We start from the raw sequence: 57671 nt of genomic DNA on the forward strand, positions 1-57671 counted from the left end.
TTCATGTCGTGCGTGCGGCGGCGGTCGTCGCCCGTGTTCTTGCGCAGGTCGAGGAATTCCTCGATGTCCATGTGCCAGGTTTCCAGGTAGGCGCAGACGGCGCCCTTGCGCTTGCCGCCCTGGTTGACTGCCACGGCCGTGTCGTTGACCACTTTCAGGAACGGCACCACGCCTTGCGACTTGCCGTTGGTGCCCTTGATGTGGGCGCCCAGGGCGCGCACCGGCGTCCAGTCGTTACCCAGGCCGCCGGCGAACTTGGCCAGCAGCGCGTTGTCCTTGATGGCGTCGTAGATGCCTTCAAGGTCATCGGAGACGGTGCTCAGGTAGCACGACGACAGCTGCGAGCGCAGGGTGCCCGAATTGAACAGGGTCGGGGTCGAGCTCATGAAGTCGAACGAGGACAGCAGGCTGTAGAACTCGATGGCGCGCGCTTCGCGGTCCGCCTCGTTCAGCGCCAGGCCCATGGCCACGCGCATGTAGAACGCTTGCGGCATTTCGATGCGCACGTCCTGGATGTGCAGGAAGTAGCGGTCGTACAGCGTTTGCAGGCCGATGTAGCCGAATTGCAAGTCGCGGTCGGCGACGATGGCTTTGGCTAGGCGCTCCAGGTCGAAACTGGCGAGTACCGGGTTCAGCAGCTCGGCGGCGATGCCCTTGGCGATATATTGCGGGAAATACGTCAGGTATTCGGCGGCGGCCGCCGCTTGCGGCACTTCCTTGCCGAACACTTCCTTGCGCACCGTGTGCAGCAGGATGCGGGCCGTGACCTGGCTGTAGGCCGGGTCTTTTTCCATCAGCGCGCGCGCCGCCAGGATGGCCGACTTGTGCAGCTCTTCGACGGGCACGCCGTCGTACAGGTTCTTCACCGTTTCAGCCAGGATGGCGTCGGCATCGACGTGCTTTTCCAGGCCGGCGCAGGCGGCGTTGATCAGGTCGCGCACTTCCTGCATGTCCAGCAGGCGGCGCACGCCGTTGTCGGTGACATTTAATTGTGGTGCGGAAACTTGTGCGGACGCGCCTTGCGCTTCCTTCTGCAGGCGGCGCTCTTCCATGTGCTTGGCGCGGTACAGCACGTAGGCACGCGCCACGTCGTGCTCGCCCGAACGCATCAGCGACAGTTCCACCTGGTCTTGCACGTCTTCGATATGGAAGGTGCCGCCGCCCGGATGGCGACGCACCAGCGCGGCGACGACGCCGTCCGTCAGTTGCTCCACCAGTTCGCGGATGCGTGCCGAGGCGGCGCCCTGGCCGCCGTTAACGGCCAAAAACGCCTTGGTCATGGCGATGGCGATCTTCGAAGGCTCAAATGCCACCACCGCGCCGTTGCGGCGGATGATGCGATAGTCGCCCAATGCCGCGCCCGTGCTCGCCACGCTGTTGGCCGCGCCTGGCGCTGGCGATACTGGCGTTGGATGGATGGAAATATCTTGTGGTGATTGCATTGAAGCTCCCGTTGTCAGCTAAAGTCAGCCTGCAGTTTTGCTGCCGCGTGTGTTGTTGAATAGAACGCCCGATGGTCAGGGTTTCTTCAGGTATTTGTTGCTAAATAGTAAATTTATAATGCATAAAACAGGTCAGTATCCATAGCGCCACACCGTACTGCCCGGCTGGCGCAAAACATGATCAAGGGTGATAAACCGCCAGTTCCAGTGCTTTATCAGCAATCTGGGTAGCTTTGATAATAATTCTGAAAACGTCTGTGATGGCACTAGATATAGTCTTTATATCCAACTTCTGCACTAATTGTAGTGCCCATCGAAGGGCGATGCAATAGTTTTCCAGCATCCGTCGGCGTAATTTTTTGTATTTTCATATACGATTTCGGTTGACTTTTCAGGGCATGGATAGAAAGCCCAATCCCCGCGAAGTAAGCGCTAACGCAGGCTGCCCGCGCAGGGTTTCCAGCCAGCACTCTTGATAAAAATGCCAGTCAAAAAACGGCCCCGGATCCGTCTTCCTTCCCGGTGCGATATGCTCGTGGCCGCGCACATGGGACAGCCCGTGGCGCGCCACCAGCGCCGCCGTCAGCGCCGCCAGCACATGGTATTGCCGCCGCTGGAAAGGCACATCGTCCGCGCCCTCCATTTCGATACCGATGGAATAGCCATTGCACTGCGGGCGTCCCTCGAACATGGACGCGCCCGCATGCCAGGCACGTTGATCAGTAGAAACATATTGCAACAGCGCGCCATCGCGCCGCACAAAAAAGTGCGCCGACACCTGCAAGCCACGCAGGTCGGCGAAAGAAGGATCGGCATTATAATCTACCCGGCCCGTAAACAAGTCCGACACATGCGGCCCGCCGAAGTGGCCGCCCGGCAAGCTGATGTTATGAATCACCAGCAAGTCGACCTGCGCACCGTCCGGGCGCGCATCGTGGTAGGGGGAGTCATAGCGCAGCGCGCCGTCGCACCAGCCGTCTTCATCTATCGTCCATGCGCTCATCAAGTAGGGCTTCCTGTATCGTCAATTTCTGCATGCGGTAACGCAACTGGCGCACGCTCAGGCCCAGCTGGCGCGCCGCCCGCGCGCGGTGGTAGCGCGCCTGCACCAGCGCCTGCAGGATCATGTCGCGCTCGGCCTGGCGCAGATACACGTCCAGCGGCAGGATGGGGGCCATGCCATATGCCGCCATGCCGGGCAGGCACAGTTGCCGCTCCGGCAAGTCCGGCGGTGCCGGCGCCGCCCGCAACGGCATGCTGCCCGCCGCGGACGGCAAGGCCAGCCCGTCGAGCGCGATCACGCCGCCGTCGGCAAAGGCCAGCGCCCGCTCCAGCACGTTTTCCAGTTCGCGCACATTGCCGGGAAACGCATACGCGGCCAGGGCCGCCAGCACGGGCGGCGCCAGGCTCACGGTCCGGCGTGGCGACAGGCGCGCGAGGATCACCTCACATAATACCTGCAGATCGCCGCGCCGCTCGCGCAGCGGCGGCAGCGCCAGCTCGATCACATTCAGGCGGTAAAACAGGTCCTGGCGGAACGTGCCGGCGGCCACGCCGCGCGCCAGGCCATGCTGGCTGGCGCACAGGATGCGCACGTCGACGGCTTCGTCGGCACTGCCGCCCAGCCTGCGCACGCGGCGCTCCTGCAGCACGCGCAGCAGTTTTACCTGCATGGCCAGCGGCAGGTCGTCGACTTCGTCGAGCAGCAGGCTGCCGCCATGGGCCGCCTGGAACAAGCCCTGGCGCTCGTGCAGCGCGCCCGTGTAGGCGCCCGGGCGGCAGCCGAAGAATTCCGCTTCCATCAGCGCTTCGGGAATGGCGCCGCAGTTGACGGCGATAAACGGGAAGCCGGCGCGCGCGCCCTGCGCATGGATGGCGCGCGCCGCCAATTCCTTGCCCGTGCCCGATTCGCCGCGGATGGCCACCGGCGCGCCGCAGCGGGCGATGCGGCTTATCTGCGCGCGCAGCGCCTGCATGGGCAGCGAGTTGCCGCTCAGTTGCGGCGCCCCCGGCTTGCCGGCGGCGGTCACGGTCTGCGGGCTGGTGCGGGGACTGGACATGGGAGCGCGCCTTTCTGCAATGGCGGTGGCGAACCGCCTGCTGCAGATGCTACGCCGGACGAATGCCGGAGGCCGTTACGATACGGATGAGCAACGCGCGCGAAGCTGCGCGCTTGCCCTTACACGGTGGCGTGCGCGTGGCTGCAGTAATCGTGGCCCTTGGCCTGCACGTTTTCCGAGGCCGGGTAGTACACGCCGCAATGGGCGCAGCACAGCATCAGCTCGGCATCGGGCAATTCCTGCGGCCGGCCCGGCGGAGTGAACGGGTTCGGCGGCTGCTGCGCGCGGGCACGCTGCTGCATGCCCCGGATCTTGCTGCGGATAGCAAACAGCACTAGGAACACCAGCGCCAGCCAGAATAAAACACGTGTCATGCGAATCCCCGGTGTAAAACCACTTCCAGTACAAAACGGCTGCCGACATAGGCCAGCAGCAAGGTGGCGAAACCGGCCAAGGTGAAGCTCAGGGCCGTCTTGCCGCGCCAGCCGCGAAAGCGGCGCCCCGCCAGCAGGGCGGCAAACAGCAGCCACGACAGCATGGTAAATACGGATTTGTGATCCCAGTTGAGCGCCTTGCCAAATAATTGCTCGGAAAACACAATGCCCGACAGCACGGTCAGGCTGAGCAGGATGAAGCCCAGGCCGATCATGCGGAACAGCAACTTTTCCATCGTCAACAGGGCTGGCAGCTGGTCCAGCGCGCTGCCGATGAAGCCGCGGCTCTCGCTGCGCGTATGCAGGCGCGATTCCTGCAGCGCCATCAGCACGGCGTGAAAGGCGGCAATCGTCAAGGTGCTGTAGGCGAGCACGGCCACGGCGATATGCCAGCCGAAGACGGCCGACTTGCCTTCCATGCTGACCTGGCTGCCGGGAAAGGCCCAGGCCAGGCCGATGGCGATGACGGCGCTGGGCATGACCATGCGGCGCAGTCCATCCAGGCTGAAATTGCGGTTCTCTATCCAGTAGGCTCCCACCGAGACCCACAGCGCGGCCGACAGCATGGCGGAAAAACCGAAGCGCAAGGTGCCAGGCGCCATCAGGTCGAACCACAGGGTGGCGGCGTGCGCCAGCCAGGCGACGCCGGTCAGGCCGGCAATGAGCCGGGCACGGGACGAGGGAAGCACCGCGCACGCCGCGTACAACAGGGCGGCGATGAAAAAGAAATAGATCTGCATAGTTTAAGTTTACACCATAGCCGGCAAGCGCGATTCAAGCGACAGTATGGGCTGTAAGCAATTGCCGCCAGCCGATACCGCAAGCCTGCCATGATATCGCGCCTCGGCCGCGACGGGGTGGCGCACCCTCAAGATTTCGGCAATCTTTCGCGCCGCTACATCTCATACTAGTATGCAGCAAAAAAATGATGGCCCGCTTAAGCGAGCCATCGGGTATTGCCATTATCCGGCTTACTTCACGTTCAGGCTCTTTTTCGCCTGCTCCAGCAAGTCCGTCTTGACCCAGTCCTTGGCCACGGGCGGCTTCGTCATGCGGCCCACGCCCGTTTTCACCATCACGTCCGTGGTGACCTGGATATGTTCTGGCGAGATGTCGTACGAATACGGCGAATTGCTGATCGCGTCGTCGAAGTCATCCTTCGTGATCTGGCCGCGGAACACGACTTCACGCACATACTTTTCCGCCGTCGCCTTGTTGTCGATAAAGGTTTTCGTCGCTTCGACGAAGCAGCGCATAAATTTCTCCGCCACGGGACGGCGTTCCTTGTAGAACTTTTCCGTCATCACCATGGTCCGCACGGGCTCGCCGATCGGCGTGTCGTACGGTTTGATGACTTCGGTGCCAAAGCCCTTGTTGATCGCCTGCGACGATTGCGGCTCCGACTGCATCATGGCGTCGATATTCTTGCCCATCAGCGCCTGGTTCAAGTCGGCGTAGGCGAGGAACACCAGCTGCACATCCTTGCCCTTGGTTTCGGAATACGTCAGGCCCGCCTGCGACAGTTCGGCCAGCAGCAGCACTTCCTGGATGCCGCCGCGCGTCACGCCCACGCGCTTGCCCTTGAGTTCCTTGACGCTGGCGATCTTTTGCCCCGCGCCCGCCACCAGGCGCGCGCCGCCCTTGGCAAAACCGGCCACCACATAGATCGGCGCGCCGCCGGCGCGGCCGGAAATGGCCGCTTCGGACGCCGTCGCGCCCACGTCCAGCTCGCCCGCGATAATCGCCTGCATCACGTCGAGGCCCTTGGCGAAGACATGCTCTTCGACCTTGATGCCGCACTTGGGCGCGATTTCCTTGATGTACGACACGGCGCCGTAGTGGGCGAATTTCAAGTTACCCAGGCGCACGACTTCCTGCGCCTGCGCCTGCACGGCGCCCATGCCGAACGCCAGCATGAGGGCGGCGGCGATACCGGTCTTCAAGGTTGATTTTTTCTGCATCGGGTTCTCCTGTGGTGGTTGACGTGTGCCCGTCAGGGCACAGCTATGCGAAACACGGCTTCTTATTATGGGGAGATAGTACCGTGTGTTGAGTCAGGAGCAATCTTTTTTATGGAAAGCCTGCCTTGGCGCTGTTGCAGCAGCGCAAAGACAGGCGAATCCGGGAGCAGCAAGCCCGGCTGCATGAAGCGTTACTGTCCCGCCAGCGCCACCACCGGATCGAGTCCCGATGCCTTGCGCGCCGGCATGAAGCCAAACACCAGCCCCGTCACCACGGCGCAGGCAAATGCCCCGGCGATGGCGCTGAGCGAAAAGATCACCGGCACGTCCCAGACCAGCAGCAGGCCGGCCACCGTCACGCCGACCACGATGCCGGCCACGCCGCCCACCACCGACACCAGCACGGCTTCGGTGAGGAACTGGCGCAGGATGTCGCGCCGGCGCGCGCCCGTCGCCATGCGGATGCCGATTTCGCGCGTGCGTTCGCGCACCGTCATCAGCATCACGTTCATGACGCCGATGCCGCCCACCACCAGCGAGACGGCGGCGATCAGGCTGAGCATCATGGTCATGTTGTCCTGCGTCTTCGCTTCGGCGGCGATCGACGCGGCCGCATTGCTGATGCCGTAGTCGCGGATGCGGTGGCGCTCGAACATGGTGGCGTCGACCGCCGCCTCCACCTCGGTCACGCGCTTGACGTCGTCCACCGCCATCACCGTGTATGTCGGCTCGCGCTGGCCGAAGACGCGGATGCCGGCCGTGGAAAACGGCAGCAGCAGCACGTCGTCTTCATCCTTCTCGCCCGTCAGCGCGCCCTTCGCGCTCATCACGCCGATCACCTGGAACGGCACGTTGCCGATCAGGATACTCTGCCCCACGGGATTGGCCACGTCGGGCATCAGCTTTTCGGCCAGGTGCGCACCCAGCACGGCCACGGTGGCCATCTCGCGCTCGTCTTCCTCGGTAAAGAAGCCGCCCTTGGCCACGGGCCAGGTCTGGATCTGCGGCAGAGCCGGCCCCGTGCCGCGCACATAGGTCTGCACGTCGAGGTTGCCGTGGCGTATCACCTTGTTGCCCGTGACATTCGGCAGCACGTGGGAAATTCCTGGCACGTCCTTGAGCGCATCGAGGTCGGCCAGGGTGATGCTGCGCCCGGGAATGCGCGAGCTTTCGCCGCGCGACGCCATGTACAGCAGGTTAGAGCCGAACGCGCCCAGTTGCGCCATCACCTGCTGGCGCGTGCCCAGGCCGATGGCCAGCATGACGATCACGGAAGCGACGCCGATGACGATGCCGAGCAGGGTCAAGCCCGTACGGAAGCGGTTGATCCACAGCACGCGCCAGGCGGCGCGCGCCGCGTCGAGCAATTCCGTGCCCAGCGACGCACCCGTGTCGTGCGCGGCGCGCGACATGTCCAGCGGCGGCAGGGCCGCCGACGTGGCGGGAATGGCGATGGCGCCCGAGTCGGCGACGATTTCGCCGTCGCTGATCTCGATCACGCGGCGCGCCTGGGCCGCCACCTTGCGGTCATGCGTGATCAGGATGATGGTGTGGCCCGCGTCGGCCAGTTCGCCCAGCAGGGCCATGACTTCGGCGCCGCTGCTGCTATCTAACGCCCCCGTCGGTTCATCGGCGAGGATGATACGCCCGCCATTCATCAGGGCACGCGCGATCGATACGCGCTGCTGCTGCCCGCCGGACAACTGGTTCGGCCGGTGGTCGAGCCGCTCGCCCAGGCCCAGGCGCTTGAGCAGCGCTTCCGAGCGGGCGTGGCGGGCCGCGGCCGGCATGCCCGCGTACAGGGCCGGCACTTCCACGTTTTCGCGCGCCGATTCGGTGGCGATCAGGTGATAGCCCTGGAAGACGAAGCCGAACGCTTCGCGCCGCAGCCACGCCAGTTCATCGGGATTCAGGCTGGCTACGTCCTGGCCGGCGAAGCGGTAGCTGCCGTCGCTGGGCCGGTCCAGGCAACCGAGCAAATGCATCAGGGTCGATTTGCCGGAACCGGACGCGCCCACGATGGCGACGAATTCGCCGGCGCCGATCGACAGGGTCAGGCCGCGCAGCACTTCCACGGCCGGTGCGCCGTCGTGGCCGCCGTAGCGCTTGCGGATGCCGACAAGCTCGATCAGGGGCGCCGGCTGGCCGCCTTCTCCGCTTTGTCCCAGAGAAGCGGCCTCGCTCATCGCGCTCACAGCTGGAACCTGCTGCTGCCGCTGCCGGCCGGCTGCTCGCCCGTGACCAGCAATTCGCCTTCGCGCAAGCCTTGCAGCACTTCCGCGCTGAGGCGGTTGCGCACGCCCACGGTGACGGTGCGCGTATCGACCTTGCCGTCCGCATCCATCACGCGGGCCGTGAACTGCCCCGGTTTGGCGCCTTCTTCCGTCGACGGTTTCAGGGCCGGCAAGGGCACGGCCAGCACATTGTTCGCCGCTGCCGTGACGAACACCACTTGCGCCGTCATCTGCGGCATCAATTCGCCATCGGCGTTATCCACGTCGAACAGTACTGTATACAAGATCACCTTGCTGGTCGACGGCGCCAGGGCCGTGCCTGCGGCGGCACCACCGGGCACCGGCGGGGCCGGCAGCACTTGCCGCACCTTGCCGCTCCAGCGCCGCTGGTCGCCGCCCAGGGTGGTGAAGTACACGGGCATGTCCGGGCGCACGCGGCGCACGTCCGCTTCCGACACTTCCGTCCATACCGTCATGGCCGACAGGTCGGCGATGCGCAGGATGTTCGGCGTCTGGTACGTGGCGTTCAGGGTTTGCCCCTCTTTCGCGTCCAGCCCCACCACCTTGCCGGCCATCGGCGCGTAGATGCGCGTATAGCCGAGGCGCGCCTCGTCCGCCTTCAGGCTGGCCTGGGTCTGGGCGATCTGCGCCTTCAGATGGTCGATCTTGGCGCCGGCCGAGGCCAAGGTGGCTTCGGCCGTCTCCAGGTCAGCCAGCGGCGTGGAATCAAACTTGGCCATCTGCTTCTGGCGCACGTGCTGCTGGCCGGCCAGGCGGTGCTGCGCCTGCTGGTCGGCCAGTTGCGCGCGCAAGCCCGCCAGCGCGGCGCGGCCCGCGTCGACCGTGGCCTGCTGCACGCTGGGGTCGATCTCGGCCAGCAACTGCCCCTTTTCCACGGCGCTGCCCGGCTGCACGTGCAGGCGCGTGATCTGGCCCGACACCTGCGCGCCCACGTCGACATAGGTTTGCGGCTGCAGGGTGCCGATGGCCGTGACGCTGGCCTCGATATTGCCGCGCTTGACGGGCGCCGTGTCGAACACGGTGGCCGGGCCGCGCGTGGCCCACAGGGCACCGGCGCCAAACAGCGCCAGCAAGACCACGCCGCCGAGGATGCGGGCGCGGCGCGAAGGCAGGCGGGCCGCCATCAGGAAGCCGCCTTGCGGTTGCAGATACAGTAAATCGGTGTCGCCAAACGTGAAAAATACATCGGTCTATCCTTGAAAATAGCGGTGGACATCACCGCAGGAACGTCACAAGACCTGCCAGCGCGGCGACGGCTGCCAGCAGGGAACTACGCAACAGCAAGCGGGGGGCATACGGCAGCAGCAGGGCCACCAGCAGCGCGCCGGCCGATATGAAACCCAGCCAGGCGACGACGCCGACGGTGGCGCTCCAGCCGGCCACGCAAGGCCAGATGGCCAGCGCCAACAGGACGGCGCCCGCCAGCTGCAGCGCGCGCCGCACGTTCGGCGCCGCGTCCCTGCCCCAGACCTGGCCATGGTGGCGGTCCATCGCCAGCGAGAGGCTGGCCATGCCCGCATACGACAGGCCCAGCGCGCACAGGATGGCGTTAATCATGACTGTCCCTCCGTATTGACTCGCAGGCTGGCCGACGGTGCTTCCTTGGCTACCGCCTTCTTGAGCGGTTTTTCCTTGCGCTTGTGGACTTTCCACGCGCCCCAGCCGGCCAGCAGGCCGAAGGCCATGCTGCCCAGTTCCACGCCGGCGCTTTCCCAGTCGCCGCGCGCGATTTGCGCCGCCAGGTTGTCTCCCGTGCTCAGGACATTGAGCACCGGCAGCAGCAGGCACAGGGCGGCCAGCAAACACAGTTGCTCGATCCACGCGCGCTTTTCCGCGCGCACGCAGGCGTGCACCAGCATCAGGAACCACACGCCGAAGAAGGCGCGCACTTCCCAGCCGGCGCGGTGCTCGATGCCGACGGGGATCAAACGATTGGCCCACAGGAAACCCACGCAGGCGATGGACAGGCCGGCGATCGCCGCCACGTTCAGGCAGGCGATGACGCGGTAGACGCGCTGCGTATAGGCACCGAACTCGCCGCCGGACTTCTGGCGGCGCTTGACCATGAACAGGATGGCGCCCGTGCCCATCATGGCTGTGCCGGCCAGGCCACAAAAGAAGTACAGCCAGCGCATCGGCGTGCCGCCGAAACCCACCATATGCAGGTTCGACATGACGGAGCGCGTCAGGCCCGCGCCGCCCGTGTCGGACGCGCCGGGCAGGCGCAAGGCGGTCTGCTCTCCCGTGGCCAGCGCATAACAGGCCCTGCCCGTGTTGGCGCTGAGGCGCTCCATCGTGTCCGTCTCTTCGTTCCAGCCGTACATGCACACGCGCATGGAGGCGTCGTTCGGATTGTCCAGCACCACGGCGCGGATTTCCTGGCCGATGGCCTGTTCGGCGCGCAGCGCAAACGATTCCAGCGCGGGAATGGCCAGCGGCTGGCCCGTTTTCACGGGTTTGCCCGCATCGTTCCAGTCTGCCAGGAAGGCTTTCTTGGGATTGTCCATGCCGTATTGCGCCGCCACGGGGGCCGGCACATAGTCATCGCTGAAGAATGCCAGCCCCGTGTAGGCGATCATGAACTGGAACGGCAAGGTCAGCACGGCCACCGCGTTGTGCGCGTCCAGCCACGAACGCTGGCCCTTGGCCGGGCGGAAGGTGAAGAAATCCTTGAAGATGCGCTTGTGCGTGATGACGCCGCTCACCAGCGCCACCAGCATGATCATGGTGGTGATGGCGACGATCCAGACGCCGATGCGTCCCGCGTGCAGCTCGTAGTGGAAATCGACGAAATGGTGGCCGCCGATGGTTTCCCGCTCCGTTGCCTCGCGCGCATGCTCGATGACGGCGCCCGTCAGCGGATCGAGATCCGCCGAGCCATAGCCGCCGCTGGGCTGGAACCAGTAGGCGGACAGGCCGTGGCCGGGGCGCTGCACGGGCCAGATTTCCCACATGTCCGCCTTTGGGTGCTCCTTCGCCATGAAGTCGAGCGCCAGTTCCAGGCGGTGCGCGCGGTCCGTGACCTTGGGCAGCGGCGGATCGTTCGCATGCGCCGCTTCTTCCAGTGCGTGTTCGGGCGTCATCCAGTGGCCGATCGGGTCGTCGAAGACGGCCAGGGTGCCGGTCAGGAAGATGGCGAACAGCAGCCAGGAAATCCACAGGCCGCTCCAGGTATGCAGCCAGGCCATGGCCTGGCGCAGGCCACCCTGTTGCGGCGTTTTCACCACTTTGTCTACCTTGACGGCGTTCATGCGGCACCCCGCGACAGCAGCAGGCCGATGCCGCCGCAGGCGATGGCCGGCAGCAGCATGCCGAGCCAGGCGCGGCGCAGGTCTTGCACGGCAAAGACCCAGATCACGGCGCAGGTGTAGACGACAAAGGCGCTCAGGGTGGCCGTCAGCACGGCTTCGGGGCGCGACAGCGGCAGCACGGCCGCCAGCAGCACGGCCACGCCGGACGTCAGCGCATAGCCGCCAAAAACGGCGGCAAGCACGCGCGAAAACAACATCATGTGGGCCGATTTCATCATCGCGGCGCTCCCTGCAGCACCAGCGTGGTCACGCCATCGCGGGCCAGGTTCAACTGCACATCCATAAGCCATGCATCCTTCATCAAGATAGGTCATTCAAAAGTGATTGTTTACAGTTTGTAGTTCAAGGTCAGCATCAGGTTGCGCGGCGTGCCCACCAGGTTGCCGAAGACATCGGAATAGATGCTCTGGTAATAGTGCTTGTCGAGCGCATTGTTGACGTTCAGGCGCAGCTCGGTGCGGCTGTCGATCTGCCAGGCCGCGTTCAGGCCCACGATCGCATAGCGGCCCTGGCGCAGATGGTAGGTGCCGTCGCTCGACTCGGTCGCGCCCTGCCCGTACACCGACGCGCCCACGCGCCAGCCCTGCGCCGCGCCGGACAGACGGTAGCTGGTGGCCAGCTTGAGCTGCTGGCGCGGATAGCGGCTATTAAAGTCCTTGCCGATATTGGCCGGATCGCTGTCGCGCGTGAATTGCGCCTTCACATAGGTGTAGCCGGCCGACAACTGCCAGTCGGGCGTCAGCGCGCCCGCCACGTCCAGCTCCACGCCTTCGCTGCGCACTTCGCCCGACGCGCGCTGGCAATAGCCCCAGGTGCTGCCGGGGCAGGGATTCGGACCGGCCAGGTCGTCCACGCCGCGGTTCTGCTGGCGGATCTGGAACACGGCCGCGCTGGCATTGAGGGCGCCGCCGAAGTATTCGCCCTTCACGCCCGCTTCATAGTTGGTGCCGCTGATCGGCTTCAATGGCTGCGCATTGGCATCGGTGGACGCCTGCGGCTGGAAGATCTCGGTCCAGCTGGCGTACACGGAATGCTGCTTGTCGAGGTCATACACGACACCGGCGTACGGCGTGAATTCGCGCGCCACCGAGTAGCCGGCATCGTCCTTGTACCAGCTCACGCGCCCGCCCAGCACCAGCGACAGCGGGTCGGCCAGGCGCAGGCGCGTGCCCACATAGACGCCGCTTTGCTCGGTGATGCTGGCCGTACGCCACTGCGCGTAGTTGATGACGGGGCGCGCCACGCTGCCCGCATCCCAGTTGTACGGGTCGAGCACGGGCGCGGCCGCGCCCCAGCTGTACGGGGCCCAGCCGCCATAGCTGTTTTTCGAGGAACGGCGGTGGCTGGCGCCGACGGTCAGCTCGTGCTCGCGGCCGAACAGGTTGTAGCCGCCGCTGGCATACGCGTCATAGCTGGTGTTGGCCAGTTCGGCGCGGTAGCTTTGCGAATTGAAGCGCAGGGTGTCGCCCCGGCGGTTGATGCCGGAAAACGTCGTGTCGATCTCGGGCGTCTTGCGCGTGGCAGACAGCCTGGCCTTCCAGCCGTTGCCGAAGCGGTGTTCCAGTTCGGCGAAGACGGTTTTATCGGTCTGGCGCCACGCATCAAAATCGGTACCCAGGTAGGTGGAACGGGGCAAATTCAAAAAGCGGCCGTCGGCGGCCGTCACCACGCCCGTCGTCACGCCGTCGTTATCGGTCTTGCGGTAGTGGGCGCCCACCGTCAGCGTGGTATCGGGACGCAGGTCGGCCTCGATGACGCCGTACAGCTGGTGGTTGCGGCCATGCAGCACGTCGACAAAATCCTTCTTGTCCTGCACCGTGACGACGATGCGCCCGCGCAGGGTCTTCGCTGCGTTGAGCGCGTTGGCCGCATCGGCTTCCAGGCGGTAGTTGCTCCAGCTGCCGATGCTGGCCGAGAACGCGGCTTGCGGCGTGGCCGTCGGGCGCTTGCGCACCATGTTGATGGCCGCGCTGGGCGTGCCGCTGCCCGTGGTCAGGCCCGTGGCGCCGCGCACCACCTCGATGCGGTCGTAGATGGCCAGGTCGTCGTTGTCGCCATTGAAAGTGCCATTCGCGCCCAGGCTGGTGGGCAAGCCGTCGAGCAGGATGTTATCGACTGGAAAGCCGCGCGCGCTGAAACTGCCCGAATCGCCCGTAAAGTTGCCCTTTTGCATGACCAGACCCGTGATCGACTGCACGGCGTCGTCCAGGGTCGTGATGCCCAGGTCATCGATCTGCTGGCGCGTCAGCACGCTGACCGACTGCGGCGTCTCGCGCAGCGACAGGCTCAGCTTGGTTGCCGTATTGCTCACGCCCGTCGTATAGGAGCCGCTGCCTTCCGTCGTCGCATCGCGCCCCGCCGTGACGGACACGCCGAGCATGGTCTGCTCGGTCGCGGGAACGACAGGCGCGGCCTGCTGCGCCAGCGCCGGCAGGCTGGCGGCCAGACACAGGGCCGTCACGGCCAGCGCCAGCGGATGCCGCTGGGGACGATGCGATACGAAATTGACAAGATGCGAAACCTGTTGCATAAAAGATCCTGAAAAGTGGCGTCATGAGACGGTGAAAAACAGGCGCCCTACCTTGTAGGTGCCGCAAGACTGCAAAACGGGCAGCCGGATGGAAAAATATTTTTATCGAACGCTACGGCGCCGGCTCGACGCTGACCCAATAGCGCGTGCGGCTGCGGACCTGCACCGGCAGCGAGTTAGGCAGCATGTTCAAAATACGCTGGGTATCGGCCAGCGGGAACACGCCCGACAGGCGCAGCTGTGCCACTGCCGGCGCGCAGTCGATCACGCCGGGGCGGTAGCGGGCCAGGTCGGCCAGGAAATCGCCCAGGGTCACGTCGTCGACGATCAGCTGCCCGCGCGACCAGGCATGCGCATGCGCGCCGACGGCATGCGGCGCATCCGGCGCCTGGCGGGAAAAGGCCACGCCGCGCCCGGCCGCCAGCAGCAAGGGCGCGCCGCCGTCGCGGGGGCGGATTTCAACGGCGCTTTCCAACACGTCCACCGTGCTGTAGTCATCTTGCTGGCGCACGGTAAAGCGCGTTCCCAGCGCGCGCACCAGGCCTTCGCGCGTGGCCACCACCAAAGGTGCGGCGCTGCCGGCGCCGTGGCCGCTGGTGACGAGGATCTCGCCGGCCAGCAGCTCGATCAGGCGGCGGCTGGCGTCGAAACGCACGTTGACTGCCGATCCCGTATTCAGGCTGAGCACGCTGCCATCGTCCAGCACCACCTCGCGCCTCTCGCCCGTGGCCGTGCGGTAGTCGGCGCGCAGGGCGCGCATATCATCCCAGGCGCCCGTCTGCGCGGCCAGCATGCCGCCGCCGGCCGCCACGCCCAGCCACGCCAGCACCTGGCGCCGTTTGCCGTTGACGGCTTTGCGCTGCGTGCCGGCCAGCGCCTGCGCGGCCGCGCCGCGGTGCAAGCCGTTGAAGCGCCGCGACACCGCTTCGATATGCCGCCAGGCCCGTTCATGTTCCGGGTCGGCGGCGCGCCAGCGCTGCCAGGCGGCGTATTCCGCTTCGCTGGGCTCGCTAGACATCAGCACGGTCAGCCACTCGGCCGCCTGCTGCTGCACCTCCTCGCGAATGGCTGGCGGTGCCGCCGGCTCTGCCAACTTGCTCATGCCGGCAGCGAGAAAAACACCTGGCGGTTGGCGCGCGTCAGGTATTGCTTGACCGAGCTGGCCGATACGTTCAGGCGCGCGGCGATCTCGGCATAGCTGAGGCCTTCCAGCTGCGCCAGCAAGAACGCCGCGTGTACGGGTGCGGGCAAGCCGTCGAGGGCCTGGTCGATTTCCTGCAAGGCTTCCAGCGCCAGCAGCCGCTCCTCGGGCGCGGGCGCCGTCTCGGGCGGCAGGCAGGCGAGCGCTTCCAGATAGGCGTCCTCCAGCACTTGGCGGCGGTAGCGGTGCGCCACCAGGCGGCGCGCGACGGTGGCGAGAAAAGGCCGCGCTTCGCGGATCTGCGGCGCGGAAGCGGCCGTCAACACGCTGATGAAGGTGTCTTGCGCCAGGTCCGCCGCGTCGCCCGCATTGCCCAGCTTATGCCGCAGCCAGCCCTGCAGCCAGCCGTGATGGCTGCTGTAGAGCGCGTGCAGGTCTTGTTGCTGGGCAAAATCGGCGGCCGACATGGCATCCCTTTCCGGTCTGGCGCGGCGCGCCCACGAATGTAAATAAGAATTATTCTCATTTTAACCGTGTTTTTGACTTTCATGCAATCGCGGCATTGGCAGAAATACCAACTCATTCAAAAGCCGGCCAACCGCCAGGCGCTGCTGCGCGGGACCGCCAGCCACCCGCGATAAGGTAAAATGACGGCCATCGTCCGGCTTGCGCCGCCCACTCCCAAGCTTTTCATTGCAGGTTCATCATGCTAGATAATCTCACCCAACGGCTTGCCAAAGTCGTCAAGACCATGCGCGGCGAGGCGCGCCTGACCGAAGCGAACACCGCCGACATGCTGCGCGAAGTGCGCCTGGCGCTGCTCGAAGCCGACGTCGCCCTGCCCGCCGTGCGCGAATTCATCGCCAAAGTCAAAGAAAAAGCCATGGGCGAGGATGTCATTTCCTCGCTCACGCCAGGCCAGGCCCTGGTGGGCGTGGTGCAGCGCGAGCTGGCCGCCCTGATGGGCGCCGACCTGGGACCGGAAGCGTCGCAGATCAGCTTTGCGCAGCAGCCGCCCGCCATCATCCTGATGGCCGGTCTGCAGGGTGTGGGTAAAACCACCACCGTCGGCAAGCTGGCGAAGTACCTGAAGGAAGAAAAGAAGAAGAAAGTACTGACCGTCTCGGCCGACGTCTACCGCCCCGCCGCGATCGCCCAGCTGCAATCGGTCACCGCCCAGGTAGGCGCCGACTTCTTCCCGTCCGCCAGCACGGACAAGCCGGTCGATATCGCCCTGGCCGCGCTGGACTGGGCGAAAAAGCACTACCACGACGTGCTGATCATCGATACGGCGGGCCGTCTCGGTATCGACGAAGAGATGATGCGCGAAATCGCCGCCGTCCACGGCGCCGTGAAGCCGATCGAAACCCTGTTCGTCGTCGACGCCATGCTGGGCCAGGACGCCATCAACACGGCCAAGGCCTTCAACGATGCGCTGCCGCTGACCGGTATCGTGCTGACCAAGCTCGACGGCGACGCGCGCGGCGGTGCAGCCCTGTCCGTGCGCCACATCACGGGCAAACCGATCAAGTTTGCCGGTGTCTCGGAAAAACTCGACGGCCTGGAAGCGTTCGACCCGACCCGCATGGCCAACCGCATCCTGGGCATGGGCGACATCCTTGCGCTGGTGGAAGAAGCGCGCAAGGGCGTCGACAGCAAGGCGGCAGCCGATCTGGCGCAAAAGATCAAGGTCGGCGGCAAGTTCGACATGAACGACTTCAAGGCGCAGCTGGGCCAGATGAAGAAAATGGGCGGCATGGCCAACCTGATGGACAAGCTGCCAGCCCAGTTCCAGCAGGCGGCAGGCGGCAAGAACATGGATCAGGCAGACAAGCAGGTGCGCCGCATGTGCGGCATCATCGATTCGATGACGCCGCAGGAACGCGCCAAGCCTGAACTGATCAAGGCCACGCGCAAGCGCCGCATCGCCGCCGGCGCCGGCGTGCAAGTGCAGGAAGTGAACCGCATGCTGACGCAATTCGAGCAAATGCAGACGATGATGAAGAAATTGTCGGGCGGCGGCATGATGAAGATGATGCGCTCCATGAAGGGCATGATGCCTGGCATGAGGTAAGGCTTCAAAATCCGCTGCGCGGGGCGCTTTGCGGCCGGCGATGCTCACCGTACTCAAGTACGGTTGCGCTTCTCGGCCACAAATCATCCCTGCTCGCTGTGATTTTGAAGGCCTTTTTTACGCCGCGTATCGAAAGTCGACAGATCAAAAAACACCGTTCCAAATAATGCCGGATTGCATTTTCATGTGTCCGGAATCCTTTCTTTCCTCCCCCGCAGCGCCCCTGCCCGCATAGCCAGCAACCATGCCATTTACGGGTAAAAACGCCGTTCTGCGCCCCCAAGCGGTGCGCCCGGGCGACAGGCACGGCATTTCCCTGCTTTTTCCTCGTGAAAACGTGAAAAACACTTGCATACAAGGTAAATCCACACCAATATTAGCCGTGCGATTAATTGCGCAATTTCCCATGTGTTTGTTAAGGAGGCTCGAAGATGGCAACAGCCAAAAAAACCCCAGTAGCAGCGCCAGCCAAAGCAGCAGCAGCCAAGCCTGCAGCCGCCAAGAAAGCAGCACCCGCAGCCAAGGCAGCAGCTAAACCAGCAGCGGCGAAGAAAGCGGCAGCACCGGCAACACCACGCAAGCCAAACGCAGCATTCATGAAAGCAATGACGCCATCGAAAGATCTGGCCGCCGTTGTTGGCGCAGCACCACTGCCGCGTACGGAAGTGACCAAAAAGGTATGGGATTACATCAAAAAACTCGATCTGCAAGATCCGGCCAACCGCCGCATGATCAATGCGGACGACAAGCTGAAAGCTGTTTTCGGCGGCAAAGCCCAAGTCTCCATGTTTGAAATGACGAAACTGATCTCCGATCATTTGAAATAATCAGATACGCACAGGGCGTTCCGCGCCGTGTGAGTGCCCCGCCGCATGACTGCGAGCGGGGCATTTTTTTTGCTGCGGGCGTCAACGATGTTGTAGGATGACGGTCTTTCAGACCGAATCCGACCTACGTCCTGACCCCAGCCTTCATTTAAATTCCCACTGCCTCCACGCGGCACGCACGGCATTCGGATACTCGGCCCTGCCCCGGCTGCCGTTATACCTCCCCAGCGCCAGGTACAAATCGCCCTTTTCCATGTCCAGGTACATGCGCAGGATCGCGCAGCCGTAGCGCAGATTCGTCTGCATGTGGAACAGCTTGCTGCGGTCATGGTCGCCGATGACGCCCGTCCAGAACGGCATCACCTGCATGTAGCCGCGCGCGCCGGCCAGCGAGACGGCATATTTGCGGTAGGCCGACTCCACCTGGATCAGGCCCAGCACCAGGGCCGGCTCCAGGCCCGCGCGGCGCGCTTCATACCAGACCGTTTCCAGGAATTCCGTGCGCAACTGGGCGTCCGGCAGCTTGCGCTGCAGACGCTGCGACATCTGCGCCAGCCATTGCTGGTAGCGCTGCAAGTCGGCGGGCGTGGCAAATTTGGGCTGCGGCGGGCGTTCGTCGCGGATCGCATGCGACAGGGCCAGGCGGACGGAGTCGGCCAGCGCCTCCTCCTTCTGGTTGCCGGCCTGCGCCGTGAAGGCGCAGGCCAGGCCGGCGGCCAGCGCGAGCGCGCCAGCCGCCTTGCTTACCGATAGGCGCTTCACTGCGCCATTTGGCCCTGGATGAAGGCGACGATCTCGTCCGGCGCCACGCCAGTGGCTTCCGCATCGCGGCGGCCCTGGTATTCCAGCTTGCCTTCTTTCAGGCCCCGCTCGCCGATGACGATGCGGTGCGGCACGCCAATCAGTTCCCAGTCAGCGAACATGGCGCCTGGGCGCAGGCCGCGGTCGTCGACGATGACGTCCACGCCAGCGCCTTGCAGGGCCGCGTACAGCTTCTCCGTCTCTTCCTTGACCAGTTCGCTGCGGTCCATGCCCATCGGGCACAGCACGACTTCGAACGGCGCGATCGACGCGGGCCAGATGATGCCCTTGTCATCGAAGTTCTGTTCGATGGCAGCGCCCAGGATGCGCGTCACGCCGATGCCGTAGCAACCCATCTGCAACGGCGCAGGCTTGCCATTTTCGTCGAGGAAGGTGGCTTTCATGCTTTCCGAATACGCCGTACCCAGCTGGAACACATGGCCCACTTCGATGCCGCGCTCGATGGCCAGCGCGCCCTGGCCGTCCGGCGACGCGTCGCCGGCGACGACATTGCGCAAGTCGGCCACGATGGCAGGCTCGGCCACGTCACGGCCCCAGTTGGCGCCCGTGTAGTGGAAACCGGCCTCATTCGCGCCGCAGACGAAGTCGCTCATGTAGGCGACCGTGCGGTCCGCCACCACGGTGACGGGCGCCTTCGTGCCGATCGGGCCCAGGTAGCCGGGGATGGTGCCGTAGACTTCCAGGATTTCCGCTTCCGTCGAGAAACGGTGACCGGCCAGGCCGGCAACCTTGCCCACCTTGATCTCGTTCAATTCATGGTCGCCGCGCAGCAGCAGCATGAAATGCTGTTTCGTGACTTTCTCGTCCTTGCCCGTCGTTTCCACCGTCAGGGCGATGGTTTTCACCGTGTCCGACAGCTCGATGCCCAGCAGGGCGGCCACGGTTTCGCACTTGACGGTGTCCGGCGTGGCCGTTTTCGTCAGCGCCTGGGTGGCAGCCGGGCGCTCGCCGGCTGGCGGCAGCGCTTCGGCCGCTTCCATGTTGGCGGCGTAGTCGGAGGTCGGACAGTACACGAGCGCGTCTTCACCCGTGTGGGCGATGACGTGGAATTCGTGCGAACCGGAACCGCCGATGGCGCCGTTGTCGGCCGCCACGGCGCGGAATTTCAGGCCGAAACGCGTGAAGATGCGCGTGTAGGCGTCGAACATGACTTTATACGACGCCTGCATGCCGGCCAGGTCGCGGTCGAACGAATACGCGTCCTTCATGGTGAATTCGCGGCCGCGCATCAGGCCGAAGCGGGGACGGCGCTCGTCGCGGAACTTGGTCTGGATATGATAAAAGTTCAACGGCAGCTGGCGGTAGGACTTGATTTCCGTGCGCACGACGTCCGTGATGACTTCTTCCGACGTGGGCTGGATCGCGTATTCGCGGCCGTGGCGGTCTTTCACGCGCATCAGTTCGTCGCCCATCTTGGTCCAGCGGCCCGTCTCCTGCCACAGTTCGGCCGGCTGCACGAGCGGCATCAGCAGTTCGATGCCGGCGGCTTTGTTCATCTCGTCACGGATGATGGCTTCCACCTTGCGGATCACGCGCAAGCCCATCGGCATGTAGGTATAGATGCCGGAACCGAGGCGTTTGATCATGCCTGCACGCATCATCAATTGGTGGCTGACGATTTCCGCGTCAGAAGGTGCATCTTTAAGTGTGGAAATAAAAAAACGGGAGGCGCGCATAACGGTGAATTCTTTTTAAAAAGAGAGGGTTATAATCAACCTAATTTTAAAGGATTAGCTGGCTGATGCGTCCATACTTTACACAAATGCGCTCAATTGGTGCGATTCCGGCGCTTTTCGCACCCCGAAAAGGTCACCGGCTTGCGAAGTTGTGGGTAATTATGTAAAAAAGGACGCACTGTCGCAGAAAGTTTGAGGTGCATTATGCTCGACCGTGAAGGGTTTCGGCCCAACGTCGGCATCATCCTGCTAAACGCCCAGAACGAGGTGTGGTGGGGCAAGCGGGTGCGCGAGCACTCATGGCAGTTTCCGCAAGGCGGTATCAAATATGGCGAAACACCGGAACAAGCCATGTTTCGCGAACTTGAAGAGGAAATCGGACTCAGACAGGAACACGTCAAAATTGTCGGCCGCACCCGCGACTGGCTGCGCTATGAGGTGCCAGACCACTTCATCAAGCGCGAGATTCGCGGCCATTACCGTGGCCAGAAGCAGATTTGGTTTCTGCTGAGAATGTGCGCGCGCGATAACGACGTCAATCTGCGCCTGACCGACCATCCCGAGTTCGACGCCTGGCGCTGGCATGAATACTGGGTCCCGCTCGATGTCGTCATTGAATTTAAACGCGATGTATACCAGCGCGCCTTGCAGGAGCTGTCCCGCTTCCTGACCTGGCCCGTGCATGGCAACGCACAACAAGCGCACCGCCACACGTCGCGCTACCTGCGCCAGCCCCATGCGCCACGGGCACAGGACGGCGCGGCACTGGCCAAGCCTTGCGACGGCATTGCCGCCGAAGGGTGTACGCCGGAGCTGATCTTGCCGGGCAAGGAGTAGTCCGCCGCAATGAACGCACGCTCCCACGCAAAAGGGGCAGCCTGAACAGGCTGCCCCTTTTTTCATACCGGCAGGAAACTTCCCTGCCGGTCAGGCTGGCTTAGTTTGCTGCCGGCGCTGGCGCAGCAGCGGGAACGTCGAGCGTGATGGCTTTCAGGCCCAGGATATTGCTGCTGTAATGGCGGATCTTGTTGGCCAGGGCGGGGTCGTTGTTCAGCTTTTGACCGTACGACGGCACCATTTCCACCATCTTCGCCTGCCATTCCGGCGTGGCCAGACGGCTCTTGAATGCCGTTTGCAGCACCTTGATCATGATCGGCGGCGCGGTCGATGCGCCTGGCGAGGCGCCCAGCAGGGCAACGATGCTGCCATCGGCGGCGCCGACGACTTCCGTGCCGAACTGCAGCAAACCGCCTTTGACGGGGTCATCCTTGACGATCTGCACGCGCTGGCCGGCGTTTTGCAGGGTCCAGTCTTCCATCTTGGCGTTTGGCAAGTATTCGCGCAGGGTCTTCAGGCGGTCTTCCGGCGTGTTCATGACCTGTTCCACCAGGTATTTCGTCAGCGGAATATTGTCGTAGCCGGCTTGCAGCATCGGTTTCACATTGCCCGTGCCGATCGAGGCAGGCAAGTCGATCCAGGAACCGTTTTTCAGGAACTTGGTCGAGAAGGTGGCGAACGGGCCAAACAGCAGGGCTTTCTTGCCGTCGATGATGCGCGTGTCCAGATGCGGCACGGACATCGGCGGCGAACCGACGGACGCCTTGCCGTAGACCTTGGCCGCATGCGCCGCCACCAGTTCCGGATTGGTCGTCACCAGCCATTGGCCGCCCACCGGCACGCCGCCGTAGCCCTTGGCTTCAGGAATGCCCGACTTTTCCAGCAGCGGCAGCGAACCGCCGCCGGCGCCGATGAAGACGAACTTGGCGCGCATGGTTTTTTCCTTGCCAGCGGCCAGGTCTTTCACCGTCACGTTCCACACGCCATCGGCGCCGCGCCGGATGTCTTCCACCTGGTGGCGCAGGTGCAGGACCATGCCGTGGCTGTCCGTCAGGTACTTCACCAGGCCGCGCGTGAGGTTGCCGAAATTGACGTCGGTACCGATCTCCATGCGCGTCGCGGCCACTTTCTGGCCCTTGTCGCGGCCTTGCATGACCAGCGGCGCCCATTGCTCGATCTGCGCCTGGTCTTCCGAGTACAGCATGCCCTTGAACAGGTTTTCCTTTTGCAGCGCGGCATAGCGCTTCTTCAAAAAGGCAATATTGTCGTCACCCCAGACAAAGGCCATGTGCGGCACGTTGTTGATGAAGGTTTGCGGCGCGCCCAGGTGCTTGTTGGCTACCTGATAAGCCCAGAATTGCTTGGAAATTTCGAATTGCTCATTGATGGCAACGGCTTTCTTGGTCTCGATGCTGCCATCGGCCGCTTCCGGCGTGTAGTTCAGTTCGGCAAACGCCGAGTGGCCCGTGCCTGCGTTGTTCATCGCGTCCGAGCTTTCGGCGGCCACGGAATCGAGGCGCTCGACCATTTCCATCGTCAGCGAGGGATCGAGTTCCTTGAGCATGCTGCCCAGGGTGGCGCTCATGGTGCCGGCGCCGATCAGCAGCACGTCGACCGGTTTCTCGGACGAGGCCGGAGGGGTCTTGTTACATGCCGCCAGGATCAGGCACGACATCAAAAGTAATAGCGATTTACGCATACGTAACTCCGTTTATGAATACTGAAAGATGATTCTTGCGCGCCACCGTGGCGGCACCATCGCTGTGTTGAATGAAAAACAGCCGGCCAGCCGGAACGCCAGGGCGGTCGGACAGGTCAAGGTTGATGGTGATAGGCATGCTGCCGCGCTCCGGAATAAGCCAGGAGCAAGATCTGGTGGCAAAGGTGCGGGCAATGGAAGCACGCAATGGCAACAAAATCGCCGTCGTGTCCAGAGCAAATATCAAGAGCGGCGATTTTATCACCGTTATTTGGCGCCGCCGGGCCGTGGCGGTAGTGGATAATACTTACTGCAGGGTATTAAATTGCGGTGACTATCGGGTCATGCCAGCGGGTGCCAGACGGCAAAAAGGGCATCCCCGATGCCTTGAATTGACGTACGCGGTACAATGCCGGCTGCCCTTTAGCCATAGTCCTTCCGCCATGTTCAACCCCTCTTCCGACGACGTGCGCCGTTTCTTTTGCGACACCTTGCGCAAGCACCGCGCCCATGAAATTCTCACGCCGATGGAAGCCATCGCGCTCGACTGGATCCTCGAACACCCCGAGTATGAAAACGAGCTCTCCGACGTCGAAGCGGCGCTGGCGCGCGACTACTCCGTCGAAGGGGGCCAGGCCAATCCTTTCCTGCACCTGTCCATGCATCTGTCGATCACGGAGCAGGTACAGGTGGACCAGCCGCGCGGCATCCGCCCGGCCGTCCAGCAACTGACCCAGCGCCTCGATTCGGCCCATGCGGCCCAGCACGAAGTGATGGAATGCCTGGGCCAGATGATCTGGGCCTCGCAGCGCTCGGGCTTGCCGCCGGATACGGAAGCCTACATCGACTGCGTACGCCGCCGCTAACCGGGTCGCACTGCCCCCTTCATACGCTGAGGCAATACCTGTGCAGGCCCCTTTTCCAGCAATCCCAGCACCACCTGCAACGCCATGGCGATGGCGCCGACAATGAAGACCACGTCGCCGAAGGTGCGTATCCAGCGCAGGTTCTGCAACAAAGGCTGCTGCATGAAGCCTTCGCTGCGCGCATACCACAGGCCTTCCGTCACGCTGGCGTGGAACTGGATAATGCCAATCGGCAACAAGCTGGTAAAGATCATCAGCGCCAGGCCCCCGTTCAAGCCCCAGAACGCCCACTTCATCAACGCAGGGCTGAAGCGGTAGTCGGGCCGCAGGTAACGCAGCACCAGCAAGGTAAAGCCCAGCGCCAGGAAGCCGTACACGCCGAACAGCGCCGCATGCGCATGCACGGGAGTCGTGTTCAAGCCCTGGATGTAGTACAAGGCCACGGGCGGATTGATCATGAAGCCCAGCACGCCCGCGCCCAGCATGTTCCAGAAGGCGACGGCGACAAAGCACATCAGGGGCCAGCGCAATTGATCCATCCACGGCGCGCGCTCCTTCAGGCGCCAGTTTTCCCACGCTTCGTGGCCCAAGACGATCAGCGGCACCACTTCCAGCGCACTGAAGCTCGCGCCGATGGCCATCACGGGCGTGGTGGTGCCGGCAAAGTACAGGTGGTGGAAGGTGCCGGGTATGCCGCCGAGCATGAACAGCGAGGCCGACGCCAGGCTGGCCGTCGTGGCCATGCGCACCGACACCAGGCCCAGGGTCGAGAAGATGAAGGCCAGCGCCGTGGTGGCGAAGACTTCAAAGAAGCCTTCCACCCACAGGTGCACCACCCACCAGCGCCAGTACTCCATCACCGATAAATGCGTGCGCTCGCCGTAGAACAGGCCGGCGCCGTAGAACAGGCCGATGGCGCCCACGGACGCGGTCAAGAGCGCCAGCAGGTTCCTGTCGCCGCCTGGCTGGCGCAGGGCCGGCACGACGCCGCGCAGCATCAGCACGAGCCACAGCAGGATGCCGACGAATTTACCGATCTGCCACAGGCGTCCCAGGTCCACATATTCATAGCCCTGGTGGCCAAGCCAGAAATTCCATTCGGGCGGCATGACTTGCGCGATGGCCAGGTAATTGCCGATGAAGGAGCCGACGACCACCGCGACCAGCGCCCAGAACAGCACGTCGACGCCCAGGCGCTGCCACCTGGGGTCCTTGCCGCCATTGATCAGGGGTGCCAGGAACAGGCCGGCGGCCAGGAAGCCCGTGGCGATCCAGAACAGCGCCGCCTGGATATGCCAGGTGCGCGTGAGCGCATACGGGAACCAGCGCGACACGTCGATGCCGTAGAACTGCTGCCCCTCCACCGTGTAGTGCGCCGTAAAGCCGCCGATGAAGACCTGGAAGATGAACAGCGCCACCACCAGGAACAGATATTTTCCCAGTCCCCGCTGCGAAGGCGTCAGCGCGAAAGTGGTGAGCGGATCGCGCGGACCGGCGGCCGGCAGCGCTTCGTCGTGGTCGCGCAAGAAGGCCCAGCCCCAGACGAGGAAGCCCACGCCGGCCAGCAGCACCACCACGCTGGCGACCGACCAGACGAGGTTTTCGCCGCTGGGCTGGTTGCCGATCAGCGGTTCGTGCGGCCAGTTGTTCGTATAGGTCACTTTCTGGCCCGGACGTTCGGTGGCGGCGGCCCACGCCGTCCAGAAGAAGAACTGCGTCATCTGCGCGCGCCGCGCGGCGCTGGGCAGGGTGTTTTCCTTCATGGCGAAATGCTCGCGGCTGGCGTGCAGCGCAGGCGCGTCGGAGAACAGCTGGTCGTAATAGTGCGCCGTGCTGGCGATGGCTTGCACGCGGCGCGCCGACAGATGCAGCACTTGTTCTTCATCGACCCGGTTGGCGCGGTATTCCAGCTTGAGCGCTTCGCGCAGCGCCGCCTGCGCGGGGCCGTCGAGCGCCGCGTACGCCTTGCCATGCTGCTCTTGCGCGGCCAGTTCCAGCCAGGCCGTCAGTTCGCGGTGCAGCCAGTCGGCCGTCCAGTCGGGCGCCTGATAGGCGCCGTGGCCCCAGATGGAGCCCAGCTGCATGCCGCCCACGGATTGCCAGGCCGTCTGGCCGTCGAGGATGCCCTCGCGGTCGAACAGCTGCCGGCCATCCTGCGCCAGCACTTGCGCGGGAATGGGCGGCGCCTGGCGATACACTTCCGTGCCGTAGTAGCCGAGCAGCGAAAACGTCACGATCAGCACACCGATCAGGGTGAACCAGAGTTTTTTGTAGGGACCCATGGGTCTTTCCTTTGTCAGTGCACCACGGCCGGCGCAAAGCGCTCGAACAGGATATTGTTTTCAGTATGGATGTGCGCCATCAGATCCTCGCGGAAGGTGCGCAAGCCCGTGTACAGCGCGCGCCAGGTGGTGCAGGCGCCGCCAGGTGCGGTGATATCGTTCGTCATCGCCTCCATGGCGCGCAAGGCCACGCCATGGTCGTCGTGCTCCATGCGCATCACGTTGATAGGCGCACCGGCGCGGGGACCCTGGCCGCGCACGATCATGGGGAACAGCACGTCTTCCTCCTTGCGCATATGGCTTTCCAGTTCCTGCGCCATGGCCGACAGATGTTCCACCAGCCCGTGCGGACAGTCGGCGCGGTCGCCATGCACCTGCTCGACCTTGCGCGCCAGGCGTATCAGCTCGGGCAGCTGCTCGCGGTGCACGGCGTGGTAGCGCGCCAGGATGTGTTCCACCAGCTCGGTGGCCGGAGCGTCCTGCCAGTCACGCGCGCCGCTGGCGTCAATCCGTCCGGCCAGCACTTGCAGTTCCTTGACGATGGGCGCCGCGTCCACGCCGGCCGCTTCGGCCGCGGCGCGCAGGGTCTTGTTGCCGCCGCAGCAGAAATCGAGGCGGTGCGCATCGAACAGGCGCGTGGCGCCGGGGATGCGGCGGGCCAGCTGGCCCAGGGATAGGTCGATCATTTCCATAGCAGTTCCTTGATGATGAATGGGGGGTTGTTTTATTGGACGGCGCCCGCGTGGTAGACGCCGGGCACGGCTTCGCCCGTCACTTCCAGCACGCCCACGGCGCCCTTGCCGGCACGCGACAGCGCATGGTCGACCAGCAGATAGCTGCCAGGATGCTGTACCTTGAGTTCGACGATGGTCGCGCCGCCCGGTGCGACGAGCGTGGTTTGTACGTCGTGTTTCGGGCTGCTGATCGAGCCTTCGCTGTACACCTTGTCGAAGATCTCGCCGATGATGTGGAACGATGAAATCTTGTTCGGGCCGCCGACGCCGAAATAGATGCGCACGGTCTCGCCGACTTTGGCCTGCAATTTGTGCGTCTTGCTCAGGGCGCCCACTTCGCCGTTGAAAACGTAGTAGTCGGGCAGCTCATTGGCCATTTTTTCCAGGTTCGGTTCCTGGTGCACGGGTGCGCCGTGCGGACGGCCCGTGTACATCTCGCCCTGCATCACGTAATACTCGCGGTCGACCTTCGACAAACCGCCTTCCGGTTCGACCAGGATCATGCCGTACATGCCGGCCGCGATATGCTGCGGCACCAGCGGCGTGGCGCAGTGGTAGACGAACAGGCCCGGATTGAGCGCCTTGAAGGTCACCGTCTTTTCCTGCCCCGGCGCCACCTGCGTGTGCTGTCCGCCGCCATGGCCGCCCGTCACGGCGTGCAGGTCGATCGAGTGGATCATCTTGCTGTCCTTGGCGTTGAACAGGGTCAGTTCCACCGTGTCGCCCACCTTCGCGCGCAGCATCGGGCCCGGCACTTGGCGGTTGAAGGTCCAATACGTAAAACTGGTGCCGTCATCGAGCTTGCCCGGCAGTTCCACCGTCTCCATGCGGTATTTCAGCGTTTGCGGCGCGCGCGCGCCGATGGCGGAAGGCACCTGCGCAGGATTGGCGGCCACGCTGACGGCCGATGGATCGGGGCCGCGCATCGGCGACGGCGCGGGCGTGTACAGGGCCAGCGCGGCGGCCTGGCTCGATTCGCCGGCTGCGCTGCCGGCACCGGCGGCCTTCGGTGTCCCGGCTTCGGCCAGCGAGGCGCCGGCGACTTCCAGCTTGCCTTCCATACCGATCTGGCGGTGGCCGGGAATCGAGCAGTAATAGGTGAACGTGCCGGCGCGCGCGACCTTGAAGCGCACGGTGGTGCTGCCGCTATTGGCGCTGAACTTGCTTGATGCCACATTGAGTTCCGGGATCAGCAGGTCGTGCTCGGCGCCTTCGCCGCTTTTCAGCACGAGTTCGACCGTGTCGCCCACCTTGGCCGCCAGCACGGGGTTGACCTGGCCCTTGGCATCGATGAACACCATCTTGCCGTCGACGATATTGGTTTGCAGTTCATAGCGCTTGACCACGGCGGCGGCAGAGGGTTGGCTGACAGCGGCCGCAGTGGCGGCGGCGCTGGCCGGCAGGCTCGCCTGGGCTTGCACGGACAGGGGCATGGCCAGTACGCAGACGGCGGCGGCAATGGCGCGGAGGGAGGGAGTCGTTTTCATCAGGCTTTCCTTGGTCTTGTATGCCGGTTCGGCCCCCTTACCTAGGCAAACGGCATGCCAGGAAAAACTTGTTTTAAATCAACGATTTGAAAAATGCACGGTCGATATGACCCTTTTCAAGCGTGGTCCGTTGTACCCTGCATGGTACTTATGACCACCACCGCCATCCACCTGCTCTTGCTCACCGACCTGGTCGCCGACCTGCCCGTGGCCGTGCGCCTGCAGCGCCTGGTGGGCAGCCTGCGCGCGCACTTCGGCTGCGAGGCCGTGGCCTTGCTCAAGCTCGATGGCGAGCACCTGCGCCCCGTGGCGATGGCCGGCCTGGCCAGCGACGCGCTGGGACGCCGCTTCGCCGTCGCCGGCCATCCGCGCCTGGCCGCCATCCTGCAGCGGCGCGGCGTGCTGTGCTTCCATCACGACAGTTCCCTGCCCGATCCCTACGACGGCCTGATCGCCGAGCGGGCCGGCGAACCGCTGCCCGTGCACGACTGCATGGGCATGGCGCTGGACCTGGAAGGCGAACGCTGGGGCGTGATCACGCTCGACGCGCTGCGGGTGGGCACCTTCGATACGCAGGCGCAGCGCGACCTGGGCGAGCTGGCCTGCGCCATCGAGGCGGCCGTGCGCGTCACGCGCCTGGAGACGGAAATCCGCGCCCTGCGCCTGTCGGGCGGCGCCATGCTGGCCGATGCGCAGGCGCCGCGCGAAGAACACGACTTCGTCGGCCAGAGCAGCGCCATCACGCATTTGCTGCACGAATTGCAGGTGGTCGCCGATTCCGAGCTGCCCGTGCTGCTGCTGGGAGAGACGGGCGTCGGCAAGGAATTGTGCGCGCACCGCCTGCACCGGCTGTCGCGCCGCGCCGGCAAGCCATTGATCCACGTCAATTGCGCGGCCTTGCCGGAATCGCTGGCCGAGAGCGAATTGTTCGGCCATGTGCGCGGCGCGTTTTCCGGCGCCGTCAGCGACCGGCCCGGCCGTTTCGAGGCGGCCGAAGGGGGCACCCTGTTTCTCGATGAAGTGGGGGAGTTGCCGCTGTCGATACAGGCCAAGCTGCTGCGCACCTTGCAAAATGGCGAAATCCAGCGCCTGGGCGCGGACCGGCCGCGCCGGGTCAACGTGCGCGTGATCGCCGCCACCAACCGCAGCCTGCGCGAACATGTGCGCGACGGCTCGTTCCGCGCCGATCTGTACCACCGTTTATCCGTGTATCCCGTGCCGATTCCGCCGCTGCGCGAGCGGGGCAACGACGTGCTGCTGCTGGCGGGCGGTTTCCTGGAACTGAACCGCGCGCGCCTCGGCTTGCGCAGCCTGCGCCTGTCGGCCGCGGCGGAAAACGCCCTGTGCCACTACCGCTGGCCGGGCAACGTGCGCGAACTGGAACATGTGATCAGCCGGGCCGCGCTGAAAGCCGTGATCCGCGGCGCGGACCGCAAGGACATCGTGACCCTGGAAACGGATATGCTCGACCTCGATGCGCTGGAAGCGCCGGCCGGCGCGGACGCGCTGCCGCCGGCGCCGGCCGCGTGCGGCACGCCGGCGGCGCCGCTGTCCATGCATCAGATCGTGGAAGCGAGCCAGCGCCAGGCCATCCGGCAAGCGCTGGTGCTGCATCAGGATAACTGGGCCGCCGCCGCGCGGCAGCTGGGACTCGACGCCAGCAATCTGCATAAACTTGCTCGCCGGGTGGGGCTGAAAGCCTGAGCCGGCGTTACCGCTCAGCGATGAGTGACCAGGCTGCTCGGCAAGCTGTGCAGGTAGGCGGCCAGGTCCTTGATGTCCTGGTTGCTCAGCGGTTTCACCTGGCCCGTCATGATGGCGTTGTTGCGGCCGTTGGCCTTGTCGCCCCGTTTATACGCCGTCAAGGCGTGTTCCAGGTAATCCCTGTGCTGGCCCGCCAGTTTCGGGTACGACGGGTCGATGGGCGAACCGTAATCCTTGCCGTGGCAGGTGGCGCAGCTGTATTTTTCGGCCAGGGCCTTGCCCGTGTTGATATTGCCGGCGGCGCTGGCGGAAAACGAGACGGTGGCGCAAACGAGGGCGGCGAGTAGTGTTTTCATCGGGCTGGTCCTCAGTTCGGCTTGGCTTGTTGCGCATAGTACGCGGCGACATCGGCGATATCCTGGTCGGACAGGCTGCTGGCGATGCCCTTCATGCTGGGGTGCTTGCGGTCGCCCTTCTTGTAGGCTTGCAGCGCATTCTCGATATATTTTGCCGGCTGGCCGCCGATCATCGGCACCTGGAACACTTCGGGGAAGGTTGCCTTGTAACCGGGGATGCCGTGGCAGCCGATACACATTTCCACCTTGGCAGGGGCTGCCTTGGCGTTTCCTACAATGTCAGCCGCTGTGACGGCATTTGCTATGCCGGCAAGCACGAGAAGTGCAAATATTTTTTTCATAGTGGCAATGTGAACAAAGGTAATCGGAGAAACGCCAGAGCTGGTTTTTATTGATTTTATGTGTTGACAATTAAGGTTGACAATTAATCTGCTGCTTGCCGATTCTAGCCAAGATATTCTTGCAAGTCCACCTATAAAACCCGCATTGTAGGCAGGCAGGCACAGGCCGTCCGCGTGGCAGCGCGCCACAGTTCTGTTTATACTCACCATTTCCCTACTTTGGCAGACCGCTCATGCAAGCACAGCACACCCAGCAAGGCCAACGCTTCGAAGGTTCCGACAGCTATGTCGCCACCGCCGACCTGAAACTGGCCGTGAATGCGGCGCTGACCCTGCAACGCCCGCTGCTGATCAAGGGCGAGCCGGGCACGGGCAAGACCATGCTGGCCGAGGAAGTGGCCGCCGCGCTGAACATGCCGCTGATGCAATGGCATATCAAATCGACCACCAAGGCGCAGCAGGGCCTGTACGAATACGACGCCGTGTCGCGCCTGCGCGATTCGCAGCTGGGCGACGAGCGCGTGCGCGACATCCAGAACTACATCGTCAAGGGCGTGCTGTGGCAGGCATTCACGGCGCCCGAACCGGTGGTGCTCCTGATCGACGAGATCGACAAGGCCGACATCGAATTCCCGAACGACCTGCTGCGCGAACTGGACCGCATGGAATTCTATGTCTACGAGACGCGTGAAATGGTCACGGCGCGCCACCGCCCGCTCGTCATCATCACCTCGAACAACGAGAAGGAATTGCCGGACGCCTTCCTGCGCCGCTGCTTCTTCCATTACATCAAATTCCCCGACAAGGACACGATGGAGCAGATCGTCGCCGTCCACTACCCGCAGCTGAAACAGGAATTGCTGGCGCAGGCGCTGCAAACCTTCTATGAGGTGCGCGACGTGCCGGGCCTGAAGAAAAAGCCGTCGACGTCGGAATTTCTCGACTGGCTCAAGCTCCTGCTGGCCGAGGATATCCCCGTTGACGCGCTGCGCAGCAAGGACAACAAGGCCGTCGTGCCGCCGCTGCACGGCGCGCTGCTGAAAAACGAGCAGGACGTGCACCTGTTCGAGCGCCTGATGTTCATGTCGCGCACCAACCGCTAAGGAGCGCCGGTGAACGATATCAGCCCGGACATGGTCTTCGTCCCTCTGGAACTGCACGGCATCCGCCTCGAGGCACTGGCGCCGCACCACGCGCCCGGCCTGCGCGCGGCGGCCATGGATGGCGAACTGTGGAATCTACGCGTCACCTCCGTGCCCGAGCCGGACCAGGTGGACCAGTACATTTTCAAGGGCATCGAGATGCGCCCTTCGCGCTTCGCCTTTGCCGTCATCGACGCGGCCAGCGGCGAGGTGCTCGGCACCACCAGCTATCACGACGTGGTGCCGGCCATCGGACGCCTGGAAATCGGCTACACCTGGTATGCGAAGCGCTGCCAGCGCAGCCACGTCAACACCACCTGCAAATTGCTGCTGCTGGCGCACGCCTTCGACACGCTCGGCTGCGCGCTGGTGGGTCTGCGCACCGATAATTTCAACCACGCCTCGCAGGCGGCCATCGAGCGCCTGGGCGCGAAAAAGGATGGCGTGCTGCGCCACCATGCGCTGCGCCGCGACGGCACCGTGCGCGACACGGTCATGTACAGCATCACGCGCGGCGAGTGGCCGGAAATTGCCGCCCACTTGCGCTACAAGCTGGCGCAGCGCCCCATCGCCGCACTGCCCCGCGCGGGAGACGCAGGGACAGAGGAAGCGCCATGCTGATCGATTTCTTCTTCACGCTCAAGGATGCGAAGATTCCCGTCTCGATCAAGGAATTTCTGACGCTTCTGGAGGCGCTGCAAAAGAACGTCATCGACGCCTCGATGGACGATTTCTACTATCTGGCGCGTTTGACCCTGGTCAAGGATGAGGCCCATTTCGACAAGTTCGACCGCGCCTTTGCCCAGTACTTCAAGGGCGTCAACGCGGCTTTCGACACGAACGCGGCGATTCCCCTCGACTGGCTGCTCAAACGCATGCAGCGCGAGCTGTCCGAAGAGCAGAAGGCGCAACTGGAGAAATTCGGCTACGACAAGCTGATGGACCGCCTGAACGAGCTGCTGAAGGAGCAGAAGGAGCGCCACGAGGGCGGCAGCAAGTGGATTGGCACGGGCGGCACCTCGCCGTTCGGCAATGGCGGCACGAACCCGGAAGGCATCCGCATCGGCGGCAAGGGCGGCAACCGCACGGCCGTGAAGGTGTGGGAAGCGCGCAGCTACAAGGATTACGACGGCGAGCGCGAACTGGGCACGCGCAACATCAAGGTGGCGCTGCGCCGCCTGCGCAAGTTCGCGCGCGAAGGCGCGGAAGATGAGCTGGCGCTCGACGCCACCATCGCCGCCACGGCGAACAACGCGGGCTACCTGGACATCAGGATGCGGCCCGAGCGCAAGAACCGCATCAAGGTGCTGATGCTGCTCGATGTGGGCGGCAGCATGGACGACCATATCGAGCGCACCGAGGAACTGTTTTCGGCGGCGAAGACGGAATTCAAGAACATGGAGTTCTTTTACTTCCATAACTGCGTCTACGACTATCTGTGGAAGAACAACCGGCGCCGCAACGCCGAGCGCTTCCCCACCTGGGACGTGCTGCGCAAATACCCGCCCGACACCAAGCTGATTTTCGTCGGCGACGCCACCATGAGCCCCTACGAAATCCTGCAGCCGGGCGGCAGCGTGGAATACAACAACGAGGAAGCGGGATCGGCGTGGCTGGCGCGCTTTACCCAGGCGTTCCCGAAATTCATCTGGCTCAATCCCGAAGCGGAAGGGTTATGGCAATACCGCCAGTCGATCGGCGTGATGCGGCAGTTGATGAACAACCGCATGTTCCCCCTGTCGATCGACGGGCTGGAACGGGGCATGCGTCTGCTCAGTAAATAAAAGCACGCAACAAAAAGTCCATGGCGGCAGGAGGCCGCCATGCCGTACACTGCGACACGGCACTACCGTGCGGAGCATCTCCGCCGCGGGCGGGTAGCATACGCCGATACCAGCCCTGCCCTACCCTGCTGCATCCCGTGCGCAGCCGCCATGACCGCGACACTGTTCGATTGCGCACATCGTGCGCGCCTTCTGCTCCGGTAGAATCGGCGCATCGCTCTGCGCAAACCATGCACCACCGCTGCACCACGACCTTGCCGCGCCAGCCCCCGTGCTGCCGGCCGGTGCCAGCGCCATTTTCAAAGGAATGAGCATGCAAAGTCTGATCTCGATCGCCGCCGACCTGTCCTGGCCGTTTGCCATTACCCTGGCCTGGGTAGTGGGCGAATTCGGCCACCGCTGGACGGGCCTGCCGCGCATCAGTTTTTACGGCGTGATCGGTTTCGTCCTCGCGCAGACGCAGGTAGGCATCCTGCCGCAGACGGACGCCGGCCCCATGCTGGTGCTGGCCGACGTGGCCTTCGGCCTGATCCTGTTCGAGGTGGGCTACCGCATCAACCTGCGCTGGCTGAAGAACAATCCGTGGATCGCCGTCACGGGCCTGGTCGAATCCCTGCTGACCTTTGCCGTCGTCTACTTCATCGGCATCGAATTCGGCAGCACCTCGATGACGGCGCTGCTGCTCGCATCGCTGGCCATGTCCACCTCGCCGGCCACCATCATGCGCGTCATCAACGAGGAACGCAGCTCGGGCCAGGTCACGGAACGCATCGTCCACCTCACCGCCCTCAATTGCGTGCTGGCCGTCTTCACGTTCAACATCATCGTCGGCTTCTGGATGTTCCAAAGTTCCACCGACCTGATCGAGGCGAGCAGCAGCAGCGCCGCCGTGCTGGCCGCCTCCGTGGCCGCCGGCACCGTCTTCGGCATCGTCGTGCCGGCCATGCTGCGCCGCCTGGGCAACATGGCGCAGGACGCCACCGTGGCGTTCGCGCTGTCGGTGATGCTGCTCGTCGCCCTGACCTACACCACCAGCCTGTCGCCGCTGCTGGCCACCCTCACCTTCGGCCTGGTGGCGCGCCACCGCAGGGTCGCCTTCAGCCAGGCGCAGCGCAATTTCGGCGCCATGGGCGAGCTGCTGACGGTGCTGCTGTTCGTGTATGCCGCCTCGACCCTGGAATGGGCCAGCGTGACGGCCGGCGCGGGCCTGGCCCTGGCCGTCGTCGGCGGACGCTTGCTGACGAAGGTCGCCGGCGTGGCCGCGTTTTCGCATGTCAGCGGCATTTCCTGGCGCAAGGGCGTGCTGACGGGCGTGGCCCTGACGCCCGTCTCCGTCTTCATCATCCTGCTGCTCGAACACGCGCGCCAGCACGGCGTGAACTTCGGCGACGAATTGAACGCCCTGGCCGCCATCACCCTGGGCCTGGAACTGATCGGCCCCGTGCTGGTGCAGCGCGTGCTGATGCTGGCCAAAGAAACCCACGAAATCAAGGAGCGCTAAATGCCGCTGGAACCCTTTGGCCAATCGGCCGCGCTGACCTTCGGCGTCGAACTCGAACTGCAACTGGTGAACCTGTCGGACTATGACTTGACGGCCGCCAGCCCCGACCTGCTGCATCTGCTGAATAAAAAGCCGTTCCCCGGCAACGTCACGCCGGAAATCACCGAGAGCATGATCGAGATTAACTCGAGCGTGCACACGCACCACGGCCCCCTGCTGGAGCAATTGCAGGAAATCCGCGACACCTTGATCACGGCCGGCGACAAGCTCAATATCGGCATCGCGGGCGGCGGCACGCACCCGTTCCAGCAATGGTCGTCGCAAAAGATCTTTTCCAAGCCCCGCTTCCAGGAGATTTCGGAACTGTACGGCTACCTGGCCAAGCAGTTCACCATCTTCGGCCAGCACGTGCACATCGGCTGCGCCTCGGGCGACGACGCCATGTTCCTGCTGCATTCGCTGAACCGCTACATCCCCCATTTCATCGCCCTGTCGGCGTCCTCACCCTACGTGCAGGGCCGCGATACCCTGTTCGATTCGGCCCGTTTGAATTCCGTGTTCGCGTTTCCCATGAGCGGACGCGCGCCGTTTACACTGAGCTGGGACCAGTTCTCCAACGAGTATTTCGCCAAGATGGAGAACACGGGCATCATCAAGAGCATGAAGGATTTTTACTGGGATATCCGTCCCAAGCCGGAATTCGGCACCATCGAACTGCGCGTGTGCGACACGCCGCTGACGGTGGAGCGGGCCGCCGCGCTGGCCGCCTACCTGCAGGCGCTGTGCCGCTACCTGCTCGAACGCCGCGAAACCCCGCCGGTGGAAGACGATTACCTCGTATATAACTACAACCGCTTCCAGGCCTGCCGCTTCGGCCTCGATGGCGCCATCACGCATCCGAAAACCTACGAAACGATGTCGCTGCGCGAAGACATCATGACCACCCTGCGCAAGATGGAGCCGCACGCCGAGGCGCTGGGCAGCACGCCGGCCCTGAAACACCTGTCGGACGTGGCCAAGCAGTGGAGTGACGCGCAATACCTGCGCAAGCAGCACAGCCTGCAGGGCAGCGCCGAGGGCATGGTCGATTCGGCCATCCGCTGCTTCCGTGGCGAGCCCATGAACTATTGAGGATGTCAGCCTGGAAACGTAGGTCGGATTAGCGGCGGCACGCCGCGTAATCCGAGAACATTGTTAGCGCTATTGGTGGCGTCGGATTACGGTCCTTCAGACCTAATCCGACCTACCATCCGTCAACCAAAAAACCACAGCGCACCTGCCCGTCATTTACAGCCGCCGTCCCCGCTTGTTACAATGAGAATGATTCTTATTATTGTTTAAAAACGCAAGGGGAATGCGATGCCGCTGGCAGAGCCGCTACAACGCCAGGACATCGCGACACTGTATGCCGACCACCACGGCTGGCTGCAGGGCTGGCTGCGCAAAAAACTCGGCAGCACGGCCTGCGCGGCCGATGTGGCGCACGATACTTTCATGCGCCTGCTCGACCGCGAAGACGCCGTCGCCGCGCGCGAACCGCGCGCCTTTCTCGCCACCGTCGCCCAGCGCGTGCTGTTCAACCATTACCGCCGCCAGAAACTGGAACAGGCGTACCTCGACGTGCTGGCGCAGCTGCCGCCCCGGCATGCGCCCTCGCCCGAGGAACGCGCGCTGCTGCTGGCCACCGTGTTTGAACTGGACCGCATGCTCGACGGCCTGCCGCCTCCCGTCAAACGGGCATTTTTACTGCGCCAGCTCGACGAACTGCCGCAGGAAGACATCGCGCGCCAGCTCGGCATCTCGCTGGCCACGGTAAAACGCCATCTGCAGCGGGCCGGCAGCGCCACGCAGGCGTGGCAGCAGCTGCAAATACAGCACGAGCATCTGCCGCCCGCGGCGCACGCGAGCCTGCTGCGCGCCTGCGTGCAGGCGAACGCGCCGCGCCGCCATGCCGTCAAGACGCTGGCCCTGCTGCTGGCCTGCGGCGCCTCGCTGTATGCATTCGAACGCCGCAGCCCGTGGCGCGGCTGGACGGCCGACTACCGCACGGGCATCAATCAGCGCCGCGTCGTGACCCTGGCCGACGGCACGCAGCTCACGCTCAATACCAACAGCGCCGTGAACTTCGCCTACGACGGCGCACAGCGCCGCATCGACCTGCTGGCCGGCGAAATCTTCATCGCCACCGGCAAGGATGCGGCGCAGCGCCCGTTCTTCGTCGGCACGCCGCACGGCAGCCTGCAGGCGCTGGGCACGCGTTTCACCGTGCGCCTGCACGATGGCTATGCCAGCGCCGGCGTGCTCGAAGGGGTCGTCGCCGTACTGGCCGGCGATGGCAGCCAGCGCCTGCTGCTGCGCCCCGGCGAAGGCACCCATTTCGACAGTGACGCTTATCACCGCCAGGCGCTGGCGCCATACGGCGGCGCGTGGCTCGACGGCATGCTGGTGGCGCGCGACATGCGCCTGGCCGATTTCCTCGCCGAGCTGTCGCGCTACAGCGAGCAGCCGCTGGCCTGCACGCCCGCCGTCGCCGGCTTGCGCGTGTCCGGCTCCTACCCGCTGGCCGACGTCGATGCCATCGTCGACGCCGTCTGCGCCAGCCTGCAACTGCGGCGCAATACCATCACGCGCTTCTGGGGCCGGCAAGTCGTCAGGATCGAACTCGCGGCGCGCTAAAAAATACTTTCTGCAAAGTGAGCTGTTTCGCCGTGCTCGCGTGACCTGGAAGATAGGCAGTCTCCATCTTGCGCATCCACGAAAGGTTTCATTCCATGCACCACGCTTCGCGTTCCCTCCTCACCCGCACCGTCCTGGCCTGCGCCCTGTCGCAGATCGGCATGGCTCTCACCCTGCCGGCGCTGGCCCAGGCACAAAGCCGGCAAGTGCGCGTCTACAGCATTCCGGCCGGCGCGCTGGGCGACGTGCTGACGCGCTTCGGCAGCGAGAGCGCCATTTTATTGTCGTTTTCCAGCGATGCCACGCAGGGCTTGCGCAGCGCCGGCCTGCAAGGCAGCTATGGCGTGCACGATGGTTTCCGCGTGCTGCTGGCCGGCAGCGGCCTGCAAGCCGTGCCGCAATCGAACGGCGGCTATCTGCTGCAAAAGATCCCCGCCGGCGCGGATACGCCCACGGCGGACAGCCGCGGCATGGCCGTCATGAGCGGCGTCACCGTGGTGGCGGCGGCCGAGCGCAGCGCCGCCACCAGCGGCACGGGCAGCTACACGGGCGGCCCCGCCAGCGGTGCCACGGGCCTGGCCCTGACGCAGCGCGAAACGCCGCAGTCGCTGACCATCGTCACGCGCCAGCAGATGGATGACCAGAACAGCAACGCCGTTTCCGACGTCATGAAGAACGTCAATGGCGTGAGCGTGCAAAACTACGACAGCGACCGCTGGAGCTTCCAGGCGCGCGGCTTTGCCGTCACCAATTTCCAGTACGACGGCGTATCGGCCATCTATGACGGCGTCTACGACTGGGGCACGACCAACAGCGACATGGCCATCTACGACCGCATCGAAGTGCTGAAGGGCGCGACGGGCCTGATGAGCGGCTCGGGCGACCCTTCGGCCACCGTCAACATGGTGCGCAAGCGCCCCACCGCCAGCTTCGAGGGTTCGGCGACCCTGGGCGCGGGATCGTGGGACAATTACCGGGGCGAAGCCGATGTCTCCGGCCCCCTGAACGACAGCCGCACGGTGCGCGGCCGCCTGGTGGGCGCCTACCAGGACAAGCACTCCTACCTCGACCGCTACACGCAGCAGAAATCCGTCGCCTACGGCATCATCGAGGCGGACCTGACACCCGTCACCCTGCTGACGGCCGGCTTCACGCACCAGGATTACAAGCCGCGCGGCTCCACCTGGACGGGTTTCCCCGTGCTGCTGGCCGACGGCTCGCGCACGGATTTTCCCACCGCGTGGAACCCGGCCACGGACTGGAGCCGCCGCGACATGCGGAACACCACGCTGTTCTCGTCGCTGGAACATACGTTCGCCAACGCGTGGAAACTGAAATTGAGCGCCAACCAGCTGCGCAGCAAGCATGACAGCGTGCTCGGTTCGGCCAGCGGCGGCAATCCCGATCCCGTCACGGGCGAAGGCGCGTATTTCTTCATGGGCAAATACAAGGGCGACCGCCGCCAGACCACCGTCAACGTCGACGCCAGCGGCCCGTTCACCGCCTTCGGGCGCCGGCACGAAGCGATGCTCGGCTATTCCCATTCCAGCGCGAAGCAGGACGGCCCCGTCTACGAATCGGTCTATCCACCCGTCGCAGGCAGCTATTTCGACTGGCGCGGCCAGTATGCGGAACCCGCATTTACCCGCCTGGGCAACGACAACGACAGCACGCGCCAGAGCGGTCTGTATGGCGCCGTGCGCCTGCATCCGGCCGATGCGCTGTCCATCATCGTCGGTGCCCGCGTGAGCAGCTACAGGCAGGAGCAGGACCGCAGCTTCTTCGCCCCCAAGACCGCGCGCATCACTTCGCGCATCGACGAAAGCAACGTCATCACCCCGTATGCGGGCGTCGTGTATGACCTCGACAAGACGTATTCCCTCTTCGGCAGCTATACCAGCATTTTTTCGCCGCAAAGCAACCGCGACGTGAACCGTCGGTTTCTGCCTCCCGTGCGCGGCAAAGGTTTCGAAGCAGGCGTGAAGGCAGAGTATTTGGATGGCAAGGTCAATGCCAGCGCGTCCCTGTTCCAGATCCGTCAAAGCAACGTGGCCAGTTCTGTGGGCGAAGTCAACGGCGAGGAAGCCTATCAAGCCATCGACGGCGTCACCAGCCGCGGCGTGGAAATGGAAGTGACGGGCGAAGTGATGCAGGACGTGAAGCTGAGCGCCGGCTATAGCTACACCCACGTGCGCGACGCGGATGGCAAGGACGTCTTTTCCACCATGCTGCAAACCACGCAGCCTGTCCACCTGGTGCGCGTGCAAGGCTCGTGGCGCCTGCCGGCCAGCCTGGACAAGCTGACCGTCGGTGGCGGCGTCAACTGGCAAAGCAGCTACTACGGCAATATCTGGAATCCCGCCATCGAGGATTATTCACGCATCAAGCAGGGCGGCTACGCGCTGGTCAACCTGATGGCGCGCTACGAGATCAGCAAGAACGTCACGGCCAGCCTGAACGTGAACAACCTGCTGGACAAGAAGTACTTTACGGGCCTGGGCCTGTTCCAGACGGGCTTCTACGGCGAACCGCGCAACGTGATGTTCACCGTGCGCACGAAGTTTTAATCAGCAAGTTTTAACTCACTGCCGTACAGCACCAGCGCCCAGGCTGGCGGGCGCAGTTCCAGCGCCAGGGACAGGTAAGCCGGATCGAAGCGCGCCGCCAGCAAATACACATTGGCGGCGCCCTTCGGCTCCCAGTTCCCCTTAAAGCCCTTTTCGCCGGCGGCCACGCGCTTGCGGTCGAAGGGTACGGCGCTTTTCGCGAACTCCTCGTGCGTTTTTTTGCCCTGCGCATACGGTGACAGCCAGGCCAGTGCCTCGGCAAGGCGCTTCGCTTCCGGCGCGCCATACCAGTCGTCGCCATGCGCCTGCGCCATCAGGGCCGTCGTCAGCAGCGGCTCCAGGCTGTAGGTGGTGTAATGGAGGGCGTCGCGCTGCTCGAAGTCGAAGGGCACGCCGCCGGCGCCGATATTGCGCGGCACGTGCGCCAGGAAGCGCTCCTTCGCGCGCGCGATCAGCAAGGCGTCGCCCGTGACATACGCGGCGGCCGCACCGATCTTGATGCGGTGGCTATGCCAGTTATTGCGCGCCGTGGACGGGCCGCCCACCTTGACGGGATCGCTCAGATACCCCTGCGCCAGGGTGCGGCAAAACGCCTGCACCTGCTCGCGCTCGACGCCGTTCAAGCGCTCCTGTACCAAATCAAAACCCATCAGCAGGCTGGCCAGCTCCGTCTCGTCGACGGGGCTGAACGAGGGCTGATAGCTGCCGCTCCAGGCCAGCAGCAGCTGGCGCGCCGCCTCGAAATGCGGCATCTCGCCCGACAGCCGCCAGGCCAGCGCCTGCAAGCGCGCCTGGCGCCAGTCTTCCTGCGCCTGCTGGCTGGTCTCGCGTCCGCCCTCTCCCTTCAGCAAGCCGCCCGTGCGCACTTGCGCCATCAGGTGCACGGGCCGCGCAGCGTCCTTGCGCGCCGCCTTGACCACCTGTTCCGCGATGGCCGGCGCCCCCCGCGCCTTGAGCGTGCGGGCGCGCGCGGCGGACGTCAGCGCAAACGGCAGCGCGCCCTCATGCGGGCGTGGCGCCGCGCGCAAGCCCGCCAGGGGCAGCGCCAGCAGGCCGGCCAGCACGCTGCGCCGGCGCATCAGGTGCGTGCTCAAAACCGCGTCTCCCGCGCCGCGCGCAAAAAATTATCGAGGATGGGCGTGCAATCGAGCAGCTCGACGCCGCCCGCCGAATGGAATTCCGGGTGCCACTGCAAGCCCATGACGAAGCGGGCACGCTGGTAGCGGATGGCCTCGACGATGTTGTCCCCTTGCGAATACGCTTCCACGGTGACGTCGCGCCCCAGGTCCTTGACCGACTGGTGGTGGATGGAATTGACGAGCGCCTCGCCCGCCTTCGGAAACATGCCCGCCAGGGACGAGCCTTTCGGGAAGACGATGGTGTGGCGGTGGCGGTCATACAGGTCGTTGACGTGGGAAGTGGCGCCTGCCACGTCCGAGGCGATGTCCTGGTACAGTGTGCCGCCAAAGCCCACGTTGATCAGTTGGCAGCCGCGGCAAATGCCCAGCACGGGTTTGCCCGCGTCGACGAATTCGTGCAGCAGCTCCAGTTCGTACAGGTCGCGCGCGCGGTCGCCGTTCCATTCGGGGCGCGTGGCCGCCTCGGAATACGTCTGCGGCGAGACGTCGGCGCCGCCCTGCAGCACCAGGCCGTCCAGGTGGCGCGCATAGTGGCGCAGGGTGATGTTGCTCGGGTGCAACTGGCCGCTGGTATTGACCGTCGGGATCATGAACACCAGCACGTCGCGCGACATGACCCACTGGGCGATCGACTCTTCCAGGTATTGCAGGTTCTTGCTGCGCAGGCCAGTGGCGCCCGGCTCCGGGTGGAAAATGCGCGCCGAGATGCCGATGCGCAGGGTGCGCCGCATGAAGTCGCGGCTGGCCTTGTCGCGCATGGAACGGTAGCGCGACGAGATCACCCGCCAGGCCAGCGCCAGCGGCGTGTCGTTATCCTTCAGGTAGCGGGGGGCGGCGTCGCGCGCGCGGTGCTCCTCATCGGGTGCCCGGCGGCCCACCCGGTCGGGCCGGGACGGCGTTGGCGCTGCGGGATCGGTGGATGGGGGCTGCTGGGGATCTTTTTCGTCTGACATGGCAAGGCTGACTGAAAGCGGAGACGTTTTCAATATAAACCCCCTCCCCCAAAAGCACGATTCAATTTTGTAACAAAAGCCCACGCCCGGGGCATCCGCGCAACACGCGAGCGCCCGCCGCATACAGACCGTTTACGCCCACGGCCCCGCTTTTTAGAGAATCTTTACGCCCCCGCTGCTAATCTTGAACTTACCTCAACCACCGCTGCAAAGCCACCATGGAACCCCATTCACGCCTGCAATCGCATCAAGCACTGCCCCACCGCCATCCCCGCCTGCCCACCTTCCTCATGCACATCACGGTCGACAAATCCTGCCTGGCCGAGCTGCGCCAGCTGGTCGTCAGGACCTGCGGCGGCATGCTGTCGTTCATGCGTGTCGAGGCGGTCGACCATGCCGAACGCATGAAAGTCTGGCTGTGCGTGACGGAACCGGCCCTGCGCCTGACCATGGATGCCGTCATGCGCCTGCTGCCGGCGGCGGAATTTGGCCGCATCAGCCAGGGGAAATCGCTATGAACCAGTACTCCTGCGAGCAGGCCATGTCGTCATCGCGCATCACCGCGCACTTCCAGGGCATCTGGGTGCCGATGGTCACGCCATTTCATGATGGCGATGGCGACATCGACTTCGACGCGGCCCAGCAGCTGGCCAGCGAACTGGCCGCCAGCGGCATCGATGGCCTGGTGGTGTGCGGCACCACGGGCGAAGCTGCCATGCTGAGCGCCGCGGAACAGAGCATGCTGCTCGACAGCGTGCTCGAAGCCGTCGGTCCCCGCTTCCCCGTCGTCATGGGGGTCGGCGGCAGCGACACGCGCAGCGTCGTCGCCACGGTGCAGCGCTACAACGACCATCCGCTGGCGGGCCTGCTGGTCTCGGCGCCAGCGTATGTGCGCCCTTCGCAGGAAGGCATCGTGCGCCACTTTCAGGCCATCGCCGCCGCCACCGACCAGTCCATCGTGCTGTACAACGTGCCGGCCCGCACGGGGGTCAATATCGAACCGCAAACGGCCGCCCTGCTGGCGCGCGACTCGCACTTCGTCGCCATCAAGGAAGCGGGCGGCAAGCTGCAGCAGCTGGGCGAACTGCTGCTCGACACGCGCCTGGACGTGCTGTGCGGCGACGACGCGCTGCTGCTGGCCAGCCTGTCCATGGGCGGCCACGGCGCCATGTCGGCCGCCGCCCAGGTACGCCCCGACCTGTATGCGCAGCTGTACCACCTCGTCAGGCAGGGCCGCCACGGCGCCGCCGGCGCCCTGTTCAAGACCATGCTGCCCGTTATCCGCCTGCTGTTTGCCGAACCGAATCCCGCTCCCGTGAAGGCAGCGCTGGCCATGCAGGGCAAGGTACGCGACGCATTGCGCCTGCCGATGACGCCCATGTCTTCCGCCGGCCAGGCCGCCCTGGCCGCGGCGCTCGAACCCCTGATGGAACTGCCCGTATGGACCGCGAGCGACAGGGATGCGCCGCGCGAAGGCTGTCTGCTGCAGCTGGTTTCCCCTGCCAACATCATGCCAGCCGTGCGCCAAGATGATCATCGCCATCACGGATGAACGCGGGGGGATGGAGAAATCCATCCTGGCCGGGCGGCTGGCCGCCTCGCGCGCGCTGGCCGGCCGCAAGGTGCTGCTGCTCGATGCCGATCCGCGCCAGGGCGCCATGGCGCAAGCCAGGAACCTGCACGACGGCGCCATGCACGGCAGCCTGACGCGGCCGCGCCTGATGGCGCGCGCCATCAGCGCCAAGGGCTTGCAGCCGGAGCTCGAGCACCTGGTGCACTGCTACCACGATATCGTCATCGACAGCGAAGGCCGCGACTCCATGGGCAGCCGCTCGGCCCTGATCGCCGCGCGCGTGCTGGTGGTGCCGCTCGACGGCGTCGCCGACGCCGGCGCGCAGGCGGGCCTGGCGCGCCGCATCGCGCACGCGCGCAGCGTCAATCCGGAACTGCGCGTCCTGCTGGCAACGGACACGCAGGCGGCGCCGGCCCATGCTCTGGCCGCGCAGATCCCGGCCGCCCGCGTGGTGGGACTGGGGCAGCTGTACTGCGCCGTTTTCAACCTTTCTACCTAGCCCGTCCGGGCACGCAAAAAAGGCGGCGCATACGCCGCCTCTCCTTTCAGTCAACTCAGTCCATTAAAACGTCTTGCTGACCGTCAACTGCAGCGCCGTCTTGCCCATGAATTTGCCATTCACGGGCGAGGCATACGCCGACTTGCCCGCGTTCGTGCCGATCACGGCCAGCGCGCCCGAAACAAAGCCGAAGTCGCGCGTGACACCCACTTTCCAGTCCGTGTAGCTAGCCGCATCATTGTTTTTCACTTTCTGGTGGCCCGCATGCAGGTTGCCGGTCCAGCCGTTCGTCAGGTCGATATTCGCGCCGATATCGAGGTAGCCGCTGTTCTTGCTGTTGACGATGCCGAACAGGTTCGAGACGGCGTGCGAATATTTGATATAGGCGGGGCCGTACGACAGCTGGCCGTAGACTTCCTGCGTGTCCGCGTCGGCCAGGCCGGCGACGTGCTTCAAGCCGTTGTCCGCGTACACATAGGCGAGCACGCCGACGTCATAGCCGATAGCATCGTTCAGCTGGCCGCGCTTGCCCGCATACAGGTCCACTTCCACGTCGCCGCTGCCGCCCGCATCCTTGGTCCACTTGATGGTGGAAGCCCAGGCGCCCGCATACAGGCCCGTCGGGTTGTTGACGTAATCCACGCCGCCCTGCAGCGCGGGCTTCAAGCGCGTCTGCGAGATGCCCCGGTAACGGTAATCGGACACGCCGGCCACGTTGAAACTGACTTCATTGTCGGGCTTGGCCTCTTCCGCGTGGGCCAGGCTGCCGCTAAAGGCGGTCGCGACGGCAAGTGCAAGTAACATTTTATTCATGGTTTTTTCTTCTTCATGGGTGGTATGGGCCTTTGCCAACATGGCGCAGCTGGCCCGCCGCTGCAAAAAAAAAAGGTAAAGCGTCCCCCTGGCGCGCGCGGCGCCTGTTTTCAAACAGGGGAATATCAGGTGTTAGAGCGGCAGCAGCAGCCGGTAGCCGACAGCCGTTTCCGTCAGCAGGTACTGCGGCTGGGCCGGATCGGCTTCCAGCTTCTGGCGCAGATGGCCCATGTAGATGCGCAGGTAGTGGCCGTTTTCGCTGTTCGACGGCCCCCACACTTCGCGCAGCAGCTGCGGATTGGTGACCACCCTGCCAGCGTTCTTCACGAGTACCGAGAGCAAGCGAAATTCCGTCGGCGTCATGTGCACCAGCTGCTTGTTGCGCGTCACCAGCCGGTCCTTCAGGTCGACGCGCACGTCGCCGAACTGCACCACGCCATCGTCGCTGGCGGCGGGCTGGCGCTGGCGGCGCAAGGTGGCGCGCACGCGGGCCAGCAGCTCGCCCACGCCGAACGGCTTGGTCAGGTAGTCGTCGGCGCCCGCGTCGAGCGCGCGGATCTTGTCCTGCTCGTCGACCCGCGCCGACAGCACGATGATGGGCACGGCCGACCATTTGCGGATGTCGGCGATGAAGTCGATGCCGTCGCCGTCGGGCAGGCCCAGGTCCAGCACGATCAGGTCGGGCCGCCGCGTGCCGGCATCGATCAAGCCCCGCTGCATGGTGGCCGATTCAAAAATCTGCCAGCCCTCGTCTTCCAGCGCGGCGCGCACGAAGCGGCGGATTTGCGGTTCATCCTCGACCAGCAAGGCGGTGGCGGAAGGTTCGTTCATGATGGTTTTCCTGTTTCATTTACGTTGGCGTCGTCCAGCTCCGCTTCCGGCAAGGCTGGCGGCGTACCCAGCGGCAGGCTGAAGACGATGGCGGCGCCCTGCCCCGGCGTGTGCGGCTGCGCGTGGATGGTGCCGCCGTGGGCTTCGACGATGGCGCGGCAAATGGCCAGCCCCAGCCCGACGCCCGGCTTGTTCGATTCGCGCTCGCCGCGCGTGAATTTTTCAAAGATGGCTTCTTCGCGGCCGGGCGGCAGGCCCGGGCCATCGTCAGCCACCGTCACCTGCAGGAACTGACCGTGCACTCCGGCCGCGACCGTGATGGTGCTGCCGGACGGCGTGTACTTGGCCGCGTTTTCCAGCAGGTTGCACAGCACGCGCTCGATCAGCACGGCATCGTAGCGCACCAGCGGCAAGTCCGGCGCCAGCTGCGTCTTCACGGTGTGCTGCTGCAACTGCGGACCGCTGGCGCGCAGCGCGCTGCCCACCACTTCTTCCAGCGCCTGCCATTGCAGGTTCAGGCGCACCTGCCCGCTTTCGATGCGCGCCATGTCCAGCAAGTTCGCCACCAGGGCGCTCATGCGCACGGTCTCGGACTGCAGCGAGCGCGCCATGTCCAGCTGCGCGGGCGACAGCGCGGGCCGGGACAGGGCCAGCGATTCGGCCAGGCCCACCAGCGACGTCAGGGGCGTGCGCAAGTCGTGCGACAGGGCCGCCAGCAGCGAATTGCGCAGCCGCTCGGACTCCATCTGCAGCAGCGCGCCCTGCGCCACGTCGATGTAGTGCACGCGTTCGAGGGCGATGGCCGCCAGTGCGGCAAAGGTATCGAGGTGCTGGCGCTGTTCCGGCACCAGCAGCCAGCGCCCGCGCTGCGCGCCATCGAGCGGCAGCAGCGCCAGCACGCCCCGCGTGCGCATGGGCGCGATCAGCGGCAGGTAGAAAATGGGAGACGCCGGCAAGGTATCGGTGCCCGTCCCCGCCGCCTGCGCATGGTCGAAGGCCCACTGCGCGATGCCGATATCGAGCGGTTCGCCGCCGTTCGGGGCCTGCAAGCTGCCCTCGTCATCGGGCAGCAGCAAGGTGGCGCGCGCGCGGAACGCCCGCTCGATGGCGCTTTTCGTGATGTCGAAAATCTGCTCCGTCTGCAGCACGCCGGACAACTCGCGCGAGAATTCATACAGGGCACGGGCGCGCGCTTCGCGGTGCGAGGCCACGCGCGCCTGGAAGCGCAGGCCGGCCGTCAGGTGGCCCGTGATCAGGCCCACGGCCAGCATCACGCCAAACGTGATCACGTACTGGAAATCGCCCACGGCAAACGAGAACCGCGGCGGCACGAAGATGAAATCGAAGCAGGCCACGCCCACCAGGCTGGCCAATGCCGCCGGGCCGCGTCCCAGGCGCACGGCCACCAGCACCACCGTCAGCAAGGACAGCATGGCGATGTTGGCCAGGTCCAGGTAGGGCTGCAATGGGACAGAGGCAAGGGCCGTGGCCAGGCTGGCGCCGGCGGCCAGGATATAGCGCCAGTGACGCGATGGCCGGCGCGGCGCCTCCGCATCGTCGCCCGCCGCGCGCCGGGGCGCGGCATCGGCCGGCGTCAAGCCCACCTCGATCAGATCGATATCGGGCGCCAGGCTGGCCATGCGCGCGGCCGGCGGCGCCTGCCACAGGCGCGCCAGCGCACGGCCGCGACCACGTCCCACGATGACTTTCGAGATATTCGCGCCGCGCGCATACTCGACCACGGCGCCGGCGATGTCGGCGGACGGCACAATGGCCGTGCGCGCGCCCAGGTCCTGCGCCAGCTTCAGGGTTTTCAGGATGCGTTCGCGCTGGCCCGCCGGCAAGCGCTGCAAGCGCGGCGTTTCCACGTACAGCGCGTGCCATTCCGCGTTCAGCTGGCTGGCCAGGCGCGCCGTGCTGCGGATCACGTGTTCGCCCCCCGCGTGCGGTCCCACGCAGGCCAGCAATGCGGCGCCCGTCTTCCACACGGGATTGATCGATTTCTCGACGCGGTAGGCCTGCACGTCATCCTGGATCCGGTCCGCCGTGCGGCGCAAGGCCAGCTCGCGCAGGGCGATCAGGTTACCCTTGCGGAAAAAATGCTGCGATGCCCGTTCGGCCTGCTGCGGCTGATACACCTTGCCCTGCTTCAGGCGGCGCAGCAGTTCATCGGCGGGGATATCGACCAGCACCACTTCATCGGCGCGGTCGAACACCGTGTCGGGCAGGGTCTCGGCCACGCGCACGCCCGTGATCCCACCCACCACGTCGTTCAGGCTTTCCAGGTGCTGCACGTTCACGGTCGACAGCACGTCGATGCCGGCCGCCAGCAATTCCTCGACGTCCTGCCAGCGCTTCGGATGGCGCGATCCGGCCACGTTCGAATGGGCCAGTTCATCCATCAATATCAGCGGCGGCGCGCGCAACAGGGCCTCGTCCAGGTCGAACTCGTACAGGGTCTTGCCCCGGTACTCGATGGCCTTCAGGGGCAGCACGGGCAAGCCGTCCAGCTGGGCCGCCGTATCCTGGCGCCCATGCGTCTCCACCACGCCCACCAGCAAGTCCTGGCCGTCGGCCAGCAATTTGCGGGCGGCCGCCAGCATCGCATAGGTCTTGCCGACGCCGGCCGAGGCGCCGAAATAGATGCGCAGCCGGCCGCGCGCGGCTTTCTTTTCCTGCGCCTGCACTTGCGCCAGCAGGGCATCAGGGTCGGGGCGTTGGCTGTCGTTGGGGAGCATGTTGTATTTTAATCTTCTTGGAGCATGTGTAGGTCGGATTAGCGCTGGCGCGTAATCCGACGGCATTGTTGGCCTGGCTGGGGCTATGGGTGATGTCGGCTTACGCTGCGCTAAGCCGACCTACGCCGACCTGCGCCTTATTTTGCCATGGCGTCAAGTAGGTCGGATTAGCGCGCAAGCGCGTAATCCGACGACATCATTGGCCAAGACATCATTGGCCAAGCGGTGCACGATGCCGACCTGCGCGCCTTTGCCAGCTTACTTTGCCATGGCATCGAGCGCCAGATTCAGTTCCAGCACATTCACGCGCGGTTCGCCGAAAAAGCCGATATACGCGGTTTTCTGCACCTTGGCGATGGCGTTTTCCACCTGCGCCAGCGGCACGGCGCGCACGCGGGCCACGCGCGGCGCCTGGTACAGGGCGGCCGCCAGGCTGATTTCAGGATCCAGGCCGCTGCCCGACGCCGTCACCAGGTCGACGGGGATCGGCTTGCGGTTGCCGGGATCGGCTGCCTGCAGGGCGGCGATGCGCGCCTTGACGGCGTCCACCAGGGCCGGATTGCTCGGTCCCTGGTTCGAGCCGCCCGAACCGGCGCCGTTATTGGCCATCGGCGCGGTGGCCGACGGCCGGCCCCAGAAGTACTTGGGCGAGGTGAAGGACTGGCCGATCAGGGTCGAACCGACGGGCTTGCCCCCACGCTCGACGATGCTGCCGTTGACTTCATCGTTGAAGGCCAGCTGCCCGATGCCGGCCGTGGCAAACGGATAGACGACGCCGCAGATCACGGTCAATGCGGCAAACAGGACCAGGGCGGGACGTACGATAGTGCTCATGATGGTTCCTTTAGACTAAATTGAGGGCGGACAGCAGCATGTCGATCAGCTTGATCCCGATGAAGGGCAAAATAATCCCGCCCAGGCCGTAGATCAGCAGATTGCGGCGCAACAGGCTGGCCGCGCCGATGGCCCGGTATTGCACGCCTTTCAGCGCCAGCGGAATCAGCACGACGATGATCAGGGCATTGAAGATCACGGCCGACATGATCGCCGAGGCGGGGCTGGCCAGGTGCATGATGTCGAGCGCCTTCAATTGCGGATAGGTGCCCACGAACGCCGCCGGGATGATGGCGAAGTACTTGGCGATGTCGTTCGAAATCGAGAACGTCGTCAGTGATCCGCGCGTCATCAGCATCTGCTTGCCGATTTCAACGATTTCCAGCAGCTTGGTCGGGTTCGAATCGAGGTCGACCATATTGCCCGCCTCCTTCGCCGCCTGCGTGCCCGAGTTCATGGCCACGGCCACGTCGGCCTGGGCCAGCGCGGGCGCGTCGTTGGTGCCGTCGCCCGTCATCGCCACCAGGCGGCCTTCGGCCTGGTAGCTGCGGATGAGTTTGAGCTTGTCTTCCGGCGTCGCTTCGGCGAGGAAATCGTCCACGCCCGCTTCGGCGGCAATCGCGGCCGCCGTCAGCTTGTTGTCGCCCGTGATCATGACGGTCTTGATGCCCATGCGGCGCAATTCCGCGAAGCGCTCCTTGATGCCGCCCTTGACGATATCCTTCAGTTCCACGGCGCCCATGACGCGGCCATCGTCCACCACCACCAGCGGCGTGCTGCCGCGGCGCGCGATGTCGTCGACGGCGCGTCCCACCTCCGCCGGATACGGCTGGCCCAGTGCTTCCACATACTTTTTCATGGAATCGGCCGCGCCCTTGCGCAACTGGCGCACCTGCTGCTCGCCCGGGATATCCACGCCGCTCATGCGCGTCTGCGCCGTGAACGGCACGAAGGTAGCGTGCAGGCTGGCCATCTCGCGTTCGCGGATATTGAATTTCTGCTTGGCCAGCACGACGATGCTGCGCCCTTCCGGCGTTTCATCGGCCAGCGAAGCCAGTTGCGCCGCATCGGCCAGCTGCTGCTCCGTCACGCCAGGGGCAGGCACGAAGCTCGACGCCTGGCGGTTGCCCAGGGTGATGGTGCCCGTCTTATCGAGCAGCAGCACGTCGACGTCGCCGGCCGCTTCCACGGCGCGCCCCGACGTGGCGATCACATTGGCCTGCATCATGCGGCTCATGCCGGCCACGCCGATGGCGGACAGCAAACCGCCGATGGTGGTCGGGATCAGGCACACGAGCAGCGCGATCAGCACGGTGATCGTCACCGGCGTGCCGGTGCCGGCCGCCGCCACGGAAAACAGCGAATACGGCAGCAGGGTCACGGTGACGATCAGGAAGACGATCGACAGGGCCACCAATAAAATCGTCAGGGCGATCTCGTTCGGCGTCTTCTGGCGCTTGGCGCCTTCGACCATGGCGATCATGCGGTCGATGAAGGCTTCGCCCGGGTTGACGGAAACGCGCACCAGCAGCCAGTCGGACAGCACGCGGGTGCCGCCCGTGACGGCGGAAAAGTCGCCGCCCGATTCGCGGATGACGGGCGCCGATTCGCCCGTGATGGCGCTTTCGTCGACGGAGGCCACGCCGGCCGTCACTTCGCCGTCGGCGGGAATCACGTCACCCGCCTCGACCAGCACCGTCATGCCCTTGCGCAGGTCGGTCGCCGGCGTGGGCAGCCAGGACGTGCCGTATTTCGGCGTTTGCATTTTCTTTGCCATCACCGTCTGCTTGAGGGCGCGCAGCGAGGCCGCCTGGGCCTTGCTGCGGCCTTCGGCCAGCGCTTCGGCGAAGTTCGCGAACAGCACGGTAAACCACAGCCACACGGCGACGGCGACGATGAAGCCGAACGGCGCTTCACCCTGGCCATTCAGGGCCTGGATGGCCAGCAGGGTCGTGATGATGCTGCCCACATAGACGACGAACATCACGGGGCTGCGCCACTGCGTGCGGGGGTCGAGTTTTTTGAACGCATCGACGATGGCAGGGCCAATCAGTGCGGAATCGAACAAGGTCAGGCTTGTGCGTGACATGGTAGCCTCTTATTTGATGAAAAGTTGCAGGTGTTCGACGATCGGGCCCAGGGCCAGCGCGGGAACGTAATTGAGCACGCCGACGAGCACGACGACGCCGATCAGCAGGCCGATGAACATGGGGCCGTGCGTGGGCATGGTGCCCGCATTCGCCGACAGGCGCTGCTTGGCCGCCAGCGAACCGGCCACCGCCAGCACGGGCACGATCACGCCGAAGCGGCCGAACCACATGGCGATCGCCAGCATCACGTTGTAGAACGGCGTGTTGGCGGACAGGCCGGCAAACGCGCTGCCGTTGTTGTTGGCCGCCGACGTGAAGGCGTACAGGATTTCAGAGAAACCGTGCGCGCCCGGATTGGCCACGCCGATCTTGCCCGGTTCGACCATCACGGCGATCGCCGTGCCCGTCAACACGAGGGCTGGCGTGATCAGGATGGCCAGCGACACCATCTTCATTTCATACGCCTGGATTTTCTTGCCCAGGTATTCAGGCGTGCGGCCTATCATCAGGCCGGCGATGAAGACGGCCAGGATGGCGAACATCAGCATGCCGTACAGGCCCGTGCCCACGCCGCCGAAGATCACTTCGCCGAACTGCATCAGCAGCAGCGGCACCATGCCGCCCAGGGGCATGTAGGAGTCGTGCATGGAATTGACGGCGCCGCACGATGCGGCCGTCGTCACCGCCGCGAACAGGGTCGAGGAGCTGATGCCGAAGCGCGTTTCCTTGCCTTCCATATTGCCGCCCGATTGCAGGCTGCTGGCCTGCTGGTCCACGCCCAAGGCCTGCAACGCCGGATTGGCTTGCTGCTCGGCGCTCATCACGCCGGCCGTCATGACGACAAAGATCAGGGTCATCGCGGCCAGCACGGCCCAGCCCTGGCGCAGGTCGCCCACCATGCGGCCGAAGGTGAAGCACAGGCCGGCGGGAATGATGAAGATGGCCAGCATCTGCAGGAAGTTCGACAGCGCGGTCGGGTTTTCGTACGGGTGCGAGGAATTGGCATTGAAGAAGCCGCCGCCATTCGTGCCCAGCAGCTTGATCGACTCCTGCGACGCGACGGGGCCCATGGCGATCGTCTGCGTCGTCGCCACTTGCGCTTCCATCAAGGGTTGACCGGCGGCGTCCAGCACGGGCTGGCCGTCAGCCGTCACCTTCGGCGTTGCATATGCCACGTGGTCGAGCAGGGTCACTTCCTTGTAGGCGGAAAAGTTCTGGATCATGCCTTCGCCCATGAAGACGACGGACAGGGCCAGGGACAGCGGCAGCAGGATGTACAGGGTGGAGCGCACCAGGTCGACCCAGAAATTGCCGATCGACTTGCCCGAGCGCGACGCAAAGCCGCGCACCAGCGCGAAGATCACGGCGATGCCGGTGGCCGCAGAAAAGAAATTCTGGCAAGCCATGCCCAGCATCTGGGTCAGGTAGCTCATGGTCTGTTCGCCGCCGTAGCCCTGCCAGTTGGTATTGGCGACGAAGCTGACGGTGGTATTGAACGAGGAATCGGGGCTGACGGCGCCCAGGCCCTGGGGATTCAAGGGCAGGAAACCCTGCAGGCGCTGCAGGCCATAGACGAAGACGGCGCCCACGGTATTGAAGACGATCAGGGCGATGGCATAGCTTTTCCAGCCCATGGCCTTGTCGGCGGGCAGGCCGGACCAGCGGTACAGCAGGTTTTCCAGCTTTTGCAGCCAGCCCAGGCCGCGCACGGGGCCATCGCCGGCCACCCTGGCCATGTACAGGCCCAGCGGATAGCCGGCGGCCAGCAGCACGGCCAGGAAGGCCACCAACAACAGTATCGATTGCGTCGTCATCACAGTTCCTCCGCCTTCAGCAGCGCCACCAGCAAATACACGAGCAGGCCGGCCGAGACGACGGCGCCCAGCACATAAAACGCGTTCATTTGACGCTCCCTAATTTGTCGCAGGCGACGGCAAAGCCGGCCGCCACGACGAAAAACACGGCAATCAAGCCGAGATACACGAGATCCATTCCCACCCTCATTCAGGTTTGTTTTGATAGTGAGCAGATTAGCCAAAAGGGTCTAAAAAATTCGTAAAGACTGGGGAGGTGCTTGTAAACAAGATGTAAAAACGGCGGCTTTACCGCATAAAATCCTTCACAATGGGCGCAAAAGCCCCCGCGCAACGCACTGTTGTTGCCCTGGAGTAGCGCTATTGCTCGCCGGACAAGATAGAATGCGCGAGCGTCCGCACAAGGACGCCAAGCCTGCCGCACTGCCCTCCCCCAGTGACGCTGGACGGGATATACTGTATATTCATACAGTTATCGCCGCCGCTGTCATTGCGCCCGCAGTGCCCTGGCCTGGCGTTCCAACCACTGTCTTTACTTAGCTTGAACACGTATGGCCACTAAAAAACCAGCATCCGACTACAGCGAATCATCCATCCGTGTCCTGAAAGGACTGGAACCCGTCAAGCAGCGCCCGGGGATGTACACCCGCACTGAAAATCCGCTGCACATCATTCAGGAAGTGATCGACAATGCCTCCGACGAGGCGCTGGGCGGTCATTGCACGCATATCGCCGTGACGCAGAACACGGATGGCAGCATCACCGTCGAAGACAATGGCCGCGGCATTCCCGTCGGCCTGCACCCGGAAGAAGGCGTGCCGACGGTGGAAATCGTGTTTACACGGCTGCACGCGGGCGGCAAATTCGACAAGGGTTCGGGCGGCGCCTACGCGTTCTCGGGCGGCTTGCACGGCGTCGGCGTGTCCGTCACCAATGCGCTGTCGACGCGCCTGGAAATCACCGTCTGGCGCAAGGAAAGCGACGGCAACGGCCTGCATCACATGGTGTTTGCCAACGGCGACGTGATCGAGCCCCTGAGTTCCCGCCCCGCCCCGCGCGACGGCAAGAAATCCGGCACGCGCGTCACGGCCTGGCCCGATGCAAAATACTTTGATTCGCCGAATATCTCGCAAACCGAGCTGCAACGCCTGCTGCGCTCGAAAGCCGTGCTGCTGCCGGGCGTCACCGTCACCCTGACCAACGCGAAGACGGGCGATACGCAGACCTGGCAGTACGCGGAAGGCTTGCGTGGCTACCTGACCGAAACGCTGGCGCAGGTATCGAATGGCGAAACCCTGATTCCCCTGTTCGAAGGCGCGCAATACGCAGGCCCGGACTCGGAAGGCTTTGCCGAAGGCGAAGGCGCGGCCTGGGTCGTGGCGTGGACGGAAGAAGGCGCCATCGTGCGCGAATCGTACGTCAACCTGATTCCCACCTCGAATGGCGGCACGCACGAATCGGGCTTGCGCGACGGCCTGTTCGGCGCCGTGAAAAACTTCGTCGAAATGCACTCCCTGCTGCCCAAAGGCGTGAAACTGCTGCCGGAAGACGTGTTCGCGCGCGCCTCGTTCGTGCTGTCGGCCAAGGTGCTGGACCCGCAATTCCAGGGCCAGATCAAGGAACGCCTCAATTCGCGCGACGCCGTGCGCCTCGTCTCGACCTTCACCAAGCCGCCGCTGGAACTGTGGCTGAACCAGCACGTCGACTACGGCAAGAAGCTGGCCGAGCTCGTGATCAAGCAGGCGCAGTCGCGCCAGCGCTCGCTGCAGAAAGTGGAAAAGAAAAAATCCTCGGGCGTGGCCGTGTTGCCGGGCAAGCTGACCGATTGCGAATCGTCCGACATCGCGCGCAATGAACTGTTCCTCGTCGAGGGCGATTCGGCGGGCGGTTCGGCCAAGATGGGCCGCGACAAGGAATTCCAGGCGATCCTGCCCCTGCGCGGCAAGGTCCTGAACTCGTGGGAGACGGACCGCGACCGCCTGTTCGCCAATAACGAGATCCACGACATTGCGGTGGCCATCGGCGTCGATCCGCACAGCGTGGGCGACTCGCCCGACCTGTCGGGCCTGCGCTACGGCAAGATCTGCATCCTGTCGGACGCGGACGTGGACGGCTCGCACATCCAGGTACTGCTGCTGACCCTGTTCTTCAAGCATTTCCCCGTCCTGATCAACAAGGGACACATCTGCATCGCCCGTCCGCCTTTGTACCGCGTGGACGCGCCCGCGCGCGGCAAGAAGCCGATGCAGAAAATCTATGCGCTCGACGATGGCGAACTGCTGGCCATCGAGGACAAGCTGCGCAAGGAAGGCGTGAAACAGGGCGCCTGGTCGATCTCGCGCTTCAAGGGCCTGGGCGAGATGAACGCCGAGCAGCTGTGGGAAACGACGATGAACCCGGACACGCGCCGTTTGCTGCCCGTCACGCTCGGCGAAGTCGACCACATGGCCTCGGCCTTGCGCTTCAATATGTTGATGGGCAAGGGCGAAGCGGCAGGACGCCGCGCCTGGATCGAGGAACACGGCAATGAGGCGGAGGCGGATATCTGATGATCATCGGCATCGACCTGGGCACCACCAACAGCCTGGTCGCCATCTGGCGCGACGGCAAGGCTGCCATCATCCCGAATGCGCTCGGTGAACACCTGACGCCGTCGTGCGTGAGCATCGACGACGACGGCACCGTGCTGGTGGGGCGCGCCGCGCGCGAACGGCTGCAGACGCACCCGCAACTGACGGCGGCCGTCTTCAAGCGCTACATGGGCAGCGAAAAGAAGATCACCCTCGGCACGCAGCAATTCCGCCCGGAAGAGCTGTCGTCGATGGTGCTGCGCGCGCTGAAGGAAGATGCCGAAGCCTTCCTGGGCCACAAGGTCGAGGAAGCCATCATCACCGTGCCCGCGTATTTCAGCGATGCGCAGCGCAAGGCCACGCGCATCGCCGGCCAGTTGGCGGGGCTGCGCGTGGAGCGCCTGCTCAACGAGCCGACGGCCGCCGCGCTGGCCTACGGCATCCGCGACAAGGAACAGGAAAGCAAATTTCTCGTCTTCGACCTGGGCGGCGGCACGTTCGACGTGTCGATCCTGGAGCTGTTCGAAGGCGTGATGGAAGTGCGCGCCTCGGCCGGCGATAATTTTCTGGGCGGCGAAGACTTCGTCACCGTGCTGGTCGACGCTTTCATGGAAGGCAGCGGCCTGCGCGGCGCCGTCGGCAGCCGCCTGCTCGACCCGCGCCAGCAGCAGCTGCTGCGCGACGAAGCCGAGCGCGTCAAGCGATTGCTGTCGGACCAGCCATCCATGCGCATGGCCACGCGCTACCAGGACAAGGAGTACAGCTGGGAGATCGGCGAAGACAAGCTGGCGCAGCTGTGCGAACCGCTGCTGGCCCGCCTGCGCCTGCCCGTGGAACGGGCGCTGCGCGACGCCACCATCCGCGCGGCGGAATTGAATGAAGTGGTGCTGGCCGGTGGCGCCACGCGCATGCCGCTGGTGCGTAAACTCGTCTCGCGCATGTTCGGCCGCTTCCCCGCCATCCACCTGGACCCGGACGAAGCCGTGGCGCTGGGCGCCGCCGTGCAGGCGGGTCTGAAGATGCGCGATGCGGCCCTCGACGAAGTGGTCATGACGGACGTGGCGCCGTATTCGCTGGGCATTTCGATTTCGCGCCAGGTCGGCGCGAACCAGTATGAGGGCGGGCATTACCTGCCCATCATCGAGCGCAACTCCGTGGTGCCCGTCTCGCGCACGGAAAACATCACCACCATCCACGACAACCAGAAGGAAATCAACGTGGCGATCTTCCAGGGCGAGTCGCGCCTGGTGGCCGACAACGTCTTCCTGGGCAAGATCAGCTTCCCGATCCCCGCGAAAAAGGCGGGCG

49 protein-coding genes and 1 pseudogene (2 of these 50 cut by a window edge) are annotated in these 57671 nt (G+C 64.6%); 18 read left to right on the top strand and 32 right to left on the bottom strand.

What is annotated here, in order from left to right; translation table 11 throughout:
- The 14 genes from AC07VH_RS21690 to AC07VH_RS21755 all read right to left on the bottom strand — a co-directional run.
- Window positions 1-1442: the 5' end (the start) of a ribonucleoside-diphosphate reductase subunit alpha gene (locus AC07VH_RS21690; RefSeq protein WP_494789186.1), read on the bottom strand. Its footprint begins 1510 nt before the window's first position; only the first 1442 of its 2952 coding nucleotides appear in the window; the start codon lies at window positions 1440-1442; the stop codon falls past the left edge of the window.
- Between the two features lie 391 nt (window positions 1443-1833).
- Window positions 1834-2445, bottom strand: a complete 612-nt coding sequence (gene ampD, locus AC07VH_RS21695) for a 1,6-anhydro-N-acetylmuramyl-L-alanine amidase AmpD (protein WP_494789227.1) — start codon at window positions 2443-2445, stop codon at window positions 1834-1836.
- Window positions 2423-3502, bottom strand: coding sequence for a sigma 54-interacting transcriptional regulator (locus tag AC07VH_RS21700; RefSeq protein WP_494789187.1), 1080 nt, complete (start codon window positions 3500-3502; stop codon window positions 2423-2425). The genes ampD and AC07VH_RS21700 overlap by 23 nt, the downstream gene beginning before the upstream one ends.
- A gap of 119 nt (window positions 3503-3621) precedes the next feature.
- Window positions 3622-3876: a PP0621 family protein gene (locus tag AC07VH_RS21705; protein ID WP_436541211.1), complete on the bottom strand. Its 255-nt coding sequence runs from the start codon at window positions 3874-3876 to the stop codon at window positions 3622-3624.
- Window positions 3873-4676 carry a cytochrome C assembly family protein gene (locus AC07VH_RS21710; protein WP_070218587.1) on the bottom strand — a complete coding sequence of 268 codons (804 nt, stop codon included), beginning with the start codon at window positions 4674-4676 and terminating at the stop codon, window positions 3873-3875. Before AC07VH_RS21710 ends, AC07VH_RS21705 begins: the two co-directional genes overlap by 4 nt.
- Window positions 4677-4907: 231 nt before the next feature.
- A complete protein-coding gene (locus tag AC07VH_RS21715) occupies window positions 4908-5897 on the bottom strand; it encodes an ABC transporter substrate-binding protein (protein WP_373632506.1) in 990 nt (329 codons plus the stop codon).
- A gap of 191 nt (window positions 5898-6088) precedes the next feature.
- Window positions 6089-8083, bottom strand: a complete 1995-nt coding sequence (locus AC07VH_RS21720; RefSeq protein ID WP_475416162.1) for a MacB family efflux pump subunit — start codon at window positions 8081-8083, stop codon at window positions 6089-6091.
- 5 nt (window positions 8084-8088) lie between these two features.
- A complete protein-coding gene (locus AC07VH_RS21725) occupies window positions 8089-9276 on the bottom strand; it encodes an efflux RND transporter periplasmic adaptor subunit (RefSeq protein ID WP_489629791.1) in 1188 nt (395 codons plus the stop codon).
- Window positions 9277-9367: 91 nt separating this feature from the next.
- Window positions 9368-9709, bottom strand: coding sequence for a DUF3325 domain-containing protein (locus AC07VH_RS21730; RefSeq protein WP_475416095.1), 342 nt, complete (start codon window positions 9707-9709; stop codon window positions 9368-9370).
- Entirely contained in the window at window positions 9706-11403 is a 1698-nt protein-coding gene (locus AC07VH_RS21735) for a PepSY-associated TM helix domain-containing protein (protein WP_475416094.1), read from the bottom strand. The genes AC07VH_RS21730 and AC07VH_RS21735 overlap by 4 nt, the downstream gene beginning before the upstream one ends.
- A complete protein-coding gene (locus AC07VH_RS21740) occupies window positions 11400-11681 on the bottom strand; it encodes a hypothetical protein (RefSeq protein ID WP_475416093.1) in 282 nt (93 codons plus the stop codon). Before AC07VH_RS21740 ends, AC07VH_RS21735 begins: the two co-directional genes overlap by 4 nt.
- 110 nt (window positions 11682-11791) lie before the next feature.
- On the bottom strand, window positions 11792-13993 hold the full coding sequence (locus AC07VH_RS21745) for a TonB-dependent siderophore receptor (protein ID WP_494789188.1): 2202 nt from the start codon (window positions 13991-13993) through the stop codon (window positions 11792-11794).
- 112 nt (window positions 13994-14105) lie between these two features.
- A complete protein-coding gene (locus tag AC07VH_RS21750; RefSeq protein ID WP_494789189.1) occupies window positions 14106-15095 on the bottom strand; it encodes a FecR domain-containing protein in 990 nt (329 codons plus the stop codon).
- Window positions 15092-15601: a sigma-70 family RNA polymerase sigma factor gene (locus AC07VH_RS21755; RefSeq protein WP_494789190.1), complete on the bottom strand. Its 510-nt coding sequence runs from the start codon at window positions 15599-15601 to the stop codon at window positions 15092-15094. The genes AC07VH_RS21750 and AC07VH_RS21755 overlap by 4 nt, the downstream gene beginning before the upstream one ends.
- Before the next feature lie 239 nt (window positions 15602-15840).
- Between AC07VH_RS21755 and ffh the strand changes: the two genes are divergently transcribed.
- Both ffh and AC07VH_RS21765 read left to right on the top strand, forming a co-directional pair.
- Complete coding sequence (gene ffh, locus AC07VH_RS21760; RefSeq protein ID WP_099401615.1) at window positions 15841-17208, top strand: signal recognition particle protein; 1368 nt, start codon at window positions 15841-15843, stop codon at window positions 17206-17208.
- 431 nt (window positions 17209-17639) lie between these two features.
- Window positions 17640-18035, top strand: a complete 396-nt coding sequence (locus tag AC07VH_RS21765) for an SWIB/MDM2 domain-containing protein (protein WP_071650146.1) — start codon at window positions 17640-17642, stop codon at window positions 18033-18035.
- A gap of 144 nt (window positions 18036-18179) precedes the next feature.
- On the opposite strand, the gene AC07VH_RS21770 is transcribed toward AC07VH_RS21765, so the two are convergent.
- Window positions 18180-18797, bottom strand: a complete 618-nt coding sequence (locus tag AC07VH_RS21770; RefSeq protein ID WP_489629789.1) for a lytic transglycosylase domain-containing protein — start codon at window positions 18795-18797, stop codon at window positions 18180-18182.
- Entirely contained in the window at window positions 18794-20533 is a 1740-nt protein-coding gene (locus AC07VH_RS21775) for a proline--tRNA ligase (RefSeq protein ID WP_494789191.1), read from the bottom strand. The genes AC07VH_RS21770 and AC07VH_RS21775 overlap by 4 nt, the downstream gene beginning before the upstream one ends.
- Window positions 20534-20737: 204 nt before the next feature.
- On the opposite strand from AC07VH_RS21775, the gene AC07VH_RS21780 reads away from it, so the two are divergent.
- The gene (locus tag AC07VH_RS21780; protein ID WP_070218597.1) at window positions 20738-21370 is read left to right on the top strand and encodes an RNA pyrophosphohydrolase; all 633 of its coding nucleotides are present in this window, start codon (window positions 20738-20740) and stop codon (window positions 21368-21370) included.
- Window positions 21371-21470: 100 nt separating this feature from the next.
- Here the strand turns inward: AC07VH_RS21780 and mqo are convergent, their stop codons facing one another.
- Both mqo and AC07VH_RS21790 read right to left on the bottom strand, forming a co-directional pair.
- On the bottom strand, window positions 21471-23069 hold the full coding sequence (mqo, locus tag AC07VH_RS21785) for a malate dehydrogenase (quinone) (RefSeq protein WP_409027833.1): 1599 nt from the start codon (window positions 23067-23069) through the stop codon (window positions 21471-21473).
- Complete coding sequence (locus AC07VH_RS21790) at window positions 23062-23208, bottom strand: hypothetical protein (RefSeq protein WP_494789192.1); 147 nt, start codon at window positions 23206-23208, stop codon at window positions 23062-23064. The genes mqo and AC07VH_RS21790 overlap by 8 nt, the downstream gene beginning before the upstream one ends.
- 304 nt (window positions 23209-23512) lie before the next feature.
- Between AC07VH_RS21790 and AC07VH_RS21795 the strand changes: the two genes are divergently transcribed.
- Window positions 23513-23935, top strand: a complete 423-nt coding sequence (locus AC07VH_RS21795) for a DUF1841 family protein (RefSeq protein WP_034746547.1) — start codon at window positions 23513-23515, stop codon at window positions 23933-23935.
- Here the strand turns inward: AC07VH_RS21795 and AC07VH_RS21800 are convergent.
- The 3 genes from AC07VH_RS21800 to nirK are packed head-to-tail and all read right to left on the bottom strand — an operon-like array spanning window position 23932 to window position 28438.
- Window positions 23932-26217: a nitric-oxide reductase large subunit gene (locus tag AC07VH_RS21800; protein ID WP_494789193.1), complete on the bottom strand. Its 2286-nt coding sequence runs from the start codon at window positions 26215-26217 to the stop codon at window positions 23932-23934. The two genes, AC07VH_RS21795 and AC07VH_RS21800, sit on opposite strands and share 4 nt — an antisense overlap.
- A gap of 14 nt (window positions 26218-26231) precedes the next feature.
- Window positions 26232-26909, bottom strand: a complete 678-nt coding sequence (gene ytfE, locus AC07VH_RS21805) for an iron-sulfur cluster repair protein YtfE (protein WP_494789194.1) — start codon at window positions 26907-26909, stop codon at window positions 26232-26234.
- Between the two features lie 32 nt (window positions 26910-26941).
- On the bottom strand, window positions 26942-28438 hold the full coding sequence (nirK, locus tag AC07VH_RS21810; RefSeq protein ID WP_494789195.1) for a copper-containing nitrite reductase: 1497 nt from the start codon (window positions 28436-28438) through the stop codon (window positions 26942-26944).
- A 150-nt stretch (window positions 28439-28588) separates the two neighbouring features.
- Here nirK and norR point away from each other — a divergent pair, with 150 nt between their 5' ends.
- The gene (norR, locus tag AC07VH_RS21815; RefSeq protein WP_494789196.1) at window positions 28589-30142 is read left to right on the top strand and encodes a nitric oxide reductase transcriptional regulator NorR; all 1554 of its coding nucleotides are present in this window, start codon (window positions 28589-28591) and stop codon (window positions 30140-30142) included.
- 14 nt (window positions 30143-30156) lie between these two features.
- On the opposite strand, the gene AC07VH_RS21820 is transcribed toward norR, so the two are convergent.
- Entirely contained in the window at window positions 30157-30498 is a 342-nt protein-coding gene (locus AC07VH_RS21820; protein WP_070218614.1) for a c-type cytochrome, read from the bottom strand.
- An 11-nt stretch (window positions 30499-30509) separates the two neighbouring features.
- On the bottom strand, window positions 30510-30839 hold the full coding sequence (locus tag AC07VH_RS21825) for a c-type cytochrome (protein ID WP_046684254.1): 330 nt from the start codon (window positions 30837-30839) through the stop codon (window positions 30510-30512).
- 233 nt (window positions 30840-31072) lie between these two features.
- Between AC07VH_RS21825 and AC07VH_RS21830 the strand changes: the two genes are divergently transcribed.
- From AC07VH_RS21830 to AC07VH_RS21865, 8 genes and pseudogenes are all read left to right on the top strand, one after another.
- Window positions 31073-31942, top strand: a complete 870-nt coding sequence (locus tag AC07VH_RS21830; protein WP_494789197.1) for an AAA family ATPase — start codon at window positions 31073-31075, stop codon at window positions 31940-31942.
- A 30-nt stretch (window positions 31943-31972) separates the two neighbouring features.
- Window positions 31973-32602 carry a GNAT family N-acetyltransferase gene (locus AC07VH_RS21835; RefSeq protein WP_489630763.1) on the top strand — a complete coding sequence of 210 codons (630 nt, stop codon included), beginning with the start codon at window positions 31973-31975 and terminating at the stop codon, window positions 32600-32602.
- Window positions 32596-33765 carry a vWA domain-containing protein gene (locus AC07VH_RS21840; protein ID WP_494789198.1) on the top strand — a complete coding sequence of 390 codons (1170 nt, stop codon included), beginning with the start codon at window positions 32596-32598 and terminating at the stop codon, window positions 33763-33765. The genes AC07VH_RS21835 and AC07VH_RS21840 overlap by 7 nt, the downstream gene beginning before the upstream one ends.
- A gap of 313 nt (window positions 33766-34078) precedes the next feature.
- Complete coding sequence (locus AC07VH_RS21845; RefSeq protein ID WP_070218615.1) at window positions 34079-35266, top strand: cation:proton antiporter; 1188 nt, start codon at window positions 34079-34081, stop codon at window positions 35264-35266.
- Window positions 35267-36397, top strand: coding sequence for a YbdK family carboxylate-amine ligase (locus tag AC07VH_RS21850; protein ID WP_034780287.1), 1131 nt, complete (start codon window positions 35267-35269; stop codon window positions 36395-36397). It abuts the gene before it with no gap.
- Between the two features lie 228 nt (window positions 36398-36625).
- A pseudogene (locus AC07VH_RS21855) lies at window positions 36626-37108 on the top strand (sigma-70 family RNA polymerase sigma factor); the annotation flags it as partial.
- Window positions 37109-37189: 81 nt separating this feature from the next.
- Window positions 37190-37942, top strand: a complete 753-nt coding sequence (locus tag AC07VH_RS21860) for a FecR family protein (protein WP_494789228.1) — start codon at window positions 37190-37192, stop codon at window positions 37940-37942.
- Window positions 37943-38037: 95 nt separating this feature from the next.
- Window positions 38038-40509: a TonB-dependent siderophore receptor gene (locus AC07VH_RS21865; protein WP_494789199.1), complete on the top strand. Its 2472-nt coding sequence runs from the start codon at window positions 38038-38040 to the stop codon at window positions 40507-40509.
- On the opposite strand, the gene AC07VH_RS21870 is transcribed toward AC07VH_RS21865, so the two are convergent.
- Both AC07VH_RS21870 and AC07VH_RS21875 read right to left on the bottom strand, forming a co-directional pair.
- Complete coding sequence (locus AC07VH_RS21870; protein WP_494789200.1) at window positions 40506-41603, bottom strand: alginate lyase family protein; 1098 nt, start codon at window positions 41601-41603, stop codon at window positions 40506-40508. The two genes, AC07VH_RS21865 and AC07VH_RS21870, sit on opposite strands and share 4 nt — an antisense overlap.
- Window positions 41600-42601, bottom strand: coding sequence for a gamma-glutamyl-gamma-aminobutyrate hydrolase family protein (locus tag AC07VH_RS21875; RefSeq protein WP_494789201.1), 1002 nt, complete (start codon window positions 42599-42601; stop codon window positions 41600-41602). The genes AC07VH_RS21870 and AC07VH_RS21875 overlap by 4 nt, the downstream gene beginning before the upstream one ends.
- A gap of 218 nt (window positions 42602-42819) precedes the next feature.
- Between AC07VH_RS21875 and AC07VH_RS21880 the strand changes: the two genes are divergently transcribed.
- Genes AC07VH_RS21880 through AC07VH_RS21890 form a run of 3 tightly spaced genes read left to right on the top strand, consistent with a single transcriptional unit; the run spans window position 42820 to window position 44673 of the window.
- Window positions 42820-43119, top strand: coding sequence for a hypothetical protein (locus AC07VH_RS21880; protein WP_253192699.1), 300 nt, complete (start codon window positions 42820-42822; stop codon window positions 43117-43119).
- Window positions 43116-44153, top strand: coding sequence for a 4-hydroxy-tetrahydrodipicolinate synthase (gene dapA / locus AC07VH_RS21885; RefSeq protein WP_494789202.1), 1038 nt, complete (start codon window positions 43116-43118; stop codon window positions 44151-44153). The genes AC07VH_RS21880 and dapA overlap by 4 nt, the downstream gene beginning before the upstream one ends.
- A 10-nt stretch (window positions 44154-44163) precedes the next feature.
- Window positions 44164-44673, top strand: a complete 510-nt coding sequence (locus tag AC07VH_RS21890; RefSeq protein ID WP_489629773.1) for a P-loop NTPase family protein — start codon at window positions 44164-44166, stop codon at window positions 44671-44673.
- Window positions 44674-44736: 63 nt separating this feature from the next.
- Here the strand turns inward: AC07VH_RS21890 and AC07VH_RS21895 are convergent, their stop codons facing one another.
- From AC07VH_RS21895 to kdpF, 7 genes are all read right to left on the bottom strand, one after another.
- A complete protein-coding gene (locus AC07VH_RS21895) occupies window positions 44737-45486 on the bottom strand; it encodes a TorF family putative porin (protein ID WP_494789203.1) in 750 nt (249 codons plus the stop codon).
- 132 nt (window positions 45487-45618) lie between these two features.
- Complete coding sequence (kdpE, locus tag AC07VH_RS21900; RefSeq protein ID WP_034746496.1) at window positions 45619-46317, bottom strand: two-component system response regulator KdpE; 699 nt, start codon at window positions 46315-46317, stop codon at window positions 45619-45621.
- Entirely contained in the window at window positions 46314-49055 is a 2742-nt protein-coding gene (locus AC07VH_RS21905; protein ID WP_494789204.1) for a DUF4118 domain-containing protein, read from the bottom strand. The genes kdpE and AC07VH_RS21905 overlap by 4 nt, the downstream gene beginning before the upstream one ends.
- Window positions 49056-49313: 258 nt before the next feature.
- On the bottom strand, window positions 49314-49889 hold the full coding sequence (kdpC, locus tag AC07VH_RS21910; RefSeq protein ID WP_494789205.1) for a potassium-transporting ATPase subunit KdpC: 576 nt from the start codon (window positions 49887-49889) through the stop codon (window positions 49314-49316).
- 10 nt (window positions 49890-49899) lie between these two features.
- The gene (gene kdpB / locus AC07VH_RS21915; protein WP_494789206.1) at window positions 49900-51978 is read right to left on the bottom strand and encodes a potassium-transporting ATPase subunit KdpB; all 2079 of its coding nucleotides are present in this window, start codon (window positions 51976-51978) and stop codon (window positions 49900-49902) included.
- Window positions 51979-51987: 9 nt separating this feature from the next.
- Window positions 51988-53793, bottom strand: a complete 1806-nt coding sequence (gene kdpA / locus AC07VH_RS21920; protein WP_494789207.1) for a potassium-transporting ATPase subunit KdpA — start codon at window positions 53791-53793, stop codon at window positions 51988-51990.
- Window positions 53793-53882 carry a K(+)-transporting ATPase subunit F gene (kdpF, locus tag AC07VH_RS21925; RefSeq protein WP_034746483.1) on the bottom strand — a complete coding sequence of 30 codons (90 nt, stop codon included), beginning with the start codon at window positions 53880-53882 and terminating at the stop codon, window positions 53793-53795. Before kdpF ends, kdpA begins: the two co-directional genes overlap by 1 nt.
- Window positions 53883-54344: 462 nt before the next feature.
- Here kdpF and AC07VH_RS21930 point away from each other — a divergent pair, with 462 nt between their 5' ends.
- Together AC07VH_RS21930 and AC07VH_RS21935 are read left to right on the top strand one after the other, a co-directional pair.
- Window positions 54345-56342 (top strand): DNA topoisomerase IV subunit B, encoded by a 1998-nt coding sequence (locus AC07VH_RS21930; protein ID WP_475416070.1) that lies wholly within the window; start codon window positions 54345-54347, stop codon window positions 56340-56342.
- Window positions 56342-57671: the 5' portion of a molecular chaperone HscC gene (locus AC07VH_RS21935; RefSeq protein WP_494789208.1), read on the top strand. Its footprint extends 380 nt past the window's final position; the window shows 1330 of its 1710 coding nt (coding positions 1-1330); the start codon lies at window positions 56342-56344; its stop codon lies beyond the right edge, outside the window. The genes AC07VH_RS21930 and AC07VH_RS21935 overlap by 1 nt, the downstream gene beginning before the upstream one ends.

The sequence above is a fragment of the Janthinobacterium sp. GW821-FHT03C10 genome, from assembly GCF_059420865.1.

Coding starts and splice junctions, on each gene's coding strand:
- AC07VH_RS21715 (WP_373632506.1), bottom strand. CDS start 5,897: ATGCAGAAAAAATCAACCTTGAAGACCGGTATCGCCGCCGCCCTCATG.
- AC07VH_RS21780 (WP_070218597.1), top strand. CDS start 20,738: ATGCTCGACCGTGAAGGGTTTCGGCCCAACGTCGGCATCATCCTGCTA.
- AC07VH_RS21840 (WP_494789198.1), top strand. CDS start 32,596: ATGCTGATCGATTTCTTCTTCACGCTCAAGGATGCGAAGATTCCCGTC.
- AC07VH_RS21720 (WP_475416162.1), bottom strand. CDS start 8,083: ATGAGCGAGGCCGCTTCTCTGGGACAAAGCGGAGAAGGCGGCCAGCCG.
- AC07VH_RS21830 (WP_494789197.1), top strand. CDS start 31,073: ATGCAAGCACAGCACACCCAGCAAGGCCAACGCTTCGAAGGTTCCGAC.
- AC07VH_RS21730 (WP_475416095.1), bottom strand. CDS start 9,709: ATGATTAACGCCATCCTGTGCGCGCTGGGCCTGTCGTATGCGGGCATG.
- AC07VH_RS21880 (WP_253192699.1), top strand. CDS start 42,820: ATGGAACCCCATTCACGCCTGCAATCGCATCAAGCACTGCCCCACCGC.
- AC07VH_RS21835 (WP_489630763.1), top strand. CDS start 31,973: ATGGTCTTCGTCCCTCTGGAACTGCACGGCATCCGCCTCGAGGCACTG.
- AC07VH_RS21850 (WP_034780287.1), top strand. CDS start 35,267: ATGCCGCTGGAACCCTTTGGCCAATCGGCCGCGCTGACCTTCGGCGTC.
- AC07VH_RS21710 (WP_070218587.1), bottom strand. CDS start 4,676: ATGCAGATCTATTTCTTTTTCATCGCCGCCCTGTTGTACGCGGCGTGC.
- AC07VH_RS21930 (WP_475416070.1), top strand. CDS start 54,345: ATGGCCACTAAAAAACCAGCATCCGACTACAGCGAATCATCCATCCGT.
- AC07VH_RS21825 (WP_046684254.1), bottom strand. CDS start 30,839: ATGAAAAAAATATTTGCACTTCTCGTGCTTGCCGGCATAGCAAATGCC.
- AC07VH_RS21865 (WP_494789199.1), top strand. CDS start 38,038: ATGCACCACGCTTCGCGTTCCCTCCTCACCCGCACCGTCCTGGCCTGC.
- AC07VH_RS21775 (WP_494789191.1), bottom strand. CDS start 20,533: ATGCGCGCCTCCCGTTTTTTTATTTCCACACTTAAAGATGCACCTTCT.
- kdpA (WP_494789207.1), bottom strand. CDS start 53,793: ATGACGACGCAATCGATACTGTTGTTGGTGGCCTTCCTGGCCGTGCTG.
- AC07VH_RS21755 (WP_494789190.1), bottom strand. CDS start 15,601: ATGTCGGCCGCCGATTTTGCCCAGCAACAAGACCTGCACGCGCTCTAC.
- ffh (WP_099401615.1), top strand. CDS start 15,841: ATGCTAGATAATCTCACCCAACGGCTTGCCAAAGTCGTCAAGACCATG.
- AC07VH_RS21725 (WP_489629791.1), bottom strand. CDS start 9,276: ATGGCGGCCCGCCTGCCTTCGCGCCGCGCCCGCATCCTCGGCGGCGTG.
- AC07VH_RS21740 (WP_475416093.1), bottom strand. CDS start 11,681: ATGATGAAATCGGCCCACATGATGTTGTTTTCGCGCGTGCTTGCCGCC.
- nirK (WP_494789195.1), bottom strand. CDS start 28,438: ATGAAAACGACTCCCTCCCTCCGCGCCATTGCCGCCGCCGTCTGCGTA.
- AC07VH_RS21735 (WP_475416094.1), bottom strand. CDS start 11,403: ATGAACGCCGTCAAGGTAGACAAAGTGGTGAAAACGCCGCAACAGGGT.
- AC07VH_RS21890 (WP_489629773.1), top strand. CDS start 44,164: ATGGAGAAATCCATCCTGGCCGGGCGGCTGGCCGCCTCGCGCGCGCTG.
- ampD (WP_494789227.1), bottom strand. CDS start 2,445: ATGAGCGCATGGACGATAGATGAAGACGGCTGGTGCGACGGCGCGCTG.
- ytfE (WP_494789194.1), bottom strand. CDS start 26,909: ATGGAAATGATCGACCTATCCCTGGGCCAGCTGGCCCGCCGCATCCCC.
- kdpB (WP_494789206.1), bottom strand. CDS start 51,978: ATGTCACGCACAAGCCTGACCTTGTTCGATTCCGCACTGATTGGCCCT.
- AC07VH_RS21895 (WP_494789203.1), bottom strand. CDS start 45,486: ATGAATAAAATGTTACTTGCACTTGCCGTCGCGACCGCCTTTAGCGGC.
- mqo (WP_409027833.1), bottom strand. CDS start 23,069: ATGCGTAAATCGCTATTACTTTTGATGTCGTGCCTGATCCTGGCGGCA.
- AC07VH_RS21800 (WP_494789193.1), bottom strand. CDS start 26,217: ATGGGTCCCTACAAAAAACTCTGGTTCACCCTGATCGGTGTGCTGATC.
- AC07VH_RS21820 (WP_070218614.1), bottom strand. CDS start 30,498: ATGAAAACACTACTCGCCGCCCTCGTTTGCGCCACCGTCTCGTTTTCC.
- AC07VH_RS21700 (WP_494789187.1), bottom strand. CDS start 3,502: ATGTCCAGTCCCCGCACCAGCCCGCAGACCGTGACCGCCGCCGGCAAG.
- kdpC (WP_494789205.1), bottom strand. CDS start 49,889: ATGAGCACTATCGTACGTCCCGCCCTGGTCCTGTTTGCCGCATTGACC.
- AC07VH_RS21905 (WP_494789204.1), bottom strand. CDS start 49,055: ATGCTCCCCAACGACAGCCAACGCCCCGACCCTGATGCCCTGCTGGCG.
- kdpE (WP_034746496.1), bottom strand. CDS start 46,317: ATGAACGAACCTTCCGCCACCGCCTTGCTGGTCGAGGATGAACCGCAA.
- AC07VH_RS21765 (WP_071650146.1), top strand. CDS start 17,640: ATGGCAACAGCCAAAAAAACCCCAGTAGCAGCGCCAGCCAAAGCAGCA.
- AC07VH_RS21875 (WP_494789201.1), bottom strand. CDS start 42,601: ATGTCAGACGAAAAAGATCCCCAGCAGCCCCCATCCACCGATCCCGCA.
- AC07VH_RS21750 (WP_494789189.1), bottom strand. CDS start 15,095: ATGAGCAAGTTGGCAGAGCCGGCGGCACCGCCAGCCATTCGCGAGGAG.
- AC07VH_RS21790 (WP_494789192.1), bottom strand. CDS start 23,208: ATGCCTATCACCATCAACCTTGACCTGTCCGACCGCCCTGGCGTTCCG.
- kdpF (WP_034746483.1), bottom strand. CDS start 53,882: ATGAACGCGTTTTATGTGCTGGGCGCCGTCGTCTCGGCCGGCCTGCTC.
- dapA (WP_494789202.1), top strand. CDS start 43,116: ATGAACCAGTACTCCTGCGAGCAGGCCATGTCGTCATCGCGCATCACC.
- norR (WP_494789196.1), top strand. CDS start 28,589: ATGACCACCACCGCCATCCACCTGCTCTTGCTCACCGACCTGGTCGCC.
- AC07VH_RS21705 (WP_436541211.1), bottom strand. CDS start 3,876: ATGACACGTGTTTTATTCTGGCTGGCGCTGGTGTTCCTAGTGCTGTTT.
- AC07VH_RS21795 (WP_034746547.1), top strand. CDS start 23,513: ATGTTCAACCCCTCTTCCGACGACGTGCGCCGTTTCTTTTGCGACACC.
- AC07VH_RS21745 (WP_494789188.1), bottom strand. CDS start 13,993: ATGCAACAGGTTTCGCATCTTGTCAATTTCGTATCGCATCGTCCCCAG.
- AC07VH_RS21845 (WP_070218615.1), top strand. CDS start 34,079: ATGCAAAGTCTGATCTCGATCGCCGCCGACCTGTCCTGGCCGTTTGCC.